Source organism: Vibrio sp. 10N.222.49.C9 (genome assembly GCF_041474985.1).
Lineage (GTDB): Bacteria > Pseudomonadota > Gammaproteobacteria > Enterobacterales > Vibrionaceae > Vibrio > Vibrio crassostreae_C.
The window spans coordinates 57,672-115,342 of record NZ_JBFRVD010000036.1 but is presented as its reverse complement, the minus strand read 5'-3'; the positions used below and the strand labels follow the sequence as shown (position 1 = coordinate 115,342).

43 protein-coding genes and 1 pseudogene (2 of these 44 cut by a window edge) are annotated in these 57,671 nt (G+C 43.1%); 24 read left to right on the top strand and 20 right to left on the bottom strand.

Features of this window, described 5'->3' with window-relative positions:
- Positions 1-3,677: the end of a tandem-95 repeat protein gene (locus AB4585_RS16080; protein WP_372170242.1), read on the top strand. Its footprint begins 4,978 nt before the window's first position; the window shows 3,677 of its 8,655 coding nt (coding positions 4,979-8,655); its start codon lies beyond the left edge, outside the window; its stop codon occupies positions 3,675-3,677.
- 87 nt (positions 3,678-3,764) lie between these two features.
- Here AB4585_RS16080 and AB4585_RS16075 read toward each other — a convergent pair whose 3' ends face one another.
- Positions 3,765-4,958: a class I SAM-dependent methyltransferase gene (locus AB4585_RS16075; protein WP_017059708.1), complete on the bottom strand. Its 1,194-nt coding sequence runs from the start codon at positions 4,956-4,958 to the stop codon at positions 3,765-3,767.
- A gap of 129 nt (positions 4,959-5,087) precedes the next feature.
- Positions 5,088-6,491, bottom strand: a complete 1,404-nt coding sequence (locus AB4585_RS16070; RefSeq protein ID WP_102319806.1) for a methyl-accepting chemotaxis protein — start codon at positions 6,489-6,491, stop codon at positions 5,088-5,090.
- 88 nt (positions 6,492-6,579) lie between these two features.
- On the opposite strand from AB4585_RS16070, the gene yccX reads away from it, so the two are divergent.
- Positions 6,580-6,867 carry an acylphosphatase gene (yccX, locus tag AB4585_RS16065; protein WP_017059706.1) on the top strand — a complete coding sequence of 96 codons (288 nt, stop codon included), beginning with the start codon at positions 6,580-6,582 and terminating at the stop codon, positions 6,865-6,867.
- Positions 6,868-6,926: 59 nt separating this feature from the next.
- Here the strand turns inward: yccX and AB4585_RS16060 are convergent, their stop codons facing one another.
- The 6 genes from AB4585_RS16060 to AB4585_RS16035 all read right to left on the bottom strand — a co-directional run bounded on the left by AB4585_RS16060 (position 6,927) and on the right by AB4585_RS16035 (position 12,556).
- Positions 6,927-7,256 carry a TusE/DsrC/DsvC family sulfur relay protein gene (locus AB4585_RS16060; RefSeq protein WP_017057205.1) on the bottom strand — a complete coding sequence of 110 codons (330 nt, stop codon included), beginning with the start codon at positions 7,254-7,256 and terminating at the stop codon, positions 6,927-6,929.
- A gap of 160 nt (positions 7,257-7,416) precedes the next feature.
- Positions 7,417-8,082 carry a Bax inhibitor-1/YccA family protein gene (locus AB4585_RS16055; RefSeq protein ID WP_017057206.1) on the bottom strand — a complete coding sequence of 222 codons (666 nt, stop codon included), beginning with the start codon at positions 8,080-8,082 and terminating at the stop codon, positions 7,417-7,419.
- Between the two features lie 282 nt (positions 8,083-8,364).
- Complete coding sequence (locus AB4585_RS16050; protein WP_017059704.1) at positions 8,365-9,129, bottom strand: amino acid ABC transporter ATP-binding protein; 765 nt, start codon at positions 9,127-9,129, stop codon at positions 8,365-8,367.
- Positions 9,130-9,151: 22 nt separating this feature from the next.
- The gene (locus tag AB4585_RS16045) at positions 9,152-10,249 is read right to left on the bottom strand and encodes an amino acid ABC transporter permease (protein WP_017066317.1); all 1,098 of its coding nucleotides are present in this window, start codon (positions 10,247-10,249) and stop codon (positions 9,152-9,154) included.
- A gap of 1 nt (position 10,250) precedes the next feature.
- Positions 10,251-11,456 carry an amino acid ABC transporter permease gene (locus tag AB4585_RS16040; protein ID WP_017066316.1) on the bottom strand — a complete coding sequence of 402 codons (1,206 nt, stop codon included), beginning with the start codon at positions 11,454-11,456 and terminating at the stop codon, positions 10,251-10,253.
- Positions 11,457-11,527: 71 nt separating this feature from the next.
- Positions 11,528-12,556 (bottom strand): amino acid ABC transporter substrate-binding protein, encoded by a 1,029-nt coding sequence (locus tag AB4585_RS16035; RefSeq protein ID WP_017059701.1) that lies wholly within the window; start codon positions 12,554-12,556, stop codon positions 11,528-11,530.
- A 480-nt stretch (positions 12,557-13,036) separates the two neighbouring features.
- Between AB4585_RS16035 and AB4585_RS16030 the strand changes: the two genes are divergently transcribed.
- A complete protein-coding gene (locus tag AB4585_RS16030) occupies positions 13,037-13,978 on the top strand; it encodes a bifunctional precorrin-2 dehydrogenase/sirohydrochlorin ferrochelatase (protein ID WP_017059700.1) in 942 nt (313 codons plus the stop codon).
- A 185-nt stretch (positions 13,979-14,163) separates the two neighbouring features.
- Here AB4585_RS16030 and AB4585_RS16025 read toward each other — a convergent pair whose 3' ends face one another.
- Together AB4585_RS16025 and AB4585_RS16020 are read right to left on the bottom strand one after the other, a co-directional pair.
- Positions 14,164-14,646, bottom strand: a complete 483-nt coding sequence (locus AB4585_RS16025) for a YajQ family cyclic di-GMP-binding protein (protein ID WP_017063832.1) — start codon at positions 14,644-14,646, stop codon at positions 14,164-14,166.
- 12 nt (positions 14,647-14,658) lie between these two features.
- A complete protein-coding gene (locus tag AB4585_RS16020) occupies positions 14,659-15,717 on the bottom strand; it encodes a 3-deoxy-7-phosphoheptulonate synthase (protein ID WP_048615990.1) in 1,059 nt (352 codons plus the stop codon).
- Positions 15,718-15,924: 207 nt separating this feature from the next.
- Between AB4585_RS16020 and AB4585_RS16015 the strand changes: the two genes are divergently transcribed.
- Both AB4585_RS16015 and AB4585_RS16010 read left to right on the top strand, forming a co-directional pair.
- Entirely contained in the window at positions 15,925-16,812 is an 888-nt protein-coding gene (locus tag AB4585_RS16015) for a putative PEP-binding protein (RefSeq protein ID WP_372155226.1), read from the top strand.
- Between the two features lie 159 nt (positions 16,813-16,971).
- Positions 16,972-17,457 (top strand): PaaI family thioesterase, encoded by a 486-nt coding sequence (locus AB4585_RS16010; protein ID WP_017059696.1) that lies wholly within the window; start codon positions 16,972-16,974, stop codon positions 17,455-17,457.
- 108 nt (positions 17,458-17,565) lie between these two features.
- Here the strand turns inward: AB4585_RS16010 and AB4585_RS16005 are convergent, their stop codons facing one another.
- Positions 17,566-18,921 (bottom strand): hypothetical protein, encoded by a 1,356-nt coding sequence (locus tag AB4585_RS16005; RefSeq protein ID WP_017063834.1) that lies wholly within the window; start codon positions 18,919-18,921, stop codon positions 17,566-17,568.
- Positions 18,922-18,949: 28 nt separating this feature from the next.
- Here AB4585_RS16005 and AB4585_RS16000 point away from each other — a divergent pair, with 28 nt between their 5' ends.
- Positions 18,950-19,858 (top strand): S1 RNA-binding domain-containing protein, encoded by a 909-nt coding sequence (locus AB4585_RS16000; protein WP_017059694.1) that lies wholly within the window; start codon positions 18,950-18,952, stop codon positions 19,856-19,858.
- Positions 19,859-20,157: 299 nt separating this feature from the next.
- Here AB4585_RS16000 and rsmF read toward each other — a convergent pair whose 3' ends face one another.
- The 4 genes from rsmF to AB4585_RS15980 all read right to left on the bottom strand — a co-directional run bounded on the left by rsmF (position 20,158) and on the right by AB4585_RS15980 (position 27,507).
- Positions 20,158-21,579: a 16S rRNA (cytosine(1407)-C(5))-methyltransferase RsmF gene (gene rsmF / locus AB4585_RS15995; protein ID WP_017063836.1), complete on the bottom strand. Its 1,422-nt coding sequence runs from the start codon at positions 21,577-21,579 to the stop codon at positions 20,158-20,160.
- Positions 21,580-21,728: 149 nt separating this feature from the next.
- A complete protein-coding gene (locus AB4585_RS15990; protein ID WP_372170237.1) occupies positions 21,729-24,386 on the bottom strand; it encodes an MlaD family protein in 2,658 nt (885 codons plus the stop codon).
- Positions 24,373-25,656 carry a PqiA/YebS family transporter subunit gene (locus tag AB4585_RS15985; protein WP_372170234.1) on the bottom strand — a complete coding sequence of 428 codons (1,284 nt, stop codon included), beginning with the start codon at positions 25,654-25,656 and terminating at the stop codon, positions 24,373-24,375. Before AB4585_RS15985 ends, AB4585_RS15990 begins: the two co-directional genes overlap by 14 nt.
- Before the next feature lie 54 nt (positions 25,657-25,710).
- Positions 25,711-27,507, bottom strand: a complete 1,797-nt coding sequence (locus AB4585_RS15980) for an ABC transporter ATP-binding protein (protein ID WP_136974298.1) — start codon at positions 27,505-27,507, stop codon at positions 25,711-25,713.
- Between the two features lie 89 nt (positions 27,508-27,596).
- On the opposite strand from AB4585_RS15980, the gene AB4585_RS15975 reads away from it, so the two are divergent.
- The 14 genes from AB4585_RS15975 (at position 27,597) to rmf (ending at position 49,146) form a co-directional block, all read left to right on the top strand.
- On the top strand, positions 27,597-28,088 hold the full coding sequence (locus AB4585_RS15975) for a GAF domain-containing protein (protein ID WP_017066966.1): 492 nt from the start codon (positions 27,597-27,599) through the stop codon (positions 28,086-28,088).
- A 97-nt stretch (positions 28,089-28,185) separates the two neighbouring features.
- Positions 28,186-28,809 carry an RNA chaperone ProQ gene (gene proQ, locus AB4585_RS15970; protein WP_017057223.1) on the top strand — a complete coding sequence of 208 codons (624 nt, stop codon included), beginning with the start codon at positions 28,186-28,188 and terminating at the stop codon, positions 28,807-28,809.
- Positions 28,810-28,826: 17 nt separating this feature from the next.
- Entirely contained in the window at positions 28,827-30,821 is a 1,995-nt protein-coding gene (gene prc / locus AB4585_RS15965; RefSeq protein ID WP_017068919.1) for a carboxy terminal-processing peptidase, read from the top strand.
- A gap of 322 nt (positions 30,822-31,143) precedes the next feature.
- The gene (locus AB4585_RS15960) at positions 31,144-31,827 is read left to right on the top strand and encodes a hypothetical protein (protein WP_017059686.1); all 684 of its coding nucleotides are present in this window, start codon (positions 31,144-31,146) and stop codon (positions 31,825-31,827) included.
- A 218-nt stretch (positions 31,828-32,045) separates the two neighbouring features.
- A complete protein-coding gene (gene pepN, locus AB4585_RS15955) occupies positions 32,046-34,652 on the top strand; it encodes an aminopeptidase N (protein ID WP_372154519.1) in 2,607 nt (868 codons plus the stop codon).
- 219 nt (positions 34,653-34,871) lie between these two features.
- The gene (locus AB4585_RS15950) at positions 34,872-35,090 is read left to right on the top strand and encodes a DUF2835 domain-containing protein (RefSeq protein WP_081325156.1); all 219 of its coding nucleotides are present in this window, start codon (positions 34,872-34,874) and stop codon (positions 35,088-35,090) included.
- Positions 35,091-35,318: 228 nt separating this feature from the next.
- Positions 35,319-40,160 carry an NAD-glutamate dehydrogenase gene (locus tag AB4585_RS15945; protein WP_372154520.1) on the top strand — a complete coding sequence of 1,614 codons (4,842 nt, stop codon included), beginning with the start codon at positions 35,319-35,321 and terminating at the stop codon, positions 40,158-40,160.
- 330 nt (positions 40,161-40,490) lie between these two features.
- Positions 40,491-41,501, top strand: coding sequence for a quinone-dependent dihydroorotate dehydrogenase (pyrD, locus tag AB4585_RS15940; RefSeq protein WP_017063847.1), 1,011 nt, complete (start codon positions 40,491-40,493; stop codon positions 41,499-41,501).
- 206 nt (positions 41,502-41,707) lie between these two features.
- Positions 41,708-42,256, top strand: a complete 549-nt coding sequence (locus AB4585_RS15935; RefSeq protein WP_017059680.1) for a cell division protein ZapC — start codon at positions 41,708-41,710, stop codon at positions 42,254-42,256.
- Between the two features lie 508 nt (positions 42,257-42,764).
- A complete protein-coding gene (gene rlmKL, locus AB4585_RS15930) occupies positions 42,765-44,885 on the top strand; it encodes a bifunctional 23S rRNA (guanine(2069)-N(7))-methyltransferase RlmK/23S rRNA (guanine(2445)-N(2))-methyltransferase RlmL (RefSeq protein ID WP_372138239.1) in 2,121 nt (706 codons plus the stop codon).
- A 25-nt stretch (positions 44,886-44,910) separates the two neighbouring features.
- Positions 44,911-45,171 (top strand): glutaredoxin family protein, encoded by a 261-nt coding sequence (locus AB4585_RS15925; protein WP_019823251.1) that lies wholly within the window; start codon positions 44,911-44,913, stop codon positions 45,169-45,171.
- Positions 45,149-47,065 (top strand): ABC transporter ATP-binding protein, encoded by a 1,917-nt coding sequence (locus AB4585_RS15920; RefSeq protein ID WP_017068914.1) that lies wholly within the window; start codon positions 45,149-45,151, stop codon positions 47,063-47,065. The genes AB4585_RS15925 and AB4585_RS15920 overlap by 23 nt, the downstream gene beginning before the upstream one ends.
- Positions 47,066-47,074: 9 nt before the next feature.
- Complete coding sequence (locus AB4585_RS15915; protein ID WP_372082593.1) at positions 47,075-48,811, top strand: DUF3466 family protein; 1,737 nt, start codon at positions 47,075-47,077, stop codon at positions 48,809-48,811.
- A gap of 161 nt (positions 48,812-48,972) precedes the next feature.
- Entirely contained in the window at positions 48,973-49,146 is a 174-nt protein-coding gene (rmf, locus tag AB4585_RS15910) for a ribosome modulation factor (protein ID WP_017059676.1), read from the top strand.
- A gap of 252 nt (positions 49,147-49,398) precedes the next feature.
- Here the strand turns inward: rmf and fabA are convergent, their stop codons facing one another.
- Together fabA and AB4585_RS15900 are read right to left on the bottom strand one after the other, a co-directional pair.
- Positions 49,399-49,914, bottom strand: a complete 516-nt coding sequence (gene fabA / locus AB4585_RS15905; protein ID WP_017059675.1) for a bifunctional 3-hydroxydecanoyl-ACP dehydratase/trans-2-decenoyl-ACP isomerase — start codon at positions 49,912-49,914, stop codon at positions 49,399-49,401.
- 70 nt (positions 49,915-49,984) lie between these two features.
- Positions 49,985-51,637 (bottom strand): Lon protease family protein, encoded by a 1,653-nt coding sequence (locus AB4585_RS15900; RefSeq protein WP_017066880.1) that lies wholly within the window; start codon positions 51,635-51,637, stop codon positions 49,985-49,987.
- 189 nt (positions 51,638-51,826) lie between these two features.
- On the opposite strand from AB4585_RS15900, the gene matP reads away from it, so the two are divergent.
- The 4 genes from matP to AB4585_RS15880 all read left to right on the top strand — a co-directional run bounded on the left by matP (position 51,827) and on the right by AB4585_RS15880 (position 54,396).
- Positions 51,827-52,282 carry a macrodomain Ter protein MatP gene (matP, locus tag AB4585_RS15895; protein WP_010440786.1) on the top strand — a complete coding sequence of 152 codons (456 nt, stop codon included), beginning with the start codon at positions 51,827-51,829 and terminating at the stop codon, positions 52,280-52,282.
- 23 nt (positions 52,283-52,305) lie between these two features.
- Complete coding sequence (locus AB4585_RS15890) at positions 52,306-52,614, top strand: DUF3634 family protein (protein ID WP_372126218.1); 309 nt, start codon at positions 52,306-52,308, stop codon at positions 52,612-52,614.
- A gap of 105 nt (positions 52,615-52,719) precedes the next feature.
- A complete protein-coding gene (locus AB4585_RS15885; RefSeq protein ID WP_017059671.1) occupies positions 52,720-53,031 on the top strand; it encodes a hypothetical protein in 312 nt (103 codons plus the stop codon).
- Between the two features lie 144 nt (positions 53,032-53,175).
- A complete protein-coding gene (locus tag AB4585_RS15880) occupies positions 53,176-54,396 on the top strand; it encodes a hypothetical protein (RefSeq protein ID WP_017066879.1) in 1,221 nt (406 codons plus the stop codon).
- Between the two features lie 100 nt (positions 54,397-54,496).
- Here the strand turns inward: AB4585_RS15880 and AB4585_RS15875 are convergent.
- The 3 genes and pseudogenes from AB4585_RS15875 to AB4585_RS15865 form a co-directional block, all read right to left on the bottom strand.
- Positions 54,497-55,099, bottom strand: a pseudogene (locus tag AB4585_RS15875) (DUF2971 domain-containing protein).
- Positions 55,100-55,545: 446 nt separating this feature from the next.
- Complete coding sequence (locus tag AB4585_RS15870) at positions 55,546-56,220, bottom strand: hypothetical protein (RefSeq protein ID WP_108100428.1); 675 nt, start codon at positions 56,218-56,220, stop codon at positions 55,546-55,548.
- A gap of 512 nt (positions 56,221-56,732) precedes the next feature.
- Positions 56,733-57,671 carry the 3' portion of an ATP-binding protein gene (locus AB4585_RS15865; RefSeq protein WP_372154522.1) on the bottom strand. 783 nt of this gene lie beyond the right edge of the window, so only the last 939 of its 1,722 coding nucleotides appear in the window; its start codon lies off the right edge, out of view — the gene reads right to left on this strand; the stop codon is at positions 56,733-56,735.

The window sequence follows — 57,671 nt, the reverse complement described above, 5'->3', positions numbered from 1 at the left end:
ATAACAAAGATTTCACCGACAACGTAGAGTTCACTGAGGGAGTGACGCTTGTTAATGGTCAGCTTGTTGTGCCTGCGGGAGTAACGTCGTTTGACATCAAGGTACCAACTAACGAAGACGGCATTGATGAGTTAAATGAGAACTTCACGCTCGAAGTGGGTGGTAAGCAAGGTATTGCGACGATCATTGATAACGATGAAGCACCGCAAGCACAGGACTCACATGTCATTGGCGATGAGGCACAAGCCCAAGGTTCATCGATTACGTTTAAGTGGGCCGATTTCAATGTTTCTGACGCAGATTCTAGTGAATTGTCGATTGTTATCACTAGTGCTCCAGGTGCGGGTGATATGTATCTGTACAACGAATCTACTGATGAATGGGTTCTGTTAAATACTGAAACGATTGGTACAGGAGTATCAGTAAGCCAAGAGCAGATTGAACAAGGTTTCTTGATATTCAACCCAGTAAGCTATGAATCAAGTACATTAATGTCTGATGAAGAGAATGTAGCAACTGGCAATAATCAGCAAGATTATGCGGAGTTTAACTACCACAGTTCTGACGGCATCAACATCAGCTCTAGTACGACGATGTCGATTGATATTCGCCCTGATACGACACTTGCCAAGTTAGTTGTAGAAACACCAAATGTAGATTTAGATGAAGGTTTTAAGTTAGAGCAATGGGAAAACCTAGACTTTGATTACAACAATGGTAGCGGAGTGGCTCCAGACCTTGTTGAACAAGCAATCGAGTCTGCAGGTGTTGCCAACTCTTCAGAAGTTACACAGGCGCCAGACTTTGGCACTCAGAACTCTCCAGCTATCGAAAACATTTCGAGCAAACTTACTGGTTTAGTATTCCTAGTTGCTGGTGAGTCATACGTGTTTAGCGGTCATGCGGATGATTCATTTAGACTTGAAGTCGGTGGTGAAACCATGGCCTCTCAAACTTGGGGCGGAGGCGGTACCTATGAGTCTTCAGCCTTTGTAGCATCGGCATCTGGTTGGTACACAATTACTGCATTCCACGACAACGAGGCTGGTCCAGGTAATGCCACTATCAGTGTCGCAGTTGGTGGCAATGAACCCGTAGACTTTAACACGGACAACTTTGATATTGTTCCTGATGTAAGCTCGCTTGAGGATAAAGTTAATATCGGGACACAGGTTGAACATGAATCCTTAGAGGGTGGTTATTACCCAGCGTTCGATATTAATGAAGGGCTGGAAGATACCTTTATCAATGTCTCTAAGATAACTACGCAGCTTGTTGATACCGATGGTTCAGAGACGTTGAGACTCGTCGTGTCTGGTTTACCTGAAGGTTCAATTGTTAAACTTGGAGATCAGGAGCTTGTTGTTAATGCTGATGGTGAAGTTGATATATCTGCTTGGTTAACATCAAATGGTACTGCCGAAACAGTGCTCGCTGATCTGATGATTCAGGTTGATGAGCCAGGCACTTATAACGTTAAGATTGAAGCGATTTCAGACGAGATTGTCGGAGATACCAGTGAGATTTCGAACGGGGCCTTCGACTTGATTGTTCATCCAGTGTCTGTTGGACCGGATGCTGAGAGTAAGGAAGCCTTTGGACAAGAAGATACTATTTTAGTGCTATCGATTGATGATTTTGGGATTGAGTCTGGCAACGATATAGTGATAACTCATCAACCACTCGATGGAGCGTTGGTGATTAACCTTGGTACTGTTCAAGAGCCAAATTGGCAGCCACTAAACTCGAGTCAGATTACATCGGCTCAATTAATTTCAGGCGTGATCGGCTTTAATCCAGATGCTAACGAATCTGGTTATGACGGCTTTAATGTTGATGGTGTAGGCAATAAATCGAATGACTACGCTGAAATTAAGTTCAAGGCTGTAAACGAGAATGGTACGTCAGAAGAGCATACGCTTACGGTAGATATTACGCCTGTGGCTGATGCCCCATTAGTAGCTGTTTCCATTGGGGATATTACCTTTTCCAACGGTATCGACGTATATCAAGAACTTGTTGGGTTCTCCCAGTTGACTACTACAGAGAAAAACACACTACTTACAGAACTTAAATTAGATGGTTTTGAGGAAGGCAGAGTACTTAACGCGGATATTCATGAGCACTTACATCAAGGCGGATCTAAGGACAAGCTTTATGTTGGTGACCAAAGTCAGGACTCGGACCACTATATAGGTGGTGCGGGCAACGATTGGTTCGTATCAGGCGCTGGAAATGACAAAATTGAAGGTGATGAAACTACCAGTGATATAGGTGTCGATGGGTATGACACTGTAATTTACTCAGGTCCAGTTTCTCAGTACATAATCACAGATCTAGGCGATCATGGTGGAGGTGTCGGCCACTGGCTAGTGCGAGATACGAAGGGGACCGATACACCTAATGATCAATATACTCCTTCTGATGAAAATGGAGACCACTTATATGAAATTGAACGATTGATTTTCTCTGATGCTATCGTTGAACTAAACAACATAGATGGAAGCTATCGTATTGTTCAACAACAGGAAATCCCTGTCGATATAACGGTTTCTTTGCAAGATACGGATGGCAGTGAAATCATTAAAGGTGATTCGGTTACGGTGAGTGGTATTCCGTCAGGGGCGAAACTGTATGTAGATGGAGTACTGCAAACGCCAGTCAATGGTACAAGTAATTACATACTTGCACTTGCTGTTGATGCAGCTGGAGTTGTGGGGACGGTAAGTGCTCAATTAGTATTCCCGGCGGATTATACTGGAAATCGTGATTTTGGTATTACAGTTGAAGCAGTTAGTGAAGAGCAATATGTTACGGGAGCGGACAAATTTGCAAGCTCTACGGCAACTGCAGAAATTGAGGTTCCTGAGCCCGTAACACCAACCACGATTAGTTCTTCTGGAGATGTCACCGACACGATTACCGTAGATGGAGCTGACCTTCAATGGCAGAAGCATCAATTCTCTGCTGGGAATACAGAAAATGAGAGAACATCAACGTTTGATAATACAAACACCGATTACCTTGTTGATGTTGGCAAAGGTGGTGATTACGTTCAACTAGGAGGTGGAAACGACACGGTTTACCTTGGGGGGAGTGAGTCATTAGCCAAGAACCCTAAAGACGGTGCGGCTGAGCGTGATGATTTTGTATCGGAAGGCGATAGTTATAGACCAAGTATGAATAAGAATGACAGCATCGATATTGCTTTCACTGGTGACGGTAACGATACAGTTTACGGACAAGCAGGTATCGACGCTATCGATGGTGGTACTGGTAATGACTACTTAGATGGTGGGAGTGGTGATGACGCACTTAAAGGTGGAGTTGGTCAAGATACGCTGATTGGTGGTCTCGGAAACGATATCCTTATTGGTGGTGATGACGCTGATATATTCAAGTGGGTTGATGGTGATTTAGATGGAAGTACCGATCGAATCTCCGATTTTAGCATCGCGGAAGGAGATAAGGTTGATTTGTCTGACTTATTTGCTGATGCGCCAACTCAACAACAAGTCACTGAGTTGTTAGACAACATCGAGGTTGAAGGAGGCGAAGTTAACTCCGCCATGGTTGTAGAAAAAGATGGGCAGCAAGTTAAAATTGAATTTGATGGCCTCTCCGCTGCAGACTTGACGAATAGTTTGTCTGACATCCTAGTTATTAAAGACGATTGAGTTTGCTGATACTAATAAAAAACCGAGATTGAAGAATCTCGGTTTTTTATGAACTGTAACGCTGTTTCTTAGACTGGTAATTTGTATTTAAAGAACCTTACAAGCAAAACCTTTCAGGTAGAAACCTTCTGGGTAGGCTGTGTCTGTTAGATGATCGGCTGCTTGCTCGAAGCGCTCGACGAACTTAACCGTTCGGCCTGCATCTAATGCTGCATCAGCGATGATTTTTTGGAACAAATCAGTACCCATTAAGCCAGAGCAAGAGTAGGTGAGTAGAGTGCCGCCTGGTTTCAGGATTTGCATTGCAAGCATGTTAACGTCTTTATAGCCGTTGGCGCCTGAAGTTAGGTTATTCTTGCTTGAAACAAATTTTGGCGGATCCATAATCACTACGTCAAACTTAGTGCCTTGATCACGGTACTCACGAAGCAGTTTGAAAACGTCAGCGTTTAGGAATACAGCGCGCTTTTTCGAGATATCAAACTCATTAAGTTCAGCGTTGAATTTAGCGGTATCAAGAGCAAGTTGAGATACGTCAGCGTTGATAACACGCTTCGCGTCGCCTTTAAGTGCGTAAAGGCCAAAGCCACCTGTATATGAGAAACAGTTAAGGACATCTTTGCCTTTAACATACTTCATCGATTCTTTGCGGCTATCACGTTGGTCCATGTAGAAGCCTGTTTTGTGGCCTTCCATAATGTTCACGCTGATTTTAACGCCATTTTCTTCAATCACGATAGATTTTGGTGGCTCTTCACCATGAAGAACGCCGACAACTTGTTCTAGGCCTTCTTTCTTACGAACTGCCACGTCTGAACGCTCGTAGATGTTGCAGTCAGGGAAGCACTCTATTAACGCTTCAACTAATACGCTTTTGTTAAACTCAGCGCCAGCACTTAGCAGTTGGCAAACAAGGAAGTCTTGGTATTTGTCGATTGTGATACCTGGCAAGCCATCTGACTCTGCGGCCGTTAGGCGGTAGCCCGTTAGACCATCACGCTCAATGATGTCTTCACGTAAAGACTGTGCGTCTTGAATTCGTTTTACGAAGAACGCCTTGTTGATCTCTTCTTTTTCAAATGTCCAAACACGAGCTCGAATTTGAGATTCTGGTGAGTAAGCCGCTTTTGCAAGCCACTGACCATTTTGAGCATATACGTCTACAGTTTCACCTTGTTTTGGTTCGCCTTCGACCTTATCGATACCGCGTGAAAATACCCAAGGGTGTTTGCGGCGTAGTGATTTATCTCGGCCTTTAGCTAGATGAATTGAAGGAGTCATAATTTACTCTGTTTGTTGAATTTGAAGGAGGGGTATTGTCGGGGAAGTACAGGTGAAAAGCAAATAAGAAAGGGCTGCCAAAGCAGCCCTAGTAATGATTAATCAACACATTGTAGTTGGAGAGCAGTATTAAGCTTTAAGACCTGTCAGCAAACCTTCCATCGTATCGCTTTGTTTACGAAGTTGGTCAACATTGGAATTACTCTTACTGATCATCTCGCAGATGCTGTCTGACTGATGACGAATCTCTTCAACACTTTGTGCAATGTTGTCAGCGACTACGCCTTGTTCTTCAGCCGCGGTAGCAATTTGAGTGCTGCTATCTGAAATAGATTGGTTCTTTTCCGCTAATGAACCGATCTCGACGTTCACTTCTGACATCAGGGTTTGGCCTTCATTAGCATTGTTCACCGTGACTTCCATCAGCTTGGTCAGTGATTGGCTGTTACGTTGTAATGACTCAATCATACTTTGGATTTCAACCGTTGCTTGCTGAGTACGACCGGCAAGGGCACGAACTTCATCGGCAACAACAGCAAATCCACGACCTTGCTCGCCAGCACGTGCGGCTTCGATAGCTGCGTTCAACGCTAACAGGTTAGTCTGTTCAGAAATACCGTTGATGGTTGTGACTACTTCATCGATCTGCGCCGCGTTGGCATCCAGTTCTTCTACTGCTTGTGAAGCGGACTGGATCTCTTGAGATAGGCTAGAGATAGACTCCAGTGTATTTGAAACCTTGACTTGACCGCTCTGAGCAACGCCGCGAGCGTCCATCGTTTGTGAGCTAGACGCATGAGCAAGGGTAGCGACTTCGCGAATGGTAGCCGCCATTTGTTCCGTTGCACTTGCTAAGCTATTCAGGTGTTCTTGTTGGTTACCTGAGATGTCTGAACTTTGTTGTGTTGACTGGTTCAAGTCCGAGCTGATCTGCTGCATGAGAGCGACAGACTCTTGGATTGATAGAACCATGTTTTGTTCACGCTCCGCAACTTTATCGATTGTAATCGCGATTTCACTGAACTCGTCACGAACTAAGAAGTAGTTCATGCGGCAAGTTAAGTCGCCATTCGCAAGCGTGTTCAGAGCTTTGTTCATAGAGAACATCGCGCCGCCAATAAAGGTCATGATGTAGTAAACACCTAGTGCGATAAGCGTTAGGGTTACAGCGATGATAGAAACCTGAGTCGTCGATAGAGCAGACCAAAGGTTTTGGTCATGGTTAGCAACTAGGCTGAACGCTCCATTCATCACTGAAACAGAACCAGCACCGTAGCCTAAAGAGATGGTTTCAGAGCTGCTGACAAGCTGAGCTACTTGATCTTTAGTGAGTTGACCCGCTTCGATAAGCCCTTTCATCAAGAGCATTTCTTCTTGATAAAGGTGAGCAAGTAAAGAGTCCGCGGCACTATCTAAAACGAGAGTTAATATAACCAGGGCGAGAAGAGGCAATAAGAAGAGTAGATAGAACTTTTCTTGGATTTTTAGGTGAATGAGATATTTGTCAATCCAACGAAATGGGATTTCTTTCATAATCGTTATACTCGAAGTAAGTCCACCAATAAGCGGTGAATGAATAGAAACTCGACTATATCATTCATATAATTTATGAGGCAACGTTATGGAAAGTTCACAATATATTTTTGTCGTGTCAGGCGTAGTTCAATGTGTTGGGTTCCGTTACCACACCAGTAGGCAGGCGCAAGCTATGGGTCTCTCAGGTTATGCAAAGAACTTAAATGATGGTCGAGTTGAAGTGTTAGTTGTCGGAGAGAGTCAGCAAATTGAGAAGTTACATGCTTGGCTCTATATTGGCCCTTCGAGCGCAACAGTAGACAACGTTGTGATGCATCAAGTTAAAGATAGTGAGCGCCAAGACGTACGCATAGGGGCGTTTAAAATACTGTAGTTGTAGCACTACAGTATTTTATATTGAACGTAACTTAATGACCTAAAGCGGGTTAGGTTTTACAAGCACTTTGCTGGTTTAGGTAAACCGGCGAGCTTGGTCGCTTGTTTTGCAGGGCCTTTTTTGAATAACTTGAAAAGGTACTTACTATTGCCTTTTTCTGGGCCGTGAGCTTTTTCCATTGCTTTAACGAGCATGCGAACCGCTGGTGAGGTGTTGAACTCTTCGTAAAAGCTCCTTACAAAATGTACGACTTCTAAGTGTGCATCTGTAAGTTCAATCGCCTCGTCTTGAGCAAGAATTTCAATCATGCCTTCTTCCCATTGCGTGTAATCCAATAGGTAGCCTTGAGCGTCGGTTTCGATTTGCTTGCCGTTATATTCAAACATGTTTAATCCAGAATCCAATTAACTATGCGGATAGGGTACATGACCAAGTTTGTCTTTCTCAACAGAAATTGTAGCTATCCAATGAAATATCGTACTTATAGATACAAAAAAGCCCAAGAGGTAGGCTCTTGGGCTAGATATTCTTCAATGATGGGAACGATTAGTCGTCGCTGCCCATGATGCCTAGGATGCTTAGTAGGCTGATGAAGATGTTGTAGATCGATACGTACAAGCTGATCGTTGCAGAGATGTAGTTTGTTTCACCGCCACGAATGATGTTTTGCGTTGTAAGCAAGATAACACCAGTCGAGAACAGGATGAACATACCGCTCATTGCCAATGATAGTAGAGGCATTTGTAGGAAGATGTTTGCAACCATACCTACAAGTAGTACTACGAAACCCGCTAATAGCATGCCATTAAGGAACGACAGGTCACGCTTAGTTGTTAGTGCGTAAGCTGATGCGCCCATAAACGCCAGTGCTGTACCGCCAAGTGCAGTTAGGATGACATCACCCATGCCTGCGCCAACGTACATGTTTAAGATTGGACCGATGGTGTAGCCTAAGAAACCTGTAAATAGGAATGTGAAGACTAGACCCATGCTGTTGTCACGGTTCTTTTCTGTTAGGAAAAGTAGGCCGTAGAAGCCAACTAGCATGATAATAAGACCCGGGCGAGGAAGGTTCATCGCCATGGATACGCCTGCTACAACAGCAGACCAAAGTAGTGTCATAGACAGTAATGCGTAGGTGTTACGCAACACTTTATTGGTTTGCAGAGCACTTTCTTGAGATGCTGTGCGTGAAAACATAGGGCTGTTCATAATCTTCCTCGTAAGGTGACTTCAATAGTTATTAGTACATTTATGGGGGTGAAAGTTCGAAAAATCAAGTCTCTCATTCCTCTTGTATACGTAAAATAATAATCAAAATAGTCGGTTAAGTGTTTCTGAAGGTGTAACAAAGTATTTCTTAAAGTGCAGTTAAGGTTCGTTGTTCAATTTTAATCGCACTGAATCGCTGTTTATAATCTTGAAAAACTAATTATAACACTGAAAACAAAGAGGCGACCTAAGCCGCCTCTGTAGTTTATGCATCATAACACATTAGTGGTGTAAGATTTGGCTTAAGAAGTTCTGCGTTCTGTCTGATTGTGGGTTTTCAAAGAAATCGACAGGGTTGTTCTCTTCTATGATTTCACCGGCATCCATGAAGATAACGCGATCCGCGACCTCTTTAGCAAAGCCCATCTCGTGCGTTACACAAAGCATCGTCATGCCTTCTTCTGCAAGCTCAACCATTACGTCTAACACCTCACGAACCATTTCTGGATCGAGCGCCGACGTTGGCTCATCAAACAGCATCACTTGAGGGTTCATACACAAAGAGCGAGCGATAGCTACACGCTGCTGTTGACCACCTGAAAGCTGACCTGGGAACTTGTCCGCTTGCTCAGGGATTTTTACGCGCTCTAGGTACTTCATTGCAATCGCTTCGGCTTCTTCTTTTGGCATCTTTTTGACCCAGATTGGAGCCAGAGTACAGTTCTCTAATACCGTCAGATGTGGAAACAGATTGAAGTGTTGGAAACACATGCCGACATCTCTACGCACGGCTTCGATGTTCTTTAGGTCTTCCGTTAATTCATTACCTGAAACGAAGATATGACCTTTTTGGTGCTCTTCTAATCGGTTGATGCAGCGGATCATCGTTGATTTACCAGAGCCTGAAGGGCCACAGATAACGATTTTCTCGCCTTTTTTAACTTCTAAATTGATGTTCTTAAGTACGTGGAATTCACCGTACCACTTGTTCATGTCTTTCAACTCGATCATAAGACCTTGAGAGTTGTTTTCTGTCTGCTGCGTCATAATACGTCCTTGATCTTGTTAATTATCGTTTGTGACCGGTGTGAAGTCTGTTTTCTAGCCATATCGAATATCTCGACATGCCAAAACAAAACACCCAGAACACTAACGCGACAAATACATAACTTTCTGTTGAATACCCAAGCCATTCAGGGTCGGTATTCGCGGCTTGGCCAATTCCTAGTACATCAAACATACCAATAATCAAAACAAGACTGGTATCTTTAAACAAACCAATGAAGGTGTTCACAATTGAAGGAATCGTGATTTTAAGAGCTTGAGGTAGAATGATAAGCCCAGTCTTTTTCCAGTAGCTTAACCCCAGAGCATCAGCTGCTTCGTATTGGCCTTTTGGTATTGCTTGTAGACCACCTCGAATTACTTCGGCCATGTAGGCTGCACTGAATAGAACTACCCCTACAAGTGCTCGAATGAGCTTATCGGTTTCTGTCCCTTCTGATAAAAAGAGTGGCAGCATTACTGAAGCCATGAATAGAACTGTAATGAGCGGTACGCCACGCCAAATTTCGATGTATACGGTACACATACTGCGAATGATCGGCATCTCTGAGCGGCGCCCAAGAGCAAGTGCAACACCAATAGGGAGTGACACTACAATACCAACAAGTGCGATGACCAGTGTAACCAGTAGGCCGCCCCATTTATGGGTATCAACAACTTCTAACCCAAAGACGCCACCGTATAGCAAGCCAGCAATGATAAATGGGTAGATGTTGACGAAGAACAACCAAATCCACGTACGTTTAGGTGTTTTTTCATAAGCCAGTAAGGCTACAAAAATGGCCAACGTTGCATAGAAGAGGCGAGGTCGCCACAGTTCAGCTTCTGGGTAGAAGCCATACATGAATTGGTCCCAACGAACGCTGATAAAAACCCAACAAGCGCCTTCGCTAGTACAGGCATCACGTGTGGTTCCTATCCAGTCGGCACTGATGAATGCCCAATCCGCTATTGCCCATAATAGGGTGAAAGCAAAGTAAGCAAGAATCACAGTGACGACGCTGTTAACAGGTCCATTAAATAGATTTTTTCTTAACCAACCGACTGGCCCAACAGTATTCGCTGGAGGCGGAAGATCAGGTTGAAATTGATGTGTACTCATCTTATCTCTCCACCAATGCTACTTTGCGGTTGTATATGTTCATTAGAGCGGACGTTAATAGGCTCAAGGTTAGGTAGACGCCCATTGTCATCGCGATTACTTCGATAGCTTGTCCAGTTTGGTTAAGTGTTGTTCCTGCAAATACAGAGACAAGATCAGGATAACCAATGGCCATCGCAAGTGATGAGTTTTTGGTCAGGTTTAGATACTGACTGGTTAGTGGTGGGATAATGATTCTTAATGCTTGTGGAATGATGACAAGCTTTAGAGTTCTAGAACGTGGGATGCCTAGAGACATCGCAGCCTCAGTTTGCCCATGGTTTACCGCGTTAATACCTGAACGAACAATCTCAGCAATGAACGCTGCTGTATAGATACTTAAAGCGAGCATCAATGCAGCAAGCTCAGGGATTATCGTAACACCACCCTTGAAGTTAAACCCTTTCAACACAGGGTAATCTGCAGAGATAGGCATGCCCATAACAAAGTAAGTTATCAACGGTAAGCCTAAAATCAACGCAGCGGCAATTCGCAACATCGGTGTTTGTTGGCCGGTCAGTTTCTGTCTGTTCTTAGCCCAGATGTTGATAATAAACGTAGCGATAATACCGACAATCAATGATGCGATGACAATGCTACTGCCTTGCTCAAAGACTGGAGCAGGGAAGTACAACCCGCGTACGTTCAAGAAAATTGCTTCACCTAGACTCATACTTTGACGAGCAGAAGGCAAGGCTTGTAGAACGGCGAAATACCAGAAAAAGATTTGTAATAGCAGAGGGATATTTCGGAATATCTCAATGTAGACAGCTGCAAATCGGCTAACTAGCCAGTTTGAAGAGAGTCTAGCGATACCCATACTAAAGCCCAGCACTGTCGCTAGCATGATGCCGAGTACTGAAACCAAAGCGGTATTGAGAAGACCGATAAAGAATGTACGACCGTATGAGAAGGTCTCGTCGTATTCAATCAGTGTTAAGCCGATACCAAAACCAGCTTCTTGGGAGAGAAAATCAAAACCAGTGGTGATACCACGGGAATCTAAGTTTGTGAGTGCATTATTTACAATCGTGTAAAAGAAAGCACAAAGCGCCCCGACGGCGATAATTTGGAAAATGATGGAGCGAAAAGTGGGGTTGTAAAATAAGTTGGCACTTTTGGGCTGTGGCTTTGCCTGAGCTGGAGAAATAGTTTCATTAGGTTTCATACTACTATAACCTCAAATCCATTTAATAAATAGGGCGGAAAACTCCGCCCTAATTGATGCTTGAAAATTTATTAACGGATTGGTGGAGCGTACATAAAGCCGCCCGCATTCCATAATGCATTTACACCACGAGAGATTTGAAGTGGAGAACCTGTACCAACAGTACGCTCAAAACTCTCACCGTAGTTACCAACTTGCTTAATTACTTGGTAACCCCAGTCGTCGCGAATGCCAAGGCCTTTACCTTTAGGACCGTCTACACCAAGAATACGTTTGATGTTTGGATCTTTTGACTTAAGCATTTCGTCTGCATTTTTAGAAGAGATGCCGTATTCTTCCGCGTTAATCATTGCTGAAAGTGTCCACTTAGCAACGTTAAACCATTGATCATCATCTTGACGAACAACAGGGCCTAGAGGCTCTTTAGAGATGATTTCAGGAAGTACTTCTGCAGATTTAGGATCAGCTAGGTTTAGGCGAAGTGCGTATAGACCAGATTGGTCAGTTGTTAGTACGTCACAACGACCTGCGTCGAAACCTTTCGATGTTTGTGCTGCCGTATCGAATACCACTGGCTTGTAAGACATGCCACTGTTACGGAAGTAGTCGGCTAGGTTAAGTTCAGTTGTTGTACCTGATTGAACACATACAGAAGCGCCATCAAGCTCTTGAGCACTTGTTAGGCCAAGTTCTTTCTTAACCATGAAGCCTTGACCATCGTAGTAGTTAACGCCTACGAAGTTCAGACCTAGAGCAGTGTCACGATGTAATGTCCATGTTGTGTTACGAGATAGTACGTCGATTTCGCCAGATTGAAGCGCAGTAAAACGCTCTTTTGCTGTTAGAGGTACATACTTAACTTTAGTCTTGTCACCGAGTACAGCCGCTGCAAGAGCTTGACAATACTCAACATCAATTCCTTCCCATTCACCTTTTGAGTTAGGGTTAGAGAACCCTGGAAGACCGGTACTTACACCACAAGTTAGAAAACCTTGAGATGTGACTTTGTCCAGAGTGCTTTCTGCCGCTGATGCCGATGTTGCCATCATCGCAGTTGATGCAGCTACTACTGAAGCAAGAAGTGTTAGTTTATTTGTCATTTGTATCCTTCCTTGTTAACCAGGTGACACCTGATACTCGTGCTCGTTTGAGTTTCTCTTATGTGTTGCGTTTTCTATGACCTTGTTATTCAAATTAAACGAGTTGCATTTTGCAAATGAAACTGTGTGCGATTTAAACAACTGTTTATAAGGTTAGGAAAGGATCCGTAGTTTCACAAATGTATAATTTAAAAAGAATTTTGAATGAAATCACAAATCCGAACACAATTAGAATGACCAAATGTTAAGTGAATGTAAATAGTGCAACGGTTCACACTGTTGGTGCAACGAGATTTAGATTTTTATATTGATAATCGACTAGATAAATATTCTGAATAAACATCACAATGATGAAATATTAAACTCAAGAAATGTTGAAATTTGGTCAATAAATATTTTTATTACACTTCGATAGTTATGAATATGCTCCAAATTTGGTAGCATGGCTGAATAGTTATTGAAGTAGTCTCAAGGAAGAACATGCGTTATTTCCCAATGTTTTTGGATGTAGAAAATAAGCCAATCTTAGTGGTTGGTGGGGGTGAGGTTGCTTGCCGTAAAGTCGATAGCTTACTACGAGCGGGAGCGGATGTGACTTTGGTGTCTCCCAAGGTAGCGCCTTACTTAAAGCAGCTTGTGGACGAGAACAAGCTTCACTGGGTTCAAAACTTTTACTCGTCACAGATCATATCGAAAAATTACTTGCAGGTTTGGGCCACAACAGACAACCCAAGCTTGAATCACCAAGTGTATAATGATGCGAAAAAACTGGGCATTTTAGTCAATGTGGTTGACGATCTTCCTTACTGCGACTTCATCACACCTTCGATGATAAATCGCGGCAGAATCCAAATTGCCATCTCTAGTGGCGGGGCATCACCTGTTTTAGTAAGAAATATCAGAGAAAAACTCGAAACGGTATTGCCACAAAACATAGGTTTGATAGCAGACTTCGGTGCATCAAAACGCAATTCAATCAAAGAGTCATTCCCAACCGTCGACGAGCGTCGTAAATTTTGGGAGCGTTTCTTGTCATCCAGCTTTATCGAGCAGGTGAATGACAGAGAGCAGTTAGAGTCTTACTACCAGCAAGCGCTAACCGAAGGCATTGATAGCGAAGGGCAGGTCACTTGGATTGAATTCGAGCAAGATGTCGAGCTGCTGTCTATGAAGGCTTTACGTTTGATGCAGGAGGCAGAGCTCGTACTTTCACCGAGCGATTGTCCATTTGAATTTATCGACCTGTGCCGCCGAGATGCAGAAAGAGAGAGCTACGCCAACAGCGGAGAGCTATCAACAAAGCTTGAGCAAGCAAGAGCAGAGAAATTACGAGTGTGTGTGTTTATTCCACCAGCAAGCGTAGAGTTTAATCTGTTGGTCGGCAAAGATCTAAAATTGTCAGCAGCCCAAGTACTCAGTTGAGGTAATTGCTTCTAGTTGAAATGAGAGCTTTCTGGTTGTTTGAAATCGGCTAGAGGCTCGGAATAAAACTAAAGCTGGACCAGATAAATAAAAAGCCACTTCGAGAAGTGGCTTTTTGCTATTTCAAACACGACATTGTGCTGATGAATGAGCAACCCAAATAGGCGGTCGCTCAAACTCAATAATTAGTCGCGGAAGTTGTCAAACTGGAAAGGTTGACCAAGTTCACCGCCGCGAACTAGAGCCATAACAGCTTGTAGGTCATCACGCTTCTTACCAGTAACACGAACTTTGTCGCCTTGGATAGAAGCTTGAACTTTAACTTTGTTGTCTTTGATTAGCTTAACGATCTTCTTAGCGACATCAGTTTCAATGCCTTGCTTAAAGATAACCGTTTGGTGCCAAGTGCGACCTGTTTGGTCTGCCGCTTTCGCTTCCATCGCGTTAGGATCAACATTACGCTTCGTTAGGTTGCTGCGAAGGATATCGCGCATTTGCTTCAGTTGAAAATCGTCTTGAGCAGTCAATTTTACTGATTCATCTTTGTAATCAAAGCTTGCGTCAACGCCGCGGAAATCGAAACGAGTCGATAGTTCACGGTTTGCGTTGTCTACTGCGTTACGCAGTTCTACTGCTTCTACTTCAGAGATAATGTCAAATGATGGCATTGTGTTGTTTCCTTAAGCTAAGTTTCTATCTTTAATTGCTGTTGCAAGCATGTCTAGCATTGTTGCAGTATCTTCCCAGCTTAGGCATGGGTCAGTAATCGACTTGCCATATTCTAGGTTGTTGATATCTGTCATTGGCTGGTTGCCTTCAATAATGAAGCTCTCTGCCATAATGCCTGCAATTTGGTTCTTGTTAGATTTAATTTGCTCACAAATGTCTTGTGCAACTTCTAACTGCTTACGGTGCTGTTTCTGACAGTTAGCGTGGCTAAAGTCTACAACCAAACGTTGAGGTAGATCGAATTCAGCCAGTTGCTTACACGCAGCATCTACAGATTCAGCGTCGAAGTTAGGGCCTTTATCACCACCACGTAGAATAACGTGACCGTATGGGTTGCCAGAAGTACGGTAAACCGTCATGCGGCCGTTCTTATCTGGAGAGTAGAAGTAATGTGAAGCATGTGCTGCACGAATTGCATCGATAGCAATCTTGATGTTGCCGTTGGTCGCGTTCTTGAAGCCAACAGGGCAAGACAGTGCAGAAGCCATTTCACGGTGAATCTGAGATTCAGTTGTACGAGCGCCAATCGCACCCCAAGTGATAAGGTCTGCAATGTACTGACCTGTGATCATATCAAGGAATTCAGTCGCGGTAGCTAGGCCAAGCTTGTTGATATCTAGCAGAAGCTTACGAGCTTTGTTCAAGCCTGTTTCAAGTGCGTATGAACCATCAAGGTTAGGATCTGTAATCAAACCCTTCCAACCTACAACAGTACGAGGCTTCTCGAAGTAGGTTCTCATTACAACGAACAGTTCATCTTTGTACTGGTCTTGAATTTTGCTTAGGCGCTCAGCGTAATCAAGTGCCGCATCTGTATCGTGAACAGAGCAAGGGCCTACGATAACTAATAGGCGGTTATCACGACCAGTTAGGATATCTTCGATTTGGCGGCGAGAATTTTTAATGCGCTCAGCAACGTCGTCAGTAATAGGGTGTGCATTGCCTAGTTCGGCAGGAGTTGGCATAGGACCCAGAGCTTGGGTTCTCAACTCATCAGTTTTTAATGGCATGTGATAGCTTTTTTATTCTATTGCGAAGTGGTTAAGATAACGGAATTGAACAGAGGAATAAACTCTATTGAGTCAAAGTTATCTCAGTTATTGCTAATATTCTTATTTTTATCAGCAGGCCAGCGTCAAATAAGGGATTTTCACTTGTATTAACAGGCAGCTATCGGTATTTTCGTTTGAACACAACATAAAAATGCTGGAGCAGCAATGACTCAAGAAAATCAAAGCACTTTGCACCCAGAACTCGTCTTAGGTGATGTGCTGCCTTCTTACAACGATAATAATAATTCTAACCACTTATACGTTTCATTATCAGAATTAGTGATGGATCGTGTCTTCTACCACCCAAGTATCGAGAGTCACTTAGATACTTTGACTGATATTGAAAAAACGTCTTTAGAAGCGATCCTTGGCGATAAAACAGTCGATGAGCATTTTGTTTCGACCTTAGTGATTGCCATTCAAGCTGCCGTTCAGCCAAATCACACTTCTGTTCGTATCGCATTAAGCAGTGCAGACAGCTATGGATTCCGTTCGCTGCTTGGCGGGAACTGTGAAGCAGAAGAGATTAACCCTGCACTAGGTGTTCGTGGCGTTGCTCGTTACGCGACACCAGAATACAGCAAGGCTTTCGCTTTAGAGTGTCAGGTCATTAAAACATTGCGTGAGCAGGGTATTAACGTTGAAGTGGTTGTGCCTTATGTACGAACATTAAGCGATGCCGCTAAGATTATTGACCTGCTTGCCGAGCAAGGGCTACCACGCGGCCTTAACGGTTTGAAAGTACTGTTCTCGTGCGATGTGCCGTCTGCAGTGCTACTGAGCGAACGTTTACTGCATTACTTCGATGGTGTAGTGGTAAACGTTGATAGCTTAGCGTCTTTCACTTTAGGCGTAGACAAACACAATGAAGCTCAGCAACACGCTTTTGATCCACAAAACGAAGCGGTTATTACCTTGTTGGATATGATTGTTAAAGCAACCCTGAACGCGAAGAAGCCAGTGCTGCTAGTAACTCAAGGCTTAGTGGATTACCCACGTCTACAAGGTTACATAGCTGATCTTGAATGCGTAGAAACGGTCGTGACTGCGTAAATCGATTAGCTTGCCTGATAAGCCGACTTAAGGCGCTAATGCTTTGAGAATGAAAGAGATATCATTGTGCGATGATATCTCTTTTTTGTAACATTTTTTTGACATTCTTATCGCTAGTCGATTAACTGGTCTGATGACTAACTTGGCTAGGTAATTCGAATGTTGACCCCTCTACAAAAAGCAAATTTCTACTTAAGCATGTTTGGCTTTTTCAAAGTCCCACTTATCTGGTTGTGCCGACCAAAACTACTCGCGTTGGACAACCAACATGTTGAAGTGAAAATCCCGCTTAGAAGGCGTACTAAGAATCACCTTAACAGTATGTACTTTGGCGTTTTGGCTGTAGGTGCGGATGTCGCGGGTGGGTTTCTTGCGATGAGCAAATCTCAGCAGCAAGGTGAAAAGATCTCGTTGGCTTTTAAAGAGGTGACGGGTAACTTTTTGAAGCGCCCTGAAGGTGATGTGCATTTCACTTGTAACGACGGTGAGCTGATCAACACTATGCTGGCAGAAACCATGTCGACCGGAGAACGGGTCAATCAACCCGTAACCATTATCGCGACTTGCCCATCTTTACATGGTGACGAGCCGATGGCGGAGTTCACGCTTACGCTTTCAATTAAGAAAGTCCCTTCAAGAAAATAGCGATTAAATAATAGATTTTGGTTTAGAAGTCATGGGTAACGTTGAAGAGATAAAACAACGGTATGTGAATGGTTTCCACATACCGTTATAGAGAACTTTATAACGGCTCTATGACTCTTGAGTGATCTGCTCAATATCAACTATTTTTGAACGGTTCATAACGATCTTCCAACGGTAGTAGGTTGGTTCGTTATCATGGTTGTTCTCTTTAATGATCAGGTTGAGAAGATGACGCTTTTCTACTGATTCGCGGCTCACTTGTCCTTCATTCAAGCGGTAGATCTTGTTTGAGCCTTTATCCATCAACCGTGTCAGCGCTCTTAGGCTGATCGATAACGTTTCACGAGTCTCCTCATAACCACTCATAAAGGTCGATGTCGACATCTCAGTATGAGAGCGGTAATGCAAGATTTGCTCTTCACGTTGTACCACACGCTTTTTACGGATCGACTGAATGCGATCTGCAAGCTTAGAAAAATTTGCGTAGTCCAACCATTCCAGTTTATGGCCTACTGACTTGTTGGTCGTTGGATCATAGTAACGACGCTTCCATTTTGGCTTGCCTTTACGCAGCCAGCGCCAAAGGATGTCTCTCAAGTCATCTTTAAAGATCTCACGCAGTGCGTAAATGAAAGACATTGCCACGATGAAAGAGGCGGTAATCTCACCAAGAAAGTCACGAGCCAAGATCACAGTAGTGGTCACGACAACCATCACCAAACCGGTCGCGATGCCTTTCACGGCACGCTTAACGTTCTTACCCATCGACGTTGTCTTTTCTTTAAGCACGATAGGGTGTTCAATCAAACGACGCAGCAAACGCATCTTGTTACTCAAGCGGGTAACGTCCTCTCGAACTCTTGCTGAGTTGTAGCGGTTCAGTTTACGGTGCGCGGTCTCTTTATCACAAAGCGTTAAGAGTCGTTCTTTAATCGTTGAATACTCACTACCTCGTGGCATGTGTGAAACTAGCGATAGGAACTTTTGCTCGGTATACCAAGATAGGTAGTTATCGATATTAGCGTAGTAGCGCTTGAGATTTTCTTCGTAAGGGATGCTTCGGCGTAGCTTCTTCAAGATATCTAAAGCCAATTCAATGACTTCATCTACTTCATCAGCCGTTACGTCGTCACTATCAGTTTTATTTAAGCTGCTGACTGCTTTATCTAACGCGATAACATATTGGTAGGCAAACAGACTCAAACTGACACGATACTGTGTTGTAGATAAGCGTCCACGTTTTGCCAAGCGACTGTGTACCAAAGGTAAAAGTGTTTTGTCACTATAGTAGGCACGTTTTTGAGTGATTGAGCTGTAGAAAAAGGCACTTTCAGAAAGCACTTCAGGAGTCAGTCCAAGTTCACCGGGAATGAATAGATAAACGTCCATGTCGAGCTTTTTGGTCTTAGCCATGGCATGGTTAATTTTAAGTGTTATCGCATCTTGTTTATCAACGGTGATCAACGATGTCTCCTAGAATGTAAAAATATGAATGAAACTAGCGAAAGCATATCAGAGATCACGTATAATCTCCGCCAAATTTAAAGTAGAGACAACCTTGATGATTAATATTGGTCAAATAAACAACTTAGAAGTAGTAAAACAAGCAGACTTCGGTGTATTCCTTGACGCGAGCGACTATGGAACCGTGTTGCTGCCGAAACGATTTACTCCTGAAGGTGTTGAAATTGGTCAAAAGCTAGATGTTTTCTTATACATAGATTCTGACAACCAGATCGCTGCAACGACTGAAAAACCAATAGCTCAAGTAGGCCAGTTTGGTTTGATGACGGTTGAAGGTGTTAACAGCACTGGTGCATTCATGAGCTGGGGCGTGAAAGGTAAAGACCTTCTTGTTCCTTTCAGCGAGCAGCGTGGCCGTTTAAACGAAGGTCAGTCAATCTTAGTATATGTGTATATCGATAAAGCATCGAGCCGTATCGTTGGTACAACGAAGTTCAACAAATGGTTAGACAACACGCCTGCGACTTATAAGCAAAATGAGCAAGTCGATCTCATTATCGCTGAGCGCAGCCAGTTAGGTTACAAAGCGATCGTGAACGGTGAACACTGGGGTATGATTTTCCCATCTGACATCATCGGTAAGCTGTTCATTGGTAAAACACTAAAAGGCTACATTAAAAACGTTCGTGAAGAAGACGGTAAGATTGATTTGTCTCTTCAGAAGGTTGGTGTGGCTAAGATGGATGACCTAAGCACTAAGGTTCTTGACCTGCTTGAGAAGAAAGGCGGTTACCTGCCTTTGAATGATAAGTCTTCTCCTGAAGTTATTTTCTCTGCATTCAGAACCAGCAAAGGTACGTTCAAGAAGACAATTGGTGGTCTATACAAATCTGGCAAGATCACTATCGACAAAGAAGGTATCAGCTTAGTTAAGTAAGCGGTCCTTTCGGTCAAAAAAAAGCCCAAACCTTCCTGTTTGGGCTTAGGGGAAAGGGCTCCGAAGAGCCTACGCTAATCGTTTTAATCTTTTGACTGTTAGATTGAAGTCTAGTTTAGATTCTCTAAAGTGCGATTTTTCTTTTTGGAAATAGTGACTTGAATTGATATTTATATAATTAGCTGTTGATTTACAAGCGCTCGCACACTGACTTATATGGCCGATAGAATAGAAAAAGCCCAAACAATTAACGTTGTTTGGGCTTTTTGTTTATTAAGGTGTATTCAGTGCGAACGCTTTTAGAAAAGGTTCTTATCGCGCACGAGTTCGCGTGGTAAACCGTTCTTCACTCGGTTGCCAACCCACTTACCAAGGCCGATGATTGCACCATTGTACTTCACTAGTACTTCACCTTTTCCTGACAAGTTTTCAGGGCGAACATCGCGGCCCATGAACCATTCACGAGCATCTTCAATACTAAGCTCTACAACATTAGCTTCATTACCTGTTGCGAGCGTTGTCGCTACTTGGTGCTGCCAGCGGTAACCTTTTTTATGGGTTTCAGCGATCTTGATTCCCATGCGAGAAAAACGGAACTCACCGATCATCGGCTCTAGCGCTTCTGGGAATAGCCAAACGTCTTTGTCGCGAATCCAAACCTGAGTATCGCTTGGCAATTCGATATCGAGAGTACTCATTAGTTGTTCAGCGACTTCTTGCTGAGTTTTCTTTGATGCTTTTTCAAATGGGAATTTACCCATACGTTTTTTAACTTCTGGTGGAGTAACAGACGCTAGTTTACGGATACGTGCAACAAAGAAACCTTCAGAGTCATAGACCTGTGGGAAGATGTGAAGAAAGCCTTCTTCTGTCGTGGTTGCTTTTGCGTTGTCGAATAGTGATTCCAGAGATTCGAATTCAACCGCATCACCAAAGGTTTCTTTTAGGTGATGACACACTTGTTGGTTCTCTTCGGTGCTAAGCGTACACGTTGAGTAAACCAAAACACCATTAGGTTTAAGAGCATGGAATGCACTTTCAATCAGATCTTTTTGCGTGTCGGCAATGTCGACCACTGATTGATACGTCCAGTTCTTCATCGCATCGGCATCTTTACGAATGGTGCCTTCGCCAGAGCAGGGTGCGTCTAGCAACACAGCATCAAACTGTTCTGGTAACCAACCACCAAAAACTCGACCGTCAAAGTTACTTAGAGCGGCATTACGAACGCCACAACGTTCGATGTTAGCGTGAAGGACCTTCACACGGCTTGCTGCATACTCATTGGCAACCAATACACCGCGATTATTCATTAGCGCAGCGATTTGCGTTGTTTTAGAGCCGGGTGCAGCCGCAGTGTCTAGCACCGCTTGGTAATCAGCTTCGCCTTGGAAAAGTGCCGAGGGTGGCATCATCGAGCTGGCTTCTTGGATGTAGAAAAGACCAGACATGTGTTCTGCCGTATTACCTAGTGGCGCTTCACTTTCGTCCGCTGTAATCCAAAAGCCCGTTTCACACCAAGGTACAGGTTCCAGTTCCCAGCCTTTCTCTTTTGCTCGTACTAGGAAGTCTTCAACACTGATTTTCAATGTGTTGATTCGAATACTTTTACGAAGTGGTTTTTGGCATGACGCAACAAAAGAAGCCATATCTAGATGACTAGGCATGATTGCTTCGATGTGCGTTAGGAATTCTTCAGGAATATATACGTTAGCGTGCAAAAGAGTATCTCGATTTATTGCATTAATGCGGGGAGTTTAAAGCAAAATGAGGCCGTCCTAAACCATATTTGCAGCAAACAACAAAAATGCAGCCTAATGGCTGCATTTTGATGAAGAATTAATCTTCCAGAAACGTCAGAGAGTTCACTCTATGGGCGAGGAATTGCGGTTCTCCATGATTTCCACTCATCTTCGGCTTGAGGATAGAGGTAGAAAGACTGATCTTCGCTTGCTACTGGTTGAAGTTCATTTGTCGGTGGCGTTGAGAATGTAATACCACCTCTTAACAAGCTGTCTACCGTTCCGGCTTTGATGTTTGCGCCTGACAGGCCGATAGAGACATCGACGCCCGACACGTTCCAGAACACGGTGTTTGCGCGGATTAGATACGCGTAGTCAGGTTCTATTTGAATCGTAGATATGATGCGATCAGCAAACTCGCCCAGCTGAACATCTATAACACTGCCAATTTCTAGTTCACGGAATAGGATAGGTGTACCTTCAGATACTGAGCCGCGCGTTTCGCTTTGCAGTTGGAATATCTTGCCTTCAGGCTGCACAGGTCCTTTGCTAAGCTCAAATTTCGTGTTTCTTTCACCTTTGCCCGGGTCTACGTTGATGTGTTTAGAGAGCAGCGCAGAGACGTTTTTGATGCCATTAAGGCCAATCTCAGGTTCTGCCAACCAGAAGTGACTGTTCGTCACGGCAATCTTGTCGACGTACTCAGGTAAAATACGCGCAGTAATTTCAATGCCGCCCTTGTTGAAGTTCGGAATCACCAAAGTAACCTCACCAACAGTGACACCTTGATATTTGATCGCCATGCCCTTGTTGACTTCTTGATCGCCAGAAGAGGTGATAGTAATCGCGCGGCCAAATTTTCGAGCAGATTTTGAATCTTTGTAAAGCTTCCACACGTCACCAAGTTTGTTGTCGATTCCCGGCAGAGAGTCAAAAGCAATACCGCCTTGGATAAGGGTTTTAACTGGTGCCGCTTTAATGCTGATACCCGATAGCGACGCATCAACCTCAACGCCTGATCGGTTCCAGAAAACAGTGTGCTTGTTGAGTAAGTGCGTGTAACGATTTTCGATTGTGACTTTGATTCTTACGCCACCGTCGGCAAGCTGAAAATCAGAAATACTACCCACTTGTAGGTTGCGGTAGAGGAGTGGACTGCCTTTAGAAATTGAAGGTAACTCACTGGCAAACAAAGAAAGTGTCTTTGAACCAGACTGATTAAACTTAGCGATTTCTGCTAACGATTTGCTTTGGAAAAGTTGGTAGTCAGTTCGAGCTTCAGGTTTACCTTCACTCACAAAGCTGATCGAGCCAGTAAGAAGCTGCTTTGCCGGTGGAACCGTAACACTTAGACCTGATTCGGTCAGCTCTGCGGTCGCACTGCCTGTCACAAAGAAACGGTTGTGGCTTTTGATTAGGTGCGCGTACTCATTATCGATAAGTGCATCCATGAAGACTTCGTGTTTATCAGAGCCCGTACCAACACCATCAACTAATCCCACATGGATGATAGAGCCAACGGCAATGCCTTTGTAGAGAAGTTGTGTACCGACATCTAACCCGAACGAATTGTTCGACGTTAAGCGAATCGCAACGGATTTCTCTTGTTCCTGACTGAATTCATTTTTGCGGATTGCAGTAAATCGACGCGCCTTTTCACCTTCACCCGGTACCAAGGTTAAAAAGTTACCTGTCACTAAATTGGCAATGTTTTTCATGCCAGTAAGCGACAGTTCAGCCTCTTCTAGAACGAATTTACTGCCGCTGTTTAAAAAGTCACTGAATGCCGGTTGGATAGCGGCAGATGCAACGACGTTTTCACGCCCTTCACTTAGCGATAAATCAGTGATTTGACCGATTTCAATGCCGCGATACATGATCGGAGCACCTGTTGCACTGATTTTATTATCATCGGGAACGGCAATCTTGATAGAGATACCTCGACCCGCTGTTTTCAGATCTGGGTAGAGTTTGAACTTAGTATTCATCTCAACCGGTTGGCCTTCTCCTGGAGAGTCGACCGCAATTGAACCGCCAAGCAATGCACTTAGGCTCTCTAAGCGAACATCAACACCAGAAAAGCCAATACTGGCACCTAAGCCACTGACATTCCAAAAACGGCTTTGGTCGGTAATGATATGGCTGTATTCATCTTTAATCGACGCTTGAATCGTAACGGATTTCGCGTTGTCGTTTAACTGGTAGTTGTAAACCTCACCAATTGGGATTTTACGGTAAACGATTTGAGAGCCAACAGACACGCCGCCCAGATCTTTGGTCGTCAGTGAAATGTTCAAACCTTCAGAAGCCAGTAAGTCAGAAGGGGAGGATTCTAACGCTTGGAAAACGGTTTCTGGGTCTTGTTTGGTTTCGCTCGGGTGGATAGCAATATAGTTACCTGAAACAAGAGCGTCTAACCCTGAGATACCCGACAAACTTGCCGTTGGCTTCACAAGCCAAAAACGAGTGCCTTTTGAGAGAAGCTTCTTAGCTTCTGGGTAGATGTCAGCATCAACGTAGATGCTCGATAAATCTTTGGACAAGGTGATGTCACGCACCATACCCACCTCTAAGCCTTGGTAACGAATCGTTGTTCGACCTGCGACTAAACCTGCGGCATCTGAGAAGTATATCTGCACACGTTGCCCGGCATCGTGTATCGATTTAATGACCAACCAACCGGCTAATGCAACGGTTAATATCGGTAGAATCCACAAAGGTGAGATGCCTTTGTTTTTCCTTACTTCTGGTGAATATGACGTTTGTGATTGGTTATCGTTGTTCATTCACTGACTCATCTTTAGAGGTGTAGTTATCCCAAATTAGCCTAGGATCTAAGCTTTCCGCTGCCAGCATCGTGAGAACAACTACGACGCCAAAAGCGACTGCACCATAACCTGGTGTAAAGTTTAAAATCTGTCCACGGTCGACCAAGGTCATCATGATCGAAATAACGAACAGGTCCATCACCGACCATTTCCCCACCCATTTCACAATGAAATAGATGGTCATACGTTGTCTGTGGTAAACGGCGCGCTTCATCTTGATACAGATTAAGATGTACGCGAGGCCGAGTATTTTCGCGACGGGCACGACGATACTGGCAATAAAAATGATCGCTGCAATGCCGTACATATCGCTATTTATCAGCGACGCGACACCAGAAATTATGGTGTCTTCTAGCCTTTGTCCGTTGGTAATAAGAATAGAAATAGGAATGACATTGGCTGGCACGATAGCCACGGATGCGGCAAACAGCAGAGCCCATGTCTTCTGTATAGAGTAGGGCTTGCGGTGGTATAAGTCATGGTGACAACGCACGCAAGTATGTCCATCCGGTTGAGATAGGTGGCAGTTGTGACAGTGTATGTTCTTACTTTCAGCAAAAGAGTAGTCAGATTCTTTTGCCCAAGCTTCCCAGTAGCGACGCACACTGATACGGCTTACCAATAATACGCTGAAAAGTTGCAGAAGAATCAAGCCAATCAAACCAGGGCCGACGAAAATGTCAGAGTAATCTTGCAGTTTGAAACATGAGACCGCCAAACTTACCAGAAACACATCCAGCATCATCCAATGTTTTAATGTCTGGATGATGGCTAACGCATACCTAAATGGTGTAAAAAATTTGAATCGCAATGATAAATGGGTAATGAGTACCGATGTACACACGAGCAACGGAGCGATCGAACTGCAGAACAGGATCAGTAAGCCAAGCAGAGGGAAGCCTTCACCCATTAAAGTAAAGACGCCGGATGGTAATGTAGCAGGTATCATGACACCAATCAGGCGAATACTGATGAATTCAAAAAAGTGCGAGGGGATAAACAGCAATAAGCAGGTAATCGCAATTGCTAGGTTTCCAGAGAGGCTAGGGGTCCCGCCTCTATAAAGCTGAGTACCACACCTTGGACAGTAAGCAGATTTCCCCAAAGGGATGTCCATTTTATCTACGGGAAGCTCGCAGCCCTGACAAAGACGCACTGAGCTGCTATCGCATTGATGCTTCGTTGATAAAGGGGTGGTAACGGATGGGGAGGTCACGCGACCTCCCAAGTTGAAACGTTAGTCAGACTCGATGCCCGACTTAAAGACTCAGAACTATAAACATCAGGCGTGCGATTGCACACTGCCGTAGAGTGTTTGATAAAGTCCTTGTTGTTCAACCAATTCACCATGTGTTCCCGTCTGTGTGACTTGCCCATCTTCTAAAACATAGATTAGATCGGCTTGTTTCACCGCTGATAATCGATGAGCCACTATCAAAGTTGTGCGATCTTTCAAAAACTCGCTCAGAGCTTTATGCAGTGCCGACTCTGTTGCAGTGTCGAGTGCAGATGTCGCTTCATCAAGAATAACAAACTTAGGATTGCTCAGCACCATGCGGGCTATTGCTAGACGTTGTCGTTGACCGCCAGACAGTCGAACTCCGTTCCTACCAATTTGTGTATCCAATCCATTACTCAGTTGCTTAATAACATCTTGCATTTGAGAGACTTCAAGCGCACGCCATAACGACATTTCATCGTATTCAGCGCCAAGGGTCAGATTATGCCTTAATGTATCGTTAAAGAGTATAGGTTGTTGTAAAACAACGGCAATTTCATTGCGGATAATATCAAAGCTGATGTCATCAGTTTTTTCGCCGTTATAGCGTATACAACCTGAATCGGCTTGATAAACCCCAATCAGCAATTGGATTAATGTGGATTTACCGCCACCACTCGCACCCACTAAAGCGACCTTTTTACCAGCAGGGATGTGCAGTGATAGGCTATTTAAAACAGTGTTTTCTAATGTGTAAGAGAATGTAACGTTTTCGATGTCTACCGTCACTTCTTGGTTTTCATTGAAAGGGTTTACCTTGCTTACTGGGCGATGCTCTTCTTCTAACTTCAGAAGATCATTGATTCGTTGTAGTGCCGCCTTCGCGCTATACCAAGAGAATTGAATCCCTAGCAGCTCTTGAACTGGGCCTAACATAAACCATAAGTAACCGAATACCGCAAAGATCTGACCGATGGTTAAGTCACTGAATAGCACCATTAACATCGCGACAGCTCGGAAAAGTTCAAAGCCTAATAGAAAGAGCAGAAACGAAACACGCCCAGCAGCTTCAGATTGCCATGCATATTTGTCGGCATCGATTCTTACTTGGTTTGCTTGAACTTTTAGCTCATCGAGAAAAATGCGCTCTTTATTCGCTGCACGCAGTTGGTAAATGCCATCTAAGGTTTCCACCAAACGGTTTTGAAAGCGCTCGAAAGACTGGTTTTCGTATTTTTTAAGGTGTTTAACCTTGCTACCTAGTTTACGGGAGAAATAAATCACAACAGGATTGACCAGTAAAATGAACAACCCTAATCGCCATTCTAACCACAATAACACGATCGCGGTGCCAAACACGGTTAAGAAGCTGATGAGGAACTTAGACAAAGTCGAGCCAATGAACTTATCTATCGTCTCTATGTCTGTTATCAGGTGGGCGTTGATACCACCGCTGCCTTTGGTTTCGTACTGTCTAATACTAATGCGGCCAAGCTTATCTATCATCTTGCTTCGCATTTGATAGGTAATTGTTTTTGAGACGAGTGTAAATTGACGCCCTTGCAGAATGTTTAACGCTTGGCTAACGGTGCGCATGATAATCACTAACAGCAAAGTTAGTGCTATATAGCCAGTCGGTGTTTGTAACGATGATGGAAGTAGGTGGTTCATCATCTCTAAGCCTGAAGCTGGCTTATCAAGTAATACTTCATCAACCATTAATGGCATGAGCAACGGGATAGGGACACTAATGAGAGTTGCAAATATGGCAATAATGTTAGCAAACAGTAATTTGGACTTGTGTTTTTTTACTTGAGTTATTAACCAAGAACGGCTAATAGTGTCTTTTGAATTGTTCATTGTAATGAGAATAAGTCCTATTTAGTTTGATGGCCGCATTCTACTGCGTTCTCTTGATAATGGAAGTCTCAATTTAATTGGAAGTTAATATGAAAATAGAACATTACCAACGCTTAACCAAACAAGCCGTTGCATTAATTGAATCAGAAACCGATCTAACTGCTAATCTTGCTAATATCAGTTCATTATTATTCATGGAATTGGATGGCTTGAATTGGGCGGGTTTCTATTTAATGAAGCAGGACCAAGCTAAGGAAAAAGACGAACTTGTACTGGGCCCTTTCCAAGGTCAACCTGCTTGTGTGCGAATTCCGGTAGGGCGTGGAGTGTGTGGAACTGCGGTTGCGTCGAATACAGTTCAGCGCATTCATGATGTTCATGAGTTCGAAGGTCACATCGCTTGTGACGCTGCAAGTAACTCAGAAATCGTTATTCCGTTCTCGATTGGCGGAAAAATAGCGGGTGTTCTTGATATCGATAGCCCAAATGTTGGCCGTTTTTCTCAAATTGACGAGGACGGATTGACATTTTTCATGGCAGAAGTGGAAAAGCTGCTTAATTCGCACGCGAACAAGGCATAAATTATTCTCTTACTGTGGTTTTTCCCAAGCATCTCTCTATAATACGTAAAAATATTTTCTTAATGCTCGCGGAAAACCGCAAAAACCAGGAACCCACATGGAAAACACTGAAAAGTTAAAAAACAGCAAAGAAGTTATCGCATATATTGCTGAATGTTTCCCTAAATGCTTTACTCTAGAAGGTGAAGCGAAGCCACTTAAAATTGGTATTTTTCAAGATCTTGCTGAACGTCTAAATGAAGACGAAAAAGTAAGTAAGACTCAGCTTCGTGCAGCGTTAAGACAGTACACATCATCATGGCGTTACCTGCACGGCGTAAAAGCTGGCGCAGAACGTGTTGACCTAGACGGCAACGCGTGTGGCACACTAGAAGAAGAGCACGTTGAACACGCTAAAGCTACACTTGCTGAAAGCAAAGCGAAAGTTCAGGCTCGTCGTAAAGAACAAGCACAAAAAGCTCGTGAAGAAGGCAAAGCGAAACCTAAGGCGAAGAAAGCTCAACAGCCTCGTCGTCAAGCGCCTAAAGCACCAAAAGTAGAAAAGCCTGTAGAAACACGCGCTTTGAACGCTGACGAATTCATCGCTGGCAAAGAAGTAAATGTGAACATGGGTAAAGGAAACATGGCTGCGACCATTGTTGAAATCAATAAGGAAGATGTGCGTGTTCAGTTAGCAAACGGCCTACAAATGGTTGTTAAAGCGGAGCACTTGCGCGCTTAAAGGAGATACTCCTACGCATGAAATGCCGTTCAAAATTGACACTGATTGCTGCTAGCTTTTGGCTAGCAGCTTCAGCTCAGGCTCTTGAAGCCAAATTAGATCAGGACGATTTACCTCTACTCGCTCCTGAGGTCCAACACGAAACTGCTAGTAAACGTGTTACTTCTCGATTTACTCGTTCTCACTATAAACACTTCAATCTCAACGATGATTTCTCTCAAGCTATCTTTAATCGTTACTTAGAGATGCTGGATTATAATCGTAATATCTTCACTCAAGCTGATATTGACTCTTTCTCTGCGTCATCTAAACAAATTGATGATCAGCTGAAATCGGGCAATAACCAGATTGCATTCGATGTTTATAATCTGTCTATGCAGAAGCGTTTTGAACGTTTTCAATATGCATTGTCTTTGCTAGATACAGAGATTAAGTTTGATACCGATGAAAGTATTGAGCTCAATCGTAGTGAAGCTGAGTGGCCAAAAGATATCGCTGAAGTGAATGAGCTTTGGAGAAAACGCGTTAAATATGATGCGTTGAATCTAAAACTTACTGGTAAAGAGTGGCCAGAGATTCAAGAAGTTTTGGAAAAGCGTTACAACAATGCGATGAAGCGTATTACGCAATCGCATAATGAAGATGCTTTCCAGATCTACATGAACGCATTTGCGCGTGAAGTTGATCCTCACACAAGTTACCTTTCTCCAAGAAATGCAGAACAATTCCAATCTGAGATGAACCTATCTCTAGAAGGTATTGGTGCTGTGCTTCAGATGACAGACGACTACACCGTTATTCGCTCTTTAGTTGCTGGTGGCCCTGCGTCAAACAGCAAACAATTGAGTGATGGAGACCGCATTGTTGGTGTTGGTCAAGATGGCGAAGAAATTGTTGATGTTATCGGGTGGCGTTTAGACGATGTAGTACAACTTATTAAAGGCCCTAAAGGGACCAAAGTTAAGCTACAGATCTTGCCAGATGGTAAAGATGCAAAAAGTCACGTTGTCACAATTGTTCGCGATAAGATTCGTTTAGAAGACCGCGCTGTTAAATCAGAAGTGATCGAGAAAGACGGCAAGAAAATTGGTGTATTAGAAGTACCAAGTTTCTACGTTGGCCTTTCTAAAGATACCGATAAACTGATCACCGAGCTTAAAGAGCAAGGTGTTGAAGGTATTATTGTTGACCTCCGAAACAACGGTGGTGGTGCACTGACTGAAGCAACTGAACTCTCTGGTTTGTTTATCAAAGAAGGACCTGTTGTTCAGGTTCGTGATAGCTACGGTCGTGTCAAAGTGAACAGTGATACTGATGGTCAAATCAGTTACCAAGGCCCGTTAACGGTATTGGTGAATCGCTACAGTGCTTCAGCGTCTGAAATCTTTGCAGCAGCGATGCAAGATTATGGCCGTGCAATCATCCTAGGTGAAAACTCTTTCGGTAAAGGTACGGTGCAACAGCATCGCTCTTTGAATCATATTTATGATTTGTTCGATAAAGAGTTAGGCTACGTTCAATACACAATCCAAAAATTCTACCGAATCAATGGTGGTAGTACGCAAAACAAGGGTGTAGTACCTGATATTGCTTACCCAACGCCAATTGATCCTGCAGATACTGGTGAAAGTGTTGAAGACAACGCTCTTCCTTGGGACAGCATCGACAAAGCGAAGTACTCAGTGTTACAGCGTAACGATGAGCAGATCGCAGCGTTGACGGCTAAACACGAAGCTCGTATCGCAACAGACATGGAATTTGGCTTTATCGCGCAAGATATTGAAAAATATAAGGCAGATAAAGACGACAATGACCTTTCTCTTAATGAAAAGGTTCGTCAACAAGAGAGTGATGATGCGGATGCGCTTCGTCTAGAGCGTATTAACCAACGTCAAAAAGCCGCTAAGTTAGAGGCATTTAAAACGTTGGATGATATTCCAAAAGACTACGAAGCCCCGGATGCTTATCTTGATGAATCAGTTGCTATCATGCTGGATATGATCAAGAAATAAACAAAATACCTGTTATAAGGTGATTGTTTAAAGACGTACTATTTGAAAAGCGAGCTTAGGCTCGCTTTTTTTGTACCTGTGTTCTTGCCTCGAATAATGTCATGTTAACGGCATGCTTCCTCGCTTTTTAACTTGCTGCAGAACCACTGTTATTTGATTTTCGGCTGTGAAGTACACTGTAAAAATAACTAAACTTAAGTATTTTTTTTCGAGTGATAATGACATTTAAGTTACTTCGCACTTAAAATTTAGTGACTTAGATCATATTTTTTCGCTTTCTATTCATTACGTGCCTAAGCTTAAAGAAAACGAGGGGACGCTTATGAAATGGATTCTACTATTTTTATCTTGTTTAAGTTTTGTGGCTTTTGGGAGCGAGGTCGCTTCGAGTAGCCAACAATCAAAAAGTGATAGTAATCTATCTCATTTTGACCTTCCTCTGTTGCTTGGTGATTGGTATTTGATGAATCCTGATCCTGAGCAAGGCACTGAAAACTTTAGAGCGATCAAGCTCACTCTTGATTCAAACTACTCATTCACTATCGATATCCAAAAGAAAGACTACAGTGTCGATCATTGGGAAGGTTTGTATAACGCCAATGAAGACACGATTATTTTGGGTTTGAATACCTCAGAACCTCAGGTTTACGCGTACAGCAGTAATCACAACATGCTGAATCTTAACGGTGTTATGTTCACCAAGGCCTTGCCAAATGCATTGGCGGGAATCTGGTCAAGTGCCCAACTGTCTGGAAGCGATCTACGTGCGAGTAACATTCAAAAAATGGATTTAGTCCTTCAGCCGGACTTTATATTCATGTTCCGAGTATCAGATGAAGAAGGTGGTGAAGTCATTCGTCGCGGGGTGTATTACACAGAAGGCGATCAACTAGTGTTACTTTATGAGAACGGTGAACACGGCACTCGATATACACTGAACAGCGATGTGTTAACGCTGCAAGGTGAAGAGGGAGATATGTTTGCGGTACTCAATCGCATTCGATAATCGTGAGTTTTAGCAGTAACGGCGTACTCGTTGATAATATTGTGCACAGTACATTTCTTAGGCGTTCCTGTCTGATTTGATTGATAAAATAGCAAAACATGGAGGCATTTTCTTACAATGCCTCCTTTTTTTAATATTCCCCTTGTTTTATTGGCGCTCAACCTTTAGATATATACAGTTAAAAAATAATTACGTATAACGATCAAAAGGAACCCGTCATGGCACATACACCTCAAGCCAAGTATCGTAAAGATTATCAATCACCATCTCACACGATTTCTGAAATCGATCTTACTTTCGATTTGTACGACTCAGCATCCATTGTTACGGCTGTTTCTAGTGTTAAGCAGGAGAAAGACAGCACGACATTAGTACTTGATGGTGAAGGCTTGAAGTTGGTTTCTGTTTTGGTTGAAGGCAACGAATGGACTCAGTACGAGCAGTCTGAAACTCAACTTACGCTGAATGACCTTCCAAAAGAATTTACTCTAACCATCGTTACCGAAGTTAACCCTGAAGGGAACAGTGCACTTGAAGGTTTGTACAAGTCGGGTGGCGCGTTCTGTACTCAATGTGAAGCTGAAGGTTTCCGCCGTATCACTTACTACATGGATCGCCCAGATGTGTTGGCGAAATTCACTACAACGGTAATTGCAGACAAAGCAGAGAACCCATTCTTATTAAGTAATGGTAACCGTGTAGATGAAGGTGAAGGTGAAAACGGTCGTCATTGGGTGAAGTGGCAAGACCCACATCCAAAACCAGCGTACTTGTTTGCTTTAGTAGCGGGTGACTTTGATGTACTTCGTGACGCATACACTACACAATCGGGTCGTAAAGTTGACCTAGAAATCTTTGTTGATAAAGGCAATCTAGACCGTGCGAGCCACGCGATGGTTTCTTTGATTAACTCAATGAAGTGGGACGAAGAACGTTTCAATCTTGAATACGACTTAGACATCTACATGATCGTAGCCGTTGATTTCTTCAACATGGGTGCGATGGAAAACAAAGGCTTGAACGTATTCAATTCGAAGTTCGTTCTAGCAAACGACCAAACTGCAACGGATACAGATTACCTAGGTATTGAAGCAGTAATCGGCCATGAATATTTCCACAACTGGACAGGTAACCGAGTGACGTGTCGCGATTGGTTCCAGTTAAGTCTGAAAGAAGGCTTAACGGTATTCCGTGACCAAGAATTCTCATCTGATCTTGGTTCTCGCGCAGTAAACCGTATTAACAATGTACGTATCATTCGCGGTCCACAATTTGCAGAAGATGCTAGCCCAATGTCTCATCCAATTCGTCCAGAAAAAGTGATAGAAATGAATAACTTCTATACTTTGACCGTGTACGAAAAGGGCAGTGAAGTGATCCGTATGATCCACACATTGTTGGGCGAAGATGGTTTCCAAAAAGGCATGAAGCTGTACTTCGAACGTCACGATGGTACGGCTGCAACATGTGAAGACTTCGTCGCGGCAATGGAAGATGCGTCGGGCATCGACCTATCTCAGTTCCGTTTATGGTACAGCCAATCTGGTACGCCGACGCTGTCTGTTGAAAGTAAGTACGACGCAGAGAAGAAACAGTACACGTTAACAACTCGCCAAGTAACAGCGCCAACTCATGAGCAAACGGAAAAGCAGGCTCTGCATATTCCTCTTGATATCGAGCTGTACACAGCTGCGGGTGAAGTTGTTGAGTTACAATGTAACGGTAAGCCAGTTCATAATGTATTAGATGTGAAAGAAGCAGAGCAAACGTTCGTGTTTGAAAACGTTTCTGAGCAACCGATCCCATCATTACTTCGTGAATTTTCTGCGCCAGTGAAACTGGAGTACAACTATTCAGATGAAGAACTGATCTTCCTAATGGTAAATGCACGCAATGAGTTCTCTCGTTGGGATGCGGGTCAAATGCTATTAGCGAAGTACATCCGCAGTAACGTTGAGAAGGTTCAACAGGGTCAAGCGTTTGAGCTTTCTGATTCTGTTGTTGATGCATTCCGTGGCGTACTGCTGAGTGATTCACTAGAGCCTGCGTTTATTGCAGAAATGCTCTCTCTACCAAGCCACAATGAAGTATCAGGTTGGTATGAGCGTGTTGATATTGATGCGGTCGCATCGGTTCTTAACTCGATGAAAGTTACATTAGCTGCAGAACTTGAAGACGAGTTAGCGGCGGTTTATCACAGCCACGCACTAACAGAATACACGGTCGATCACGATTCGATTGGTAAGCGTACTCTACGTAAAGTTTGCCTAAGTTACTTAGCACATACAGAGCAGGGTAATGACTTGGTTGTTGCGATGTACCAGCAAGCAAACAACATGACAGATACGATGGCAGCAATGGGCGCGGCAAACAGTGCACAACTACCATGTCGTGAAACCTTGATGGTGGATTACAGTGACAAGTGGAAACACGATGGTCTTGTTATGGATAAGTGGTTTGCATTGCAAGGTACAAACCCAAGTTCAAACGCACTTGAAGTGATCAAAGCGTCGATGTCGCACCAGGCGTTCAGTTTGAAGAACCCGAACCGTACCCGTAACTTGGTCGGTTCATTCTTAAACATGAACCCGGTTCAATTCCACGACAAGTCTGGTCAAGGCTATGCATTTGCAGGCGAGATCTTACGTGAACTGAACAGCAGCAACCCGCAAGTGGCTTCACGTCTGATTGATCCACTTCTTAAATTCCGTAAGTACGACGATGAACGCCAAGCTCTGATCAAAAAAGAACTAGAGACGTTAAAGAACATGGACAACCTAGCAAAAGACTTGTTTGAGAAAGTGACGAAAGCACTAGAGGCTTAAGTCAGCGCGCATTCAGGTAACTGTTTGCTAATAAGCGGTTTACTAATAAACTGTTTGCTACAACGAAAGGTCATCAGTGGTAGAGAATATCTGCCACTGATTTTTTGTTTCTGGTTCATCGAATTTTCGATAAGCTAGAGCAGCTTCAAGTTCAGTTTCACCGTCAGACATCTAAAAGTGCCAAAAAACACTGGCACTGTATATTTATACAGGTATCGTATGAATCGCTATATTTTCCAACTTAACATCTCATATCAGCAGTTTTTGGCCAGCTATTCTGGTACGGCAAGTAAAGTTCAAGTGATAACAACAACAGGTTTACGCTTACAGTTACCTGCAACTCGGTTCAGACCATTTCTTACACAAATAGGGGTTAGAGGGCAGTTTAGGCTGACAACTGACCAAAAAAATAAGTTTATTAAGTTAGAAGCTCTGTAAACCTTGGCATGCCTAGTGAGTTAAAAGGAATCTTAATCACATAATCAAACATTTCAGCTCTTACCACCTCCAAAACAATTAACTATTTTTCAATAATGCTTTTACAATAAATGAATGCATTACCTTTGCTTAACTCGTTAGTAGAAAAGAGCTCAACGGCACGTTTCAAACACCAGATTAAGTGATCCCCCTAATAATAAAATATAATTCTAATTGTGGAGTGTGACTATGACCGCACGTGAAACTGTGGTTCCAGTTTTACTTGAAAAAGTTTACAAGCTGATTCAAGACAAACTTGACCTTGCTCATCGACCTCTCGTAACTCAACTTGCTCAACACTTGTTTAGTAACGTTTCTCACGACGATCTAACTCAGAGAAACGAATCCGATTTATACGGTGCTGTAGTTAGCTTATGGCATCACATCAATGAAAAGAAAGCCGACGAAATCTCTGTACGCGTTTTCAACCCGACGGTAAGTCGTCAAGGTTGGCAGTCTACTCATACTATCGTTGAGATAGTCGTTCCAGACAGCCCATTCCTTGTTGATTCCGTAAAAATGGCATTGACTCGCCTAGACCTTTCTTCTCACCTTATGCTTCATAACCCAACACAAATCTCTCGCTCAGATAAGGGCAGTGTTGTCGGTGTAAGCAATAACGAAGGTGCATTCCAATCGCTTTTCCATATCGAAGTTGACCGTCTTAGCAGCAAAGCTGAAATGACGGCACTTAAAACGGAACTGCTGGATATTTTTACCGACACTAGCTTAGTCGTGAACGATTGGTTGAAGATGGTTGAAAGACTTGAAGAAGTGACCAATCAAGTTGAACAGCAAAAAGAGAGCATTCCAGTAGACGGCCAGCGCTTTGATGAAACATTGGCTTTCCTTCGTTGGTTAGGCGAACACAACTTTACGTTTATGGGTTACAAGGAATACGATCTTGTGTCTGTAAATGGTGACACTGAACTGCAGCCGACTAAGGAGCAAGGCCTTGGTTTGTTCGCAAATTCAGATCGCGTACGCAACGTTAAGCTGTCGGAGTTTTCTGACTCGGCACGTTTAGAAGCGAAAAAACCGTATGTACTTATCGTAACCAAGGGCAACACGGCTTCACGCATTCACCGCCCAGCTTACAACGATTACATTGGTATTAAGAAGTTCGATAAGAACGGTAAGGTCATTGGTGAGCACCGCTTTACTGGTCTTTACACATCTGCCGTTTATAACCAAACCGTTGAAACGATTCCTCTTGTTCGCGAGAAAGTAGAACGTATTTTGGATGCGAGTGGTTACCGTGAAGGTTCATACTCTTACAAAGCACTGCACAACATTCTTGAAAACTACCCACGTGATGAACTGCTGCAAGCTCGAGAAGAAGAGTTATTAGAAGTTGGTACGGGCGTAGTACAAATGCAAGATCGCGATCTCCTGCGTTTGTTTGTTCGCAAAGACCCGTTTGGTCGTTTCTTTAGCTGCATGGTTTACGTAACAAAAGATCGTTACAACACTGAGCTTCGTCGCCAAACACAGCGCATCTTGAAACAGTACTTTGGTTGTGAAGAAGAGGTTGAATTTACAACGTACTTCTCTGAAAGCCCGCTAGCAAGAACGCACTATATTGTTCGTGTTGATAACAACAACATGGATGTGGACGTGAAAACAATTGAGCAAAATTTAATGGAAGTATCGTCTACGTGGGATGACCGTCTGTCTGAATCTATCATTGCAAACTTCGGTGAAAGCAAAGGTCTTCCATTGTCGAAAGAGTACATGCGTGCATTCCCACGTTCGTACAAAGAAGACATGATGCCAGGTTCTGCTGTTGCCGACATTGAACGTTTAGAAGCGCTAAGTGAAGACAACAAACTGGGTATGCTTTTCTACCGTCCTCAAGAAGAAGCGGCAGATTCAAAAGCCGTTCGTTTGAAGTTGTTCTATCACAGCGATGAGCCAATTCACCTTTCTGATGTTATGCCAATGCTTGAAAACTTTGGCCTACGCGTTATCGGTGAATCTCCATATGAAGTGCGTAAAACCAACGGTGTGACCTATTGGATCCTTGATTTCTCTATGCTGCACAAGAGCGATAAGACCATTGATCTTCGTGAAGCTCGCGATCTTTTCCAACAAGCCTTTGCGGCAATCTGGGCGGGTGAGTTAGACAGCGATGGTTTCAACCGCTTAGTACTTGGCGCTGGTCTTTCTGGCCGTGAAATCTCAATCTTACGTGCTTATGCTCGTTACATGCGTCAAGTTGGTTTCCCATTCAGCCAACAATACATTGAAGACACATTGTCTCATTACCCAGAATTAGCGAAAGGGCTAGTGAGCCTATTCGGCAAGCGTTTTAACCCGAAACTGAAGGGCAGCGTAAAAGGCCAACAAGATCTTATTAAGAAGATCACTGAACAGTTGGATCATGTAGAAAGCTTGGATGATGATCGTATCATTCGTCGCTACATGGAAATGATCACTGCAACGCTTCGTACTAACTACTACCAAGTAGACGAGAATAAGCAGTCTAAACCTTGGTTGGCTCTGAAAATGAGACCAAGCGAGATTCCAGATATCCCTGCGCCGGTTCCTGCGTTTGAGATCTTCGTTTACGCACCAGACATTGAAGGTGTGCATTTACGTGGCGGTAAAGTAGCACGCGGTGGTTTACGTTGGTCAGACCGTCAAGAGGACTTCCGTACTGAGATTCTAGGCCTAGTTAAAGCGCAACAAGTTAAGAACACGGTTATCGTACCGGTTGGTGCTAAAGGTGGTTTCGTTTGTAAGCGTCAACACATGATGTCTGGCCGAGACGAGATCTTTGCTGAAGGTCAACGTTGTTACAAGCGCTTCATCCGTGCATTGCTAGACGTTTCAGACAACATCATTGAAGGTGAGGTTATCCCACCTAAGAGCGTTGTTCGTCACGATGAAGATGACCCATACTTGGTTGTTGCAGCCGATAAAGGCACCGCGACATTCTCAGATCTAGCGAACTCAGTAGCTGAAGAGTACAACTTCTGGCTAGGTGATGCGTTTGCATCGGGTGGCTCTAACGGTTACGACCACAAAGCCATGGGTATCACGGCGAAAGGTGGCTGGGAATCGGTTAAACGTCACTTCCGCGAAATGGGTATTAACTGTCAAAGCACAGACTTCACTGCCATTGGTGTGGGTGATATGGCGGGTGACGTATTTGGTAACGGTATGCTGCTATCTAAGCACATTCGCTTGCAAGCTGCGTTTAACCACATGCACATCTTCATTGACCCGAATCCAGAATCAGCATCAAGCTGGGTAGAGCGTGACCGTCTGTTTAATCTGCCTCGTTCAAGTTGGGAAGATTACAATAAAGACCTGATTTCTCAAGGTGGTGGCATCTTCTCTCGCCGAGCGAAGTCTATCTCTTTGACACCTGAAATTCAGAAAATGCTGGGTACCAAGAAAGCATCAATGGCACCAAACGACTTGATCAAAGCGATCTTGTCTATGAAAGTTGATCTACTTTGGAACGGCGGTATTGGTACTTACGTTAAGTCTTCTAGTGAGACTCATACCGATGTGGGTGACCGTGCAAATGACGTGCTACGTATCGATGGCCGTGACCTGAAAGCTAAGGTTGTTGGTGAAGGCGGTAACTTGGGTATGACTCAATTGGGTCGTATTGAATACGCTCTAACGGGCGGTCGAGTTAATACTGACTTTGTCGATAACGTTGGTGGTGTAGATTGCTCGGATAACGAAGTTAACATTAAGATCTTCTTGAATGGCTTGGTGTCTAATGGTGATCTTACCGTTAAGCAACGTAACCAAGTTCTTGAATCTATGGAAGATGAAGTAGGTGAAATCGTACTAGACGACGCTTACTGCCAAGCTGAGTCTATCTCTGTTACTGAGCATCAAGGTGTAGGCTTAGTGAAAGAGCAAATCCGCTTTATCCACACAATGGAAAAAGCCGGGTACTTAGACCGTGGTTTGGAATACATCCCAGATGACGAAACGCTGCTAGAACGTGAGAAGCAGGGTCAAGCACTAACAAGACCAGAGCTATCAGTATTGATCGCTTACGGTAAAATGGTTCTAAAAGAAGATCTTGTGAGTGATGACATTGCGAATGATGAGTTCCATGCTCAACAACTGATGCAATACTTCCCAACAGAGTTACGCCGTAACTACTCTCAGCACATGGATAACCATCCACTTCGTGCAGAGATCATTGCGACTGCGCTTGCTAACCAAATGGTTAACGAGATGGGCTGTAACTTCGTGACTCGCTTGCAAGAAGAGACGGGCGCGAACATTGTTGATATTGCGAATGCTTACGCGGCATCACGTGAAATCTACGGCCTGGGTAAGGTATTGAAGAGCATCCGTGAACTGGACAACATCTCAAGTTCTGAAGCTCAATACGAATTGCTTTACCATGTACGTCGTACGCTTCGTCGTCTAGCACGCTGGTTGCTAAGAAACCGTACCGGTAAACAGTCAGTGAATGCATTGATTGAGCTTTACCAAGGTGATGTCGTCGCAATTACTGAGAAGCTGGATGAAAACCTAGTGGCTTCAGAAGTAGAAGAGCATCAAGCAATGGCTCAAGTATGGATTGACCAAGGTGTAAACGCTGAGCTGGCTAATTCAGTGGCTCGTTTGTCTAGCCTGTACTCAGCACTGGATATATCCACAGTGGCTCGTGAAACAGGTAAAACAGTACAGCAAGCGTCTAAGCTTTACTTCAACCTAGGCGACCGTTTGTCACTGCACTGGTTCTTGAAGCAAATCAATGGCCAAGCTATAGACAACAACTGGCAAGCACTGGCGCGTGCAGCATTCAGAGAAGATCTGGATTGGCAGCAACGCCAGTTAACTGGTCAAGTACTTAACTGTGGTTGTGCTTCAGATATCGATGTGATTAAAGCGCTTGATGACTGGATGGAAAGTAACTCTGTTTCTCTACATCGTTGGGAAAGCATCCTAAACGAATTCAAAGTAGGTTCTGTTCATGAGTTTGCTAAGTTCTCAGTAGCACTGCGTGAATTGATGCTGTTGAATCTAAACTGCATGTCAAAAGACTAGTTACTAGATAAGACGAAAAAGTATAAGGGCAGGCCAAAAGGTCTGCCTTTTTCGTTTCGGTAAAGTGGAAACAATAGGCCTAACGACTTTTGAAGAACAAACTTCGACGCAAACGTTGTTTGTTGTTAAGTGACCTGATGGCTGTACTAAGGTTGAGATTAGAAATGGCTTAATAACTTGAAGAAACGATAACGTTTGCTTAATAATGAACCTCATTCGTTAGCAAACTTGATTATCTTACCCTTACAGACAGTAATAGATTGAATAGTTGGGTAAATAAGTAAATAATAGCGCCCCGTTTACACGGGGCTTTTTTCTATCGGAGGCACAATGCTTTACCGTCTAGCCAGAACTGGCTTTTTCCAACTTGATGCCGAAAAGGCACATGATCTTGCAATTCAAAATTTCAAGCGCTTCACAGGCACACCTATTGATCTTTTGTATCGCCAACAATTACCTCACCGACCTGTAGAGTGCATGGGTCTTACTTTTAAAAACCCAGTTGGCCTTGCTGCTGGCCTAGATAAAAACGGCGAATGTATTGATGCATTTGGCGCAATGGGTTTTGGTTTCGTAGAAGTAGGAACAGTGACTCCGCGTCCGCAAGCGGGTAACGACAAACCTCGTTTATTCCGTCTTGTTGAAGCTGAAGGTATCATCAACCGCATGGGTTTTAACAACCTAGGCGTCGACAACCTTGTTGAGAATGTTAAGAAGTCGAACTACGATGGCATCTTAGGCATTAACATTGGTAAGAATAAAGACACACCAATTGAAAAGGGCGCTGAAGATTACTTGATCTGTATGGAGAAGGTATATCAATACGCTGGTTACATTGCTGTGAACATCTCTTCACCAAACACTCCAGGACTTCGTTCTCTACAATACGGCGAAGCTCTAGACGATCTATTGTCTGAACTTAAAACGAAACAATCTGAACTGGAAGAGAAGCATGGTAAATATGTTCCTCTTGCTCTTAAGATTGCTCCGGATCTAAGCGACGACGAAATTCGCCAAATTTGTGAATCATTGATCAAAAATAAGATCGATGGTGTGATCGCAACAAACACAACATTGGATCGTTCAATCGTTGAAGGTATGAAACATTGTGATGAAGCGGGTGGCCTAAGTGGACGTCCTGTTCAATCTCGTAGTACTGAAGTAGTTCGTAAACTTCACGAAGAGCTGGGTGACAAACTGCCGATCATTGGAGTAGGTGGTGTTGACTCGTATGTTGCTGCAAAAGAGAAAATGATGGCGGGCGCGAAGCTTGTACAGGTTTACTCTGGTTTCATCTACAAAGGCCCAGGCCTAGTTGGCGACATCGTTAAAAATCTATAAGCTGAAAATTGCTTTTATTTTTGAAAAGCGACAATCTGGCATCGTCTTACTAAAAGAGACACTGTAACTCACTGAGTTGTAGAGAAAAGCGATAAGAAAGAGGAATTCATTTCCTCTTTTTTTTTGCCTAGTGCTCAGTAAAATTACTGTAATTGAAGGTAATTTTGCGTTTTACCTAATGGAATGGTTCAACAGTGTGAGACGAAATGATGCTTAAACCTAGCGATACATGGAGTTGGTATTACGATGAGCAGCAATGTTCATTAATGCTAAACCTCGGAGAGGATATGATTTTCAAAACGAATCTGGTCCGAAATAAGCTGGTGGACTGCGCGTTTAGAGATAATGAATTCACCGTTGATGACGCATCTTCATACCAAACCTTCAAAGAACAAATTTCTGGCTTAGAACTGTCTGAGCCTCGCCAAGCTGAACTCGCGCTTTATTGCGTGGCAGCAAAGCGCTTCCACAAGCCTGTACAGCCTAAGAGTTGGTTCTTCGACTCACAGGGCGCTGGCCACGAATACCCTCAAGAAGGGGATATCGTACAAATGAATAACGAGCATAGCTTAGGGTATTTCATTGTATTAGAAGTGGGAGAGTGTGCGAGCCTATGTGCATTTGTCGACCTAGAAGAGTTTCTGCTTACACCTTCAAAAGGGTTACGCTTTGGCGACTCGATTAAGGTCATGCACGATAGAATGATAGACGCGAACGCTATTCTTCATCAAACGCACATTGCGATGGTCGGTTAGCCTTCAATCTAGTCCATCATTTCTCAAACACATCGCAACGCATCAACCTGTCAAATCTTCCCCAAAATCGGCTCATTAGCCGATTTTTTTGTGCCTAAAAAACCTCATCCTGATAAATACATCACTGCTTAACCATTTAAATAGTGAACTTACGACTATTTTTTCGCCTTAATTTCTGCCTGTTTTTATCGCCAGAAGTGTAATTTACCCATCTTTATTCCCTGTTTTTGTCCTTTTGTAGCTAACTTTCACCTGCAAACTTCATTTGGTATATACCAATTTTAGGGTGAATATAAATTCACATTGTCGCTTTAACGGGGATTTGCTCATGAATCGTGTTGGTTTGATAAGTCTTATGTTCTAAGGGGATGTGGGTAAGCGATCGCTTCAACACTGTGTGTTTGCTAGCCAGTTAGAAGAAAGATTCAATGAAAAGACGAGTTTAGTGTGATGCTCTAGTAACAAATTCAGGTATAATCGAGCTCATTTTTATCAATAAAAGAGCACTATGAATCAATATCTAGCGGTTACCTCAAATGGCCTTGAGAATTTATTAGTTGAAGAACTAACCCAACTAGGGATTACAAACGCAAAACCTGTTCAAGCAGGTGTTAAATTCAAAGCCACCAATGAGCAAATTTATCGTTGTTGTTTGTGGAGCCGTTTGGCTTCTCGATTTGTACGTGTCCTTTCTGAATTCACTTGTATGGACGACATGGATTTGTACCTATCAACCACTGCGGTTAACTGGGTAAATCAATTCCATAGCTCTAAGCGTTTTGTTGTTGACTTCAATGGTACGAACAACGAAATCCGTAATAGCCAATACGGTGCGATGAAAGTAAAAGATGCGGTTGTCGATTGCTTCGAGAAGAAGTCTTTGCCTCGTCCTTCTATCAGCAAAGAGAACCCAGATGTTCGTATTCACGTTCGTCTACACCGTGATAAAGCGATTCTTGGTGTTGATATGGTGGGTAGCGGTCTTCACCAACGTGGCTACCGTCCAGAATCAGGTCGTGCTCCGCTGCGTGAAACACTAGCTGCTGCAATCCTTCTTCGTAGTGGTTGGGATGCAACGAAACCTTTCTTAGATCCTATGTGTGGTTCAGGTACGTTAGTGATTGAAGCTGCAATGATGGCTGCAAACCTAGCACCGGGTGTTAAACGTCAGAAGTGGTGTTTTGAATCACTAGAAGATTTCGAGCCTGAGCTTTGGGCTGAAGTTAAAGCAGAAGCGAACGTCCAAGGCCGTCGTGGCGTTAAGAAAGTAGAATGTAAGTTCTATGGCTATGACAATGACGAACGCATGATCAAAACAGCGCGTGACAATGCTCGTCGTGCTGGTGTTGAAGAGTTGATTGAATTCGAAGTAGGTGATGCTGCAAAACTTAAGCGTCCTACCGAGTTTACTGATGGTGTGATTGTTTCTAACCCACCTTATGGTGAGCGTTTAGGTACAGAGCCGGGTCTTATTGCTCTTTACACAGCATTTGGCGCGCAGCTTAAAGCTGAATTTGGCGGCTGTAACGCATCTATCTTCTCTAGTTCAGACGAACTACTGAGCTGCTTACGCATGCGTGCAGACAAACAGTTCAAATTGAATAACGGTGCGTTACCGTGTCACCAAAAGAACTACTCAATTTCAGATCGTCCGATGTCAGAACGTCCAACGGGCGAGCAAGAACAGTTAATTGCTCCTGACTTCGCGAACCGTCTTAAAAAGAACATCGGTAAAATTGGCAAGTGGGCTAAGAAAGAGCAATTAGATTGCTACCGTATCTACGATGCGGACTTACCAGAATACAATGTAGCGATTGATGTATACCCAGGTCATCTTGTGATTCAAGAATACGCAGCGCCTAAAGATGTACCGGAAGAGAAGGCTAAACGTCGCTTAACCGATATCATCCGTGCTTCTATTCAAGTAACAGGCGTAGAAGCAAACAACGTTGTGCTTAAAGTTCGTCAGAAACAGAAAGGCCGTTCTCAATACCAGAAATTGGCTCAAGACTCATCGAACTTAGAAGTGAACGAGTATGGCGTTAAGCTGATTGTTAATCTTCATGATTACCTAGATACCGGGTTGTTCCTAGATCATAAGATCACTCGTCGTCGTATCGGTGAGATGGCCGCAGGTAAGGATTTCCTAAACTTGTTTGCTTATACAGGAAGTGCATCTGTTCATGCTGCTGTGGGTGGTGCTCGTTCTACAACTACTGTTGATATGTCTAATACCTACCTAGAGTGGGCGAAAGAGAACATGGAGCTTAACGGTCGTGTTGGTCGTCAACATCAGTTTGTTCAAGCTGACTGTCTACAATGGCTAGCTAAAGAGCAGGGTTCTTATGATCTGATCTTTATCGATCCACCTACGTTCTCTAACTCAAAGCGTATGGATCAATCTTTCGATGTTCAACGTGATCACATTCAGCTGATGGAAAACCTTAAACGTCTTCTTCGTGAAGAAGGCACGATTGTGTTCTCTAACAACAAGCGTCACTTCAAAATGGACTTGGAAGCTCTAGATGAGTTAGGTCTTAAGGCTCAGAATATCTCAGCGAAGACACTTCCATTGGACTTCTCTCGCAATAAGCACATTCATAACTGCTGGTTGATTACACATAAGTAGTTAAGAGATCGTATAAGGATATATAGTGCTGACTCTCTACAGTACAGAAGGGTGCCATCTATGTGAGATGGCATTCCAACTCACGGAACAGTTAAACATTAGCCATCACGTCAACGTTGTTGACATTGCATTTGATGATGAGCTCTTTTCCCGTTACGGGGTCACTATTCCGGTGCTCAAATTTGAAAGCTCTGACCTTTCTCAAAGCTCAGAGCTTAACTGGCCATTTGGCTTGTTAGAACTTAATGATTGGTTAAAGAAGAATGGCATTACTTACAATTCATAATGGGCAATTAGCGTTTGGTGATCACCCATTATTAGATCGTGCGGACTTCGTGCTGCAAGAAAACGAACGTGTATGTTTAGTAGGGCGCAATGGCGCTGGTAAGTCGACATTGATGAAAATCCTATCTGGAAACATCATCATGGACGACGGTAAGATGCAAATCACGCAAGATGTGGTTGTGTCTCGTCTAGAACAAGATCCACCGCGTAATGAACAAGGTACAGTTTATGACTATGTTGCTGGTGGCCTTGCTGAAATCGGCGAACAGCTGAAGATCTATCATGATCTTCTGGATCTCATCGCGACAGACCCAAGTGAAAAGAATCTAAACCGCCTTACTCGCGTTCAAGAACAACTGGATCATGCTAATGCATGGCGTTTTGAAGATCGTGTAAGTAACGTATTGGCAGCACTTAAGCTGACTGCTGAAACCAAACTGACAGATTTGTCTGGTGGTTGGCAACGTAAAGCGGCACTTGCTCGTGCGCTTGTATGTGACCCTGACGTGCTTCTACTCGACGAACCGACTAACCACTTGGATGTTGCAACCATTGAATGGTTAGAGGGCTTCCTGAAAGACTTCCGCGGTTCAATCATCTTTATCTCGCATGACCGTGCGTTCATTAAATCGATGGCAACACGTATTGTCGATCTTGATCGCGGTAAATTGAGCTCTTTCCCGGGCGATTACGAAAATTACCTTGTTGAGAAAGAAGAGGCGCTTCGTGTTGAAGAAATGCAAAACGCTGAATTCGATAAGAAGCTTGCTCAAGAGGAAGTTTGGATTCGTCAGGGCATCAAAGCTCGTCGTACTCGTAACGAAGGCCGTGTTCGTGCGCTTAAGAAGCTACGTGAAGAACGTTTGAACCGTCGTGAAGTGCAGGGCAAAGCGATTATCCAAATCGACGATGGCCAGCGTTCAGGCAAGATTGTATTTGAAGCTGAGAATCTTAACTTTGGCTTTGAAGGCAAAGAAATTGTTAAGGACTTCAGCTTCAACATCATGCGTGGCGATCGTATCGCTCTGATTGGTCCTAACGGTTGTGGTAAGAGTACGGTACTTAAGCTGCTTCTTGACCAGCTTAAGCCTGATTCAGGTCGTTTGCATTGTGGTACTAAGCTTGAAGTCGCTTACTTTGACCAATACCGCGAAATTCTAGACCCTGAGAAGTCTGTAATTGATAACCTCGCGGATGGTAAGCAAGAAGTGACCGTAGGTGGCCGTGAGCGTCATGCTCTAAGCTACTTACAAGATTTCTTATTCTCTCCAAAACGTGCTCGCACTCCTGTTAAAGCACTATCTGGTGGTGAGAAAAACCGTCTGTTATTGGCGCGTATTTTCCTTAAGTCGAACAACTTGTTGATTCTCGATGAGCCAACCAACGATCTAGATATCGAAACTTTGGAACTTTTAGAAGATTTGCTTGCCAACTATCAGGGTACGCTGCTTTTAGTGAGTCACGATCGTCAGTTTGTTGATAACACAGTGATGACAAGTTGGATCTTTGAGGGTAATGGCGTTATTGAAGAATTTGTTGGTGGTTACCACGATGCTCAGCAGCAAAGAAAGCAAGCATTAGAGTACCGACAGGTTGAAAAGCCATCAAAGCCTGAGAAAGTAGTTGAGGAAACTCCCAAAACTGCGCCAGTTAAGGCTAAACCTAAGAAGTTATCGTATAAGCTACAACGAGAACTAGAAGCGCTACCAATGCGTTTAGAAGAATTGGAAACTCAAATTGAAACTCTTCAGGAAGAAGTCAACGATCCAAGCTTCTTTTCAAAATCTGTAGAGCAGACACAACCAGTATTAGATAAGCTATCTGCAGCAGAGCAGGAGCTTGAAGTTGCTTTTGAGCGCTGGGAAGAGCTCGAGGCACTACAACAGGAAAGTTAAGAAGTAATAATGACTTGTACTAAATTTAAATTAACAACAGTTGCAGCATTAGTTTTTGCTGCAACTAATGCCAATGCTGCGCTTTACAAGGTCGTTGAAGTCACTCCTTCAATTACAGGTGCCTCTGAAATCTATGGTGTGGCGATTCAACCTGGTGTTGCGACAGACGGAACGAATGAGCTTGCGTTAGGTTGCTTCGATTCAGCTGCAACCAACTGTACCGATAGTGCATTTAAACTTGCTGGTGAGACTCGCGATACGCTTGAAGCGGTAAGTTATCGTGAAGAAGTACCATTCGCAATGGATGCACCATTTCAGTACATTCAAGAGCGTGATGATTTCGAAAACTATTGTTATCGAGAGCTGAGATATTCTACATGTGAAAGTTGGGCTGAAAACCGTTGGAATGACACTTGGAGTAAGGAAAGAAATGACCTTACTCATGTCAATGCGAAAGCCTTTGTTGAAGGTGGCGAAACCTTTGATAGCCGCAATACGGTAATTAACTCGCTTTATATAAACGATGCCGATGAAGTTGAGCCTTTGGGGGTTAAATCTGAAGGTGGTATTCGTAATAACGCGATGTTCACAACTACACCAAATGGGCCAACAGGCACTTCGGAAACTCGTGCATGGCACGCTATCAAAGCAAGTAACGACAAAGTTTACAATGTAGGTAGTGTATCTACGGAAGGAGCTAAAACGGATACGTCAGATACAACGTTTAGTTCAAAGGCGGCTATTTGGGATGGCACAATAACGAAAGAGATCGACTGGATTAGATCTGGTAACGCTCAACAGGGCGATTATTTTGCCCAAGGCAGCATGCGTTCAATTGTTGAATCGGACTCTCTTTTTTATGGTGTAGGCTATAATACTGCTGATGGAAACGGCGATCTACAAGATATGAATGCAAGTGTCTTTGTGAGTACTTCACTCGATCTCGCTACGGCAACGTGGACAACTACACAAATTAGCGGTGCAGAGGTTAAGTCTGGTTCATCTAACGATGATGCTAGATACAGTAACTCAGTAGCAACCGATATTAACGACAACTTGTTTGCAGTTGGATATTCAAAACGTAACGGTTATGTTCCTGAAAATGGTAGTGCCGGTAATAAGCCTTTTATTGTAACGGATGCTAAAAACCCAACAGCAACGTATTTGTCTGGCGGTATCTTCTTCAGTGGCTCAAGCGGTGAAGCTAAAGCGGTAAATAATTACAATGAACTTGTTGGCCAGATCGATGCGGAAACGACGCGTGAAGTCGATGGCAGCGAAAGAAGACATAGAGGCTTTATTTACCCTTACGATCTCCCGTCTTCAACTGATGAACGCCGTGTTGATATTTTTGGTGGTAAAGCATGGTGGTTAGATGACTTAACAAATGATGGTGATGCGTCTAGTCACAATAACCAATTTAGAATCATTGATGCGACGGATATCAATGATGCTGGCGTGATTTCAGCAACGGCTATCAAATGTACAGTCGACGGTAATGATAAGCCTTATGACACAACATCACACAACTCATACTGTGGTGGTGCCTCATCTAACGCAGTCGAAAAGGTTGTAGCTGTTAAGCTTATCCCAATCAAGGGAGCAAGGTATGACACTGGCTCTGACATTGATAGCGTAGTAACTCGTAGCACCGACACCGAGAAAGTTGAGCGCCAAGGTGGTAGCCTAGGTTGGTTAACTTTGACTGTGCTTGGTCTATTAGGGTTCCGCAGAAAATTTAAATAATTTTATCTCTTGAGCCCGAGTTCACAATTCTGAACTCGGGCTTTTTTTCGCCTTGAGAAAAGTGAAAATTTGACCGATTCTTAAAGTTGGAGTCACAAAAACTCCGTAAAGTTGTAATCATTGTATGTTAGTAAATGGAACACCCGTATGAGGACTGCACTATGAAGAGACAAAAGCGTGATCGACTAGAACGAGCACAATCTCAAGGCTACAAGGCTGGTTTAAATGGACGGTCGCAAGAAGCTTGCCCATATAGCCAAATGGATTCTCGGTCTTATTGGTTAGGTGGATGGCGTGACGCCAAAGATGACAAGCAATCAGGTCTCTATAAGTAGATAGGGCGTAAAGAATTCAAGGTCAGGGCTCCATTGTCTGTTGATTACAACGGCTGGAGCCTTGTTAGTTTCAGACGAGTGATAAGCTCCCCAGAGCTATAAAGTATTATAGTTTCGCTATCATAAGCGTATCGCTGGTGGATTTATCCTGTTTCAAGCTTAATACGGGATACTTTAATGCACTATAACTAAATTTATTGGAACGAAAATAAAGCAGCCATGGGCTGCTTTACTAAAAATCTAACTATTAGATTAGAATGCTGACGTATCTTGGAAAAGGCCAACTTTCAAATCTTTAGCAACGTAGATCTCTTTACCATCAACAAGTACGCGACCATCCGCAAGGCCCATAACTAGACGACGGTTAACAACACGCTTCATGTGGATCTCGTAAGTTACTTTTTTCGCTGTAGGCAGAATTTGACCAGTGAATTTCACTTCGCCAACCCCTAGAGCACGACCTTTACCTTCGCCGCCAACCCAACCAAGGTAGAAACCAACCAGCTGCCACATTGCGTCAAGGCCTAGACAACCAGGCATTACAGGGTCACCTGGGAAGTGACAATCGAAGAACCATAGGTCAGGAGTAATATCCAGCTCAGCAAGAACTAAACCTTTACCGTAATCACCTTCAGTTTCAGACATCTTAGTGATGCGATCCATCATTAGCATGTTCGGTGCTGGTAGTTGAGGGCCTTGTGGCCATAGTTCGCCTTGGCTTGATGCTAGAAGCTCTTCGCGAGTGTAAGAATCACGTTTGTTTTGCATTATCAATTACTCCGATTTTTGATAGGTGCATATTAGTGAACAGGTGTACGCTAAACAAGTCCGATCAGTACTAGACAAACCAGTTTTTAATGCGTCCAACGATTCCAATAGGGTGCTCATGTCTTTCAAAGTTTTCAATACGTTCCGCGATTTTACTCAGAACGCTTTCTTGTTCATCGTCTCTAAATGGTTTGTTCATAATGAGAGGAATTGCTTCGTCTACATTAGACACAGACCAAATATGGAATTCTTCATTCTTAATGCTTTCAATAAGGTCAGGCTTTAGTGCAAGATGCCTTAAGTTCGATCTTGGAAGGATCACACCTTGTTCGCCTGTTAAGCCGTTGTGCTTACACACATGGTAGAAGCCTTCGATTTTCTCGTTTAGCCCGCCAACAGCTTGCACACGTCCAAATTGGTCAACTGCACCTGTAACCGCAATTTGTTGATTGATAGGGTATTCAGACAAAGCACTAACCAGAGAACACAACTCCGCAAGAGAAGCACTATCGCCATCTACTTCGCAGTAAGACTGCTCAAATACTACGGAAGCTGCGTATGGTAATGGATCTTCAAGGTTTAGTGCGCTGCTCACAAATGCTTGCATGATCATCATGCCTTTAGCATGAAGATTACCACCCAGCTCGGCTTTGCGCTCAACATCGGCAATATCACCATCACCAAAGTGAATAACACAGGAAATTCGTGCAGGTTCACCATACGATATTGGGTGTCCCGGTACATCGATGACCGTCAATCCATTAACTTGACCAACTTGTTCACCTTCAGTTTCGATAATGACTTGGCCATCACGAATATCATCAAGGGCGCGTTCTGGTAGATAAGATTCACGGTTGTATTTGTGCTGTTGAGCTTGCTGGATATGGTGAATATCAATCTCACCATTGTCGGCTTCAATCAAAGCTTCGTTCAATAACGCGTTGTGCCAAATAGGGCACAGTGGGATATAGCTTTGATCTTCGGTTTCTCTTGCTCCGGCAGTAAGAATGCCAGTCAACGCTTGTTGCGTGATGTTTGGTAATTCATAGCGTTGTTGAAGCCACTTAAGGTAACCAAGATATTGAGTCAGAGTGTCTTCTGAGAGCTTAATGTCCTGTTCAATTTCGCTGAATAGGCAAAAACCGGTTTGAATATCGCTGTCTAGGTAATCAAGGTCACCTAGTTGAGCTCTGTCTCCAACTACAATTAACTTAATATTGTAAGTAAGAGGTAAGGTTGGCGACTGATTCAAGTGTTCAGGGTTACTGCTGATAGGCTCTACAGCTTCACCAAGCAGCGCAGATTTAAGCAGTAACCAGCTTCCTGGGTTTGCCAAGATCAGGTTTGCTGAAACGATCAGATAACCGTTGTTTGCTCTAGCCAGTAGGCCAGGTTTTGTCGCAATAACCTTACCGTCTTTCGATTGAACTTGGTCAAATAGAGAGGCAGCATTTAAAGACTCAGTTTTGATAACCGGCAGAGTGTGATCATCTAAAGCAGTGACTAGAGATTCAACAATCATTTGACGATAGATTGAATTGTCCGGAGCATTTACCAGTAAAACGCGCGAAAGGTTAGACAAGCGAACAAAGCGGGTTAGCGCATCTTTGAATCTATGTTGAATATCTGAAAACGGGAAAGGCGAGATGTCAGGGAATTGCTCTAATTGAGCGCTATATTCGTCGTACTGAGGCGTAACATGTCGCCAATCTACTTGAGTCATTTAAGTTTCTGATTATGATAATGAGGTAGGGAGTATATAGAAAAACCGATCTCGCTTGTAGCTCTATGTGGTAGTTACTAATCACTAAGCTAATATAAGTATGATCTTGGTCTATTCTTTCAAGACAATAATTGTGAAATAACCCATTCTGGGTTACGCTGTCACTAGGATTAACTCTCGAGATTAGACATGAAATATCAGCAACTTGAAAACTTGGAATGTGGTTGGAAATGGAACTATCTGGTCAAAAAGTGGAAAGAAGGTGAATCGATTACTTGCCATATTGATTCAAGTGAAGCTGACGTTGCTGTTCAAGCCTTATTGAAGCTGGAACACCAGCCTACGGGTGTTCTTGAGTGGATCTCTAACAACATGTCTCCTGAGCTCGATAACAAGCTTAAACAAGCGATCAGAGCTAAGCGAAAACGCCACTTCAATGCTGAACAAGTTCATACAAAGAAGAAATCAATCGACCTTGATTACCGTGTATGGGAAAAGCTATCTCAACGTGCGAACGAGCTAGGTTGTACGCTCTCAGATGCCATCGAGTATTTGGTTAGCGAAGCGTCTCGTAGTGAGCAGGCCAGCAAGACGGTGACTAGCCTCAAAGAAGACTTAAGCAAGCTCCTTTCTGACGATAAATAACCATCAACAGTAGTGGTGACATTATGATGTACGTAATCTTAATCGGTGCGGTATTAGTTTTTTGGTTAGTAGCAGTCGATCGACCGGTATTGAAAATTAAATTTAGCGACGGGGCGATCGAACAAGTTAAAGGGCATCTTCCACCGAGCTTTAAACACAACCTTCAAGAGATTGGTCATAACAATATCTTTAAAGGCGAGCTAAAAGTGTATGCAAAACGTTCTGGTTACAATCTCAAGTTCACTAAAGATGTTCCTAAAAACGTACAGCAACGTATTCGTAACGTGTTCCCGCATAATGGTTTTAAGTCTAAAGGCTCAAAGAAAGCGTAATCGTTGAGAGTTACGCGTTAGCTGGTCAATCCTCATACTAAGTTAATCCTTCATTTCTCTTAAATCTCCGCATACTGTTCTCACCCTCAACAAAGAGAGAGCAGTATGAGATATCTAGTATTACTATTATGTTTTTTATCCCCAGTCGCTTTTCCCGACGATGCATTGGTTAATCCTGTAGCTAAAAAGATAAAAGTCACCGTCATGAAAGGGCTCAACAAGAGTAATGTTGATTTCGAGGGTTATTGCGATCTGATGATTGAGATGAAGCACTCTAAAGGTTATGCAAGAATCAAAAAGGTGAGAACGTCTGGAGATAGTAAAGTTTGCAAGCAGGCGAAAAAACACCTACCGACGAAGAAAAGGTTCAAATACAGCTTTCCAGAAAAGTATATCCGGCTACATATCACACACTAGCCACTCTCAACGCACTATAACTAAATATCCTTAATTTTATTGAAACAATTTCGTGAACCAATCTCTAATTTCTATTAATATTAGTTTTGTTATAAAGGCAGGATATGCCGATACAAGAGCATTTACGGCAAAGGAAAGTCACGGTTGTTGTTAGCAAATAAAAGTTATACCCCTGAAGTAGTTGAGATCTCAAGGAAGGTCTCAATCAATGTTGAAGCTCGCTTTAATCGATGGTTAATCTCACCTGAATATAAGCTCGCACAATCTACAGTAGACACGTTACTAAGTTTGGAAAATAGGTATTGTGATAGTGTCATATTTGATGAATCTGACCGCATATCTCACAATCAACGTATTTTATTGCGCTGCGAGCAGGATAGAGTCAATGCTCATCGTGAAAAAGTCGACGCGAAGCAACAAACCTTACGATACGTTATCGATGATGTCAGCAATGCCGCTTCTGCGCTAATGCTTGAGAAGCTTCAAGGTACCTTAATAAGTTCGTTGTTTTCAGACTTACCCGATTACAATCAGTTCGCTAGTGTTGCGTATTCGCCATCTTTAAACTTTTCCAAACTCCATGAAATATCCGCGAAAAGTAGGCCATTGAGCTCAAGTTTAATCGAGTTTGTTTCCAATCAAGAGTTTGCAGATAAATATGGAAAGAAATCTAAGGTAATTCTCGATCCAAAAGTTGCAGCACGACAAATAGGAATAGAAAATTGTCGTTTATTGTTCCCATTGTTAATGAGTCAACAGCTGATTAAGTGGAATGATGGCAACATTAAACACATCACACCTAAGGTTTGGCAACACTTGGTCGTGACGTCAAATGCGACTCGAATTCGACTTCAAGAAACGTCGGTTAAAGATCCTAACGTAGGCATTTTACTTGGTGTGTTGAGAGTTCTGCCTTTGTTTTTAATTTGTAACCACTTTTCTTCAACGTTTGAAGACGCATTGGTAAAAACGATGCTTGGTTATCGTGAAGCAAGTGACAAGCATGACGAATATTATGCTTGTACTGAGGTGATGCCAAACACACAGTTTCTTGAATCAATGGTCGAGCAGCTAGAGCTTAAGCTACTAAAAAACCTCGTTGAATTTATAGATTGGAGCCCTGGAAATCAGTTCATCAAGAGGGCACTTCTAGAGGAAGTGAATGACATTCCAGTACTTGAGCGAACGGTTTATGGTGCAGCTTTGGCTCAAGGTAGAAAATATTCTGTTTTCGAGGCGTTAGATAATAGTGAACTATTTAACGTTAAGCACCGACCTTATTGGTTTTCAACTGTTCAAATGTCTATCGCGACGATTGAGCAGATGCAAGATAAAGGATTGGGAAAGCTTACGGTGAACATGTAATAAAAAGAGAGAGTCTCATTAATGTCGCTCTCTTTTTTGTTGCGCTGTAACTTTATGTGAATGTCTTGTTTTGGCGCTAAACAGTAGGATTACACTCTACTTAACTGACCACTTCGAAGGTAAACGACTCTTGCTTTGCTATTGCGTGTTTAACAGGGATACCAAGGCGCTGGCAAGTCATCAGAACTTTCAATTTCCTGTCGGCAGGAGCGTGCTCTGACAGAATCACCGAGCTTAGGCACTCTCTATTAAGGTAGAGTTTATTTCCGATCATCTCGTCATCAGGTAATACCCAGCGGTATTCCTTTTCATAACGCCAATTAGAATGCTTAATTTTGAATATCTCAGCTCCCAGTCTTGATGTTTGTAAACCTCTTAGCGATGCCGGGCGGAACATATTCGGTTCGTCTTCATACTGGACTTCAAAACAGTTGAGATTGGCCTAGCCGTTATAGCAGTTGAGATCATACTCGATACACATGCCTTTAAAGTTGTCACCATACTGCGACCATAGTATTGGGTGGTCGTTCGACTGAGAGAAACACATGATCTTAAAGTTTTGTTGAAGCTCTTTGTTGAATACGTGGTTAGATTCAAAAGGGTTATTAAAAGTTTTAGCGTAATCAAACCACAACGAACACTCGGAAATAGATTGTATGTTTCTGTCGTGGAGCGATCTGAACTTATAAAGTTTAGGCAACATATCAAACACCTAGTTTACAAAATTGCCTGATGTTAACACTTTAATTTATTTTTAAGGATTGAATGCATAGCATTTGATTGCTTAATCACCAAATTTATTCATATAACTGTTTGATAGATCAAAATTTAAACACGAAATAGTAGCCTGTTAAAGTGGTTTATTTTGCATAAAGGCTAAGCTTTCAAGTTGTAGCTTTTTAGGAAGATACAACGTAACTTGTTGGATTGCTCGGAAGTTTTAACAACTCCTTCTTGAGGCTGAAACTAGCTACAGCCCAGAAAGGCCAAAAATTGATGGCATACGGCCTTACCAATGAGAGTGCGATAGTGTGTTTAACGCTTTATCTAGCGATGACGTAAGTCGATTGGTCTGACACGTCTGTTGATGCAATGCCGAAGTGCGCTAACGGACAATTGATTTAGGTGTCAGTGTTTTATCTGAAGATATTAATGCCACAGCGTTTGCCCTTTTAAGTGTGAAGGATCACGCGGTAACTTACGTAATGTGAATTCATCTCTGAGATAAGATTTAGCGAAGTTCTTTCGCTTCTTTCCCAATGCTGGCAAGTCGCCTAACACTTTAACAATACCTTTAACTTCCAGTGAATCAAAACTATAGCCTTGATCAAGAAGGAGCTCCAATACTGGATAGAGCTTTTTATATACCCGAGTTGCTTCAGCTTTTGAATCTCGTCTTACTTTTCTCTTCGCCTGCAATGAATCGAGTAGAGAGAGCCTTCCCAACATGCCAAGTATATTGGATACATTAATTATGACGTTCGTAACGTAGATACTTAGAACGAGTTCGATGCAAAAGATAACGTAGTACTCAGTAATAAATATTTGGTCACTGTACAGGATGACCGGGTAAACATTCTCTAAGATCGTCATGCCAACAAAACTAACACCGATCAAGATTCGATAATTAGAACTGATAACGTCCACATTAGTGAATCGTAAGAACAAACAAATAATGGCAACGTATGTGATAAACGCAGAAACAAAGGAGATGACTTGCTCACCAGTACTCGCCACCATTAGGTCAACATTAAAGAAAGTAGATCCAATGATTAGTAGTGCGCATAAGATAATTGCTTGCTTTTGGTCATTGTTTGTTTGCAAAATTTTGGCTCCGATTTAATACAGCGACGGAGTATAGATGAAACTTGCAACTACTTTTATATCATTGATTTAAAATGGTTATTTTGACTGCCTGATTGGTGGTATTGATTGGTTCATTGAATCGAGAAACCGTGTTTTTGATAGGACTCGTTCTTTGCTACATAAAAATAAATGCTCATACCAACTCTATCAGGAGGGCTTAAGCTAACTTGACGGCCACAAACGTCCATTGTAATAAGCATCCGGATAATTCCTAAGCAGACCAATATAGGTAAGCTTAGGAGGACATTTTAATCTAGCTCAAAAGTGACATTACTATCTGGGGCTTACATATTAACTGCGTATTATGTGTATTATGTTAAATGGTGTTTGGTATTTATAAGGCAGGTATCTTTGTGCGATGCCCTGCCTCTTGTTTATCTACCAAATCGATGTTCTATTTAACAGTAAGGCTATTTACCATAAAATACCTAATAAACATATTTCCTAATCTTCGATTAAGAATACGTTTATTAGACTTCAAGCATTAATCGATCAATTGCTTCTGTGATCTCTTTAGTTCTTACTGGCTTGGTCACGAAATCATTCATGCCGACATCTAAGCACGAACATTTGTCTTCTACTGATGTGTGTGCTGTTAGCGCAACGATTGGTGTTTTGATGTTTGCGTCTCTCATGTATTTGGTTGTGGTTAATCCATCCATGACCGGCATCGACACATCCATTAAGATAATGTCTATTGATTCGTTGCCTCTTTCAATAAAGCCAATCGCTTCTTCACCATTACTTGCGATGAAAACCTCGTGGCCTTGTCTTGTAAGGATTAACTTTATCACCATTTGATTCGTTGGATTGTCTTCGACAACTAACACTGAATAACGGCTTCTTAACTCTCGTGAAGATTCGTCTTCTTTGTTAGCCAGATTATTCGTAACTCTAGTAAGCACTGGCAACTGTACTTCGAATTTGGAGCCTTTTCCAGGCTCACTCTTTACCGATATGCGCCCGCGCATCAGTTCAACCAGTCTTTTAGTGATGGCCAAGCCTAAACCTGTGCCACCAAATCTACGTGTGATTGTGCTATCAGCTTGCACAAATGGACTGAACAGCGACGAAAGTTGTTGCGAGCTAATGCCAATCCCTGTGTCTTCCACCATTATATAGAAAGAGCTCTGCTGGTACTTTATAGAAACATGGACATGCCCACGCTCAGTGAACTTAATCGCGTTACCGATCAAATTAAATAGGATTTGTGCCAAGCGACTTGGGTCGATGTAATGAAGTTCACCTTCAGGGATATCGCTAGTTACTGTTAGCGGCAAACCTTTATCGTCTGCTGTCTTCTTTTGTTCAGACAATACAAAAGTTACAGTGTCTCTTACGTTGCTCCATTGAGGAGCCAACGAGAAACACCCAGATTCAATCTTAGAAAAATCCAATACGTCACTGAT

Bases quoted from the DNA above. Each gene is read 5' to 3' on its own strand.
- AB4585_RS16075 (WP_017059708.1), bottom strand. From the start codon at position 4,958: ATGACTCCTTCAATTCATCTAGCTAAAGGCCGAGATAAATCACTACGC.
- AB4585_RS16070 (WP_102319806.1), bottom strand. From the start codon at position 6,491: ATGAAAGAAATCCCATTTCGTTGGATTGACAAATATCTCATTCACCTA.
- yccX (WP_017059706.1), top strand. From the start codon at position 6,580: ATGGAAAGTTCACAATATATTTTTGTCGTGTCAGGCGTAGTTCAATGT.
- AB4585_RS16060 (WP_017057205.1), bottom strand. From the start codon at position 7,256: ATGTTTGAATATAACGGCAAGCAAATCGAAACCGACGCTCAAGGCTAC.
- AB4585_RS16055 (WP_017057206.1), bottom strand. From the start codon at position 8,082: ATGAACAGCCCTATGTTTTCACGCACAGCATCTCAAGAAAGTGCTCTG.
- AB4585_RS16050 (WP_017059704.1), bottom strand. From the start codon at position 9,129: ATGACGCAGCAGACAGAAAACAACTCTCAAGGTCTTATGATCGAGTTG.
- AB4585_RS16045 (WP_017066317.1), bottom strand. From the start codon at position 10,249: ATGAGTACACATCAATTTCAACCTGATCTTCCGCCTCCAGCGAATACT.
- AB4585_RS16040 (WP_017066316.1), bottom strand. From the start codon at position 11,456: ATGAAACCTAATGAAACTATTTCTCCAGCTCAGGCAAAGCCACAGCCC.
- AB4585_RS16035 (WP_017059701.1), bottom strand. From the start codon at position 12,556: ATGACAAATAAACTAACACTTCTTGCTTCAGTAGTAGCTGCATCAACT.
- AB4585_RS16030 (WP_017059700.1), top strand. From the start codon at position 13,037: ATGCGTTATTTCCCAATGTTTTTGGATGTAGAAAATAAGCCAATCTTA.
- AB4585_RS16025 (WP_017063832.1), bottom strand. From the start codon at position 14,646: ATGCCATCATTTGACATTATCTCTGAAGTAGAAGCAGTAGAACTGCGT.
- AB4585_RS16020 (WP_048615990.1), bottom strand. From the start codon at position 15,717: ATGCCATTAAAAACTGATGAGTTGAGAACCCAAGCTCTGGGTCCTATG.
- AB4585_RS16015 (WP_372155226.1), top strand. From the start codon at position 15,925: ATGACTCAAGAAAATCAAAGCACTTTGCACCCAGAACTCGTCTTAGGT.
- AB4585_RS16010 (WP_017059696.1), top strand. From the start codon at position 16,972: ATGTTGACCCCTCTACAAAAAGCAAATTTCTACTTAAGCATGTTTGGC.
- AB4585_RS16000 (WP_017059694.1), top strand. From the start codon at position 18,950: ATGAAACTAGCGAAAGCATATCAGAGATCACGTATAATCTCCGCCAAA.
- AB4585_RS15990 (WP_372170237.1), bottom strand. From the start codon at position 24,386: ATGAACAACGATAACCAATCACAAACGTCATATTCACCAGAAGTAAGG.
- AB4585_RS15980 (WP_136974298.1), bottom strand. From the start codon at position 27,507: ATGAACAATTCAAAAGACACTATTAGCCGTTCTTGGTTAATAACTCAA.
- AB4585_RS15975 (WP_017066966.1), top strand. From the start codon at position 27,597: ATGAAAATAGAACATTACCAACGCTTAACCAAACAAGCCGTTGCATTA.
- proQ (WP_017057223.1), top strand. From the start codon at position 28,186: ATGGAAAACACTGAAAAGTTAAAAAACAGCAAAGAAGTTATCGCATAT.
- prc (WP_017068919.1), top strand. From the start codon at position 28,827: ATGAAATGCCGTTCAAAATTGACACTGATTGCTGCTAGCTTTTGGCTA.
- AB4585_RS15960 (WP_017059686.1), top strand. From the start codon at position 31,144: ATGAAATGGATTCTACTATTTTTATCTTGTTTAAGTTTTGTGGCTTTT.
- pepN (WP_372154519.1), top strand. From the start codon at position 32,046: ATGGCACATACACCTCAAGCCAAGTATCGTAAAGATTATCAATCACCA.
- AB4585_RS15950 (WP_081325156.1), top strand. From the start codon at position 34,872: ATGAATCGCTATATTTTCCAACTTAACATCTCATATCAGCAGTTTTTG.
- AB4585_RS15945 (WP_372154520.1), top strand. From the start codon at position 35,319: ATGACCGCACGTGAAACTGTGGTTCCAGTTTTACTTGAAAAAGTTTAC.
- pyrD (WP_017063847.1), top strand. From the start codon at position 40,491: ATGCTTTACCGTCTAGCCAGAACTGGCTTTTTCCAACTTGATGCCGAA.
- AB4585_RS15935 (WP_017059680.1), top strand. From the start codon at position 41,708: ATGATGCTTAAACCTAGCGATACATGGAGTTGGTATTACGATGAGCAG.
- rlmKL (WP_372138239.1), top strand. From the start codon at position 42,765: ATGAATCAATATCTAGCGGTTACCTCAAATGGCCTTGAGAATTTATTA.
- AB4585_RS15920 (WP_017068914.1), top strand. From the start codon at position 45,149: ATGGCATTACTTACAATTCATAATGGGCAATTAGCGTTTGGTGATCAC.
- AB4585_RS15915 (WP_372082593.1), top strand. From the start codon at position 47,075: ATGACTTGTACTAAATTTAAATTAACAACAGTTGCAGCATTAGTTTTT.
- rmf (WP_017059676.1), top strand. From the start codon at position 48,973: ATGAAGAGACAAAAGCGTGATCGACTAGAACGAGCACAATCTCAAGGC.
- fabA (WP_017059675.1), bottom strand. From the start codon at position 49,914: ATGCAAAACAAACGTGATTCTTACACTCGCGAAGAGCTTCTAGCATCA.
- AB4585_RS15900 (WP_017066880.1), bottom strand. From the start codon at position 51,637: ATGACTCAAGTAGATTGGCGACATGTTACGCCTCAGTACGACGAATAT.
- matP (WP_010440786.1), top strand. From the start codon at position 51,827: ATGAAATATCAGCAACTTGAAAACTTGGAATGTGGTTGGAAATGGAAC.
- AB4585_RS15890 (WP_372126218.1), top strand. From the start codon at position 52,306: ATGATGTACGTAATCTTAATCGGTGCGGTATTAGTTTTTTGGTTAGTA.
- AB4585_RS15885 (WP_017059671.1), top strand. From the start codon at position 52,720: ATGAGATATCTAGTATTACTATTATGTTTTTTATCCCCAGTCGCTTTT.